We start from the raw sequence: 56,549 nt of genomic DNA on the forward strand, positions 1-56,549 counted from the left end.
TCGACGCGGTTGTTGAGATGGCGGGAATCCGCGACATCCTGGAAGCCGCGCCAGCGATCGGAGATCTCCTTGTCCTTGGCGAGCGTGTTGGTGACCAGTGCGAAGGTGCGCTCATTGTCCTTGAAGGTCTTCGCCAGCGCCTGCGCCGCCGCCTTGCGCTTGTCGCCCACCTTGTCCTGCAACAGGTTCAGCGTCGGCTCGATCGCCAGCTCCTTGCCCGCGACCTTGAAGCGGAGGATGGAGATGGTCTGGTCGAACAGCCGGTTCCAGGCCGCGTAGCCGCTCTGCGCCTTCTCGTGAAACAGCTGCTCGACGCGATCCTCGAGCTGATACGGCTTATCCTTGCGCAGATCCTCGATCCACGGCCGGTAATGGCCAAGCTCGGGTTCGGCCATCGCGCGCTCGATCACATCATCGTCAACGCGATTGAGCTCGAGCGAGAAGAACAGCAGATGCACCGACGCAGCGGTCAGCCGCTCGGACACGTCGCCATAGAACTTCGAGATCGCGGGATCGACGCTGTCGCCGGCATGAACGAGGCCGGCATAAGAGCCGAGCCGGCCGGCGAGATCGTCGATCGCCTCATAGCGCCTGATAGCCTCGGCGAGCCATTTGCCGCCGCCGTCGCGAGCGGTATGTTCGGCGAGCTTGCCTTTGTAGTCGGTCTCAAACGCGACGCAATCTGCATCCATCTTCGCCAGGTCGCGTGCGACTTCCGGCGCGTCGATACCGGAGTAGAGATCTGCCAGATTCCATTCGGGCAGCTTGCCGGTCTTGCTGGCCGCCCTTTTCGAAGCCGGTCTGGCGGTGGCCGATTTGCGTTGAGCGGTTTTCTTGCGGAGTGCGGCTTCTTTGCGGAGAGCGGACTTGTTGGGAGCAGATTTGGAGCGCGAGGTCATCTTGTTCGAAACCCTACATCAGTCGGAAAGACGGCGGCGGCAGCGGAATGAAAGCGGGATGGCAACGTTTAAGAGTGCGTTAATCGGCATCGGCGACAGTGCCCCGATTCGAGACAGATAACCGTAGCGTGCGGGGAAAACCATGGCTGCCACCATTTTGATCGCCGATGACGACGCAGTACAGCGTCGTTTGGTTGAAAACATGGTGCAGAAGTGCGGCTATGAGCCTCTCGTCGTGGACAGTGGCGACGCGGCGATAGCTGCACTCACCGCCCCCGACGCCCGCGCGATCGATGCCGTGGTGCTCGACCTCGTGATGCCCGGCCTCGACGGCCTCGGTGTCCTCGCAAAGATTCGTGAAGCTGGTTTGAACGTCCCCGTCATCGTGCAGACCGCGCATGGCGGTATCGACAATGTGGTGTCGGCTATGCGCGCCGGCGCCCAGGATTTCGTCGTCAAGCCGGCCGGCTTCGAACGGCTCCAGGTCTCCTTGCGCAATGCGCTCAACGCCTCCGCGCTCAAGGGCGAGCTGCAGCGCATCCGGCACAGCCGCGAGGGCCGGCTGACCTTTTCTGACATCATCACCCGCAGCGAGGCCATGACCGGAGTGCTGCGCACCGCGCAGAAGGCGGCGTCCTCGACCATTCCCGTCCTGATCGAGGGCGAATCCGGCGTCGGCAAGGAATTGTTCGCGCGTGCCATCCACGGCAGCAGCGAGCGCAAGTCGAAGCCGTTCGTCGCGGTGAACTGCGGCGCGATCCCGGACAACCTCGTCGAATCGATCCTGTTCGGCCACGAGAAGGGCGCCTTCACCGGCGCCACCGAGCGCCATCAGGGCAAGTTCGTCGAGGCCCATGGCGGCACGCTGTTTCTCGATGAGGTCGGCGAGTTGCCGCTGGCCACGCAGGTGAAGCTTTTGCGCGCGCTGCAGGAAGGCACCGTCGAGGCAGTCGGCGGACGCAAGCCGGTGAAGGTCGACGTCCGCATCATCTCGGCGACCAATCGCAAATTGCTCGATCTGGTGAAGGGCGGTCAGTTCCGCGAGGATCTGTTCTATCGCCTGCACGTCCTGCCGCTGACCATTCCGGCGCTGCGGCAGCGGCGCGAAGACATTCCACACTTGTTGCGGCATTTCCTGGCGCGCTTCTGTGCCGAGGAGAACCGCAGCATCAGTGGCATCAGCGGCGAGGCGATGGCGCATCTGTCGCAACTCGACTGGCCCGGCAATATCCGCCAGCTCGAGAACACGGTGTATCGCGCTGTGGTGATGAGCGATGGCGACCAGCTCGGGCTCGCCGATTTCCCGCAGGCGACGGCGCATGCCGCGCCTGAAGGCAAGTCGTTGCAGGGTGAACCGCTGGTCGTATCGCCCTCCACCGCGCCCGCGATGAATTCCGGTAACGAAATACCCATAGCACTGCCCGCCGCGGGCAATCTCTCGATGCTCAACAGCTCAGGCGATGTGCGTCCCCTGGAAGATCTCGAGAACGAGATCATCCGCTTCGCGATCTCGCACTACCGTGGGCAGATGTCGGAAGTTGCGCGCCGCCTCAAAATCGGCCGCTCGACACTTTATCGCAAGCTCGACGAGGCTGCGGCCGGGGCACGCGCCGCCGACGCCAATTAGGCTTGGCGGCCGCGCTGTGGCGCAGGCAAGAGGCTGCACCGCGGGAACCTTTTGAACCGTGGCCTCGCGGTGACAGACAAACATCGGGCTGCGTGGCAAAAACCGCTCAGCCCGAATGAAATCAGGTGGTTCGGGGTCAGTTTGTCGTGAGTTGCCCCGCATGGCGCTGGCTGCATGAGAGGGGCGTTTGTATCGTCTGCGTTGGTTGCGTGCAGGCGTTGCGAGTCGATCGAGAAGGCCGGCGCTTCCGCGCAAGCTGCGAGACCAAACACTGACTTGAACTGCTCCAGTGCACGGGCAGTTTCGCCCAGGGGGTGTGACGATGCGTGACTGTTCGAACGACCGTCGGGGATTTGACCGCGTATTGATGGCCGTCGCGGCAACCTTCCTCACGGTGTCCGCGACCGCAGCTTTCGCACAGGACACATCTCGCTCCAGCCCCGCGGAACTCGCCATCGACGCCGCGATCCCGCGTCCCGAACCGGCCAACGTGCCGCCGCCGACCGCCAGCGATTTCAAGATGGACACGACCGCCGCGCTGCCGGACGCCAAGAAGGCGACCGACACGAAGCCGGCCGATGCGCAGGCGACCGACGCCAAGTCCACGGATGCAAAGCCCACGGATGCAAAGTCCACCGACGCCAAACCCGGCGACGCAAAGGCGGTTGATGCAAAACCGGCCGATGTGAAGCCGGCCGAGTCGAGCGCGACGGCGACGACCACCGAGCCGAAGCCCGCGAACGTTGCCACCACGCCGGCAACCGACAGCAAGCCCGCCGACGCGCCGAAGACCGATACCGCGGTCGCCCCCGCAGCCGCGCCGGCCCCGGCAACCGCGGCATCGCCCGCGACAACTCCTGCAACGGCAGCGGCGCCCGCCGCTACTCCGGCTCCCGCCACTGCTGCTGCCCCGGCAACCGAACCTGCCAAGGCCGCGAGCAACGTTCCGGCCGAAGATCAGCCCGTCGCCGACAAGCTGCGCGAGCTGCTCGCCAGCAAGTCGCTGCGCCCCTTCGACCGCAAGAACGAACGCGCGGCAGCCGAGAAATTCTATTCGGCCCGCGACTACGCCCCGGTCTTCACGAAGGCCGGCAAGCTGACCGAGACCGGCAATGGCGTCATCGCGCGCCTGAAGGATGCCGCCTCCGACGGCCTCGATCCGGAAGACTATCCGGTGCCGGATTTCGCCGCCGCGACCTCGCCGGACGCGCTGGCCGAAGCCGAGCTGAAACTCGCCGGCAGCATGCTGGACTATGCGCGGCAGGCGCAGAGCGGCCGCATGCACTGGTCGCAGGTGTCGGCCGACATCCTCTATCCCGAGCACCCGATCGATCCGGCGGAAGTGTTTGCGAACGTGACCTCCGCCAAGGACGCATCCGCGACGCTGGACAGCTACAACCCGCCGCACAAGCTCTACAAGGAGCTGAAGAAGAAGCTCGCGGAGCTGCGCGGCCAGGGCGACGGGCCCGTCATCCGGATCGCCGAGGGACCGGTGCTGCGATATGTCGCCGCCCGCGGCAGGAAGCAGGCGGCGGTCGAGATGGACGATCCGCGCGTGCCCGACCTGCGCAACAAGCTCGGCATCACGGAGAATCCCGGCAGCACGACGTATGACGCGACGGTCGCCAGGGCGGTGCAGAAATTCCAGAGCAGCGTCGACCTCAAGCCATCAGGCGTTCTCGACGACCGCACCGTCAAGGCGCTGAACAGCCCGAAGCGCGACAGGCAGATCGACACCGTGATCGTCAATATGGAGCGATGGCGCTGGCTGCCGCGCCAGCTCGGCGCGGCCAATGTCGGCAATGCCTATGTGATCCTCAACATCCCCGACTACACGCTGAAGGTGATGCAGAACGGCGCGCAGGTCTGGTCCACGCGCGTCGTGACCGGCAAGCCCGGCCAGCATGCCACGCCACTCCTGACCGAGACGATGAAGTACATCACGGTCAACCCGACCTGGAATGTGCCGCCCTCGATCATCTACAACGAATATCTGCCGGCCCTGCAGCAGGATCCGACGGTGCTGCAACGCATGGGCCTCAAGCTCGAGCGAAACCGCGACGGCACGATCCACATCTCGCAGCCGCCGGGCGAGGCCAACGCGCTCGGCCGCATCCGCTTCAACTTCCCGAATAAGTTCCTGGTCTATCAGCACGACACGCCGGACAAGTACCTGTTCGCCAAGCAAGAGCGTGCCTACAGCCACGGCTGCATGCGGGTGCAGAACCCGGACCAGTACGCCTCCATCCTGCTCAACATCACTGAGCCGAATGCGCACTACACGCCGGAGCGGATCCGCAGCATGTACGGCTCGAGCGAAGTCGACCTGAAATTCCCGACGCCGATCCCGGTGAACATCACCTACCAGACCGCGTTCGTGGACGACGCCGGCAAGCTGGAGTTCCGCAAGGACATCTACGGCCGCGACGCCACCATGCTGTCGCTGCTCAAGAACAGCCGCGGCAAGGACCTCGAAACGGTGGTGGCACATGCGCAGCCGAGCTACTCGCGGCCGGCGAGCAGCAGCCTGCCCCCTGGCGTCAGCGTCGCCGGTGATAACGGCGGCTGGAATTCCTCCGGACCAAACTTCTTCGAGCGCCTGTTCGGGGGATTCGGACAGCCGGAGCCGCAACCGGTCCGCCGCGGTCAGGCTCAGCAGCAGCGTCGGGTGTACACCCGTTAATCTGTGGCCTGGGCCGGATTTTGGTAAATTTTGAAGTGAAATCAACGATCTCGTCCAAAAGACGAGATCGTTGATGTTAACCATTACCGGTCGCTGCCACGGTACCGGGCTATTTTTCGCCACACTCAATCAGTTAGTTAAGGCTAACTTGGGGGCGGGTCGGTAAACCTCGGTTAACCCTCCCGCTTTAAGAAAGCGTTCACCGTCATTCGCAGGGGGTCTGCGAAGATGCCGACCGAACGCTCGTCGACTGGGTGGGCTCATAGTGCTGGCTGTTTTCGCACGCCGCTTCATTCCGTTGTCGCTGCCTAAGGCCGGGTACCAAGTCGGCCTGACCTTGCTGCTGCTCCTTGCCGGGGCCGGATCGGTTCACGACGCGACCGCGCTGAACGAAACCCGCACCCTCTCCTTCCACCACACCCATTCCGGCGAAGACCTCACCGTCACCTTCAAGCGCGATGGCCGCTACGACGAAGCCGCGCTGAAGCAGCTCAATCATTATTTACGCGACTGGCGCAACCAGGATGAGACGGTGATGGACCGTCACCTGTTCGACATCCTGTGGGAAGTCTATCGCGACGTCGGCGGCAAGCAGCCGATCCAGATCATTTCCGCCTATCGCTCTCCCTCCACCAACGCCATGCTCCGCCGCCGCTCCTCGGGCGTTGCGCGCCACAGCCAGCACATGCTGGGGCATGCGATGGACTTCTACATTCCCGGCGTGCCGCTCGAGCAGATCCGCTACGCCGGCCTCCGCCTGCAGCGCGGCGGCGTCGGCTTCTATCCGACCTCGGGCTCGCCCTTCGTCCATCTCGACAGCGGCAATATCCGCCACTGGCCGCGCATGACGCGCGAGCAGCTGGTCAAGGTGTTCCCGGACGGCCGCACCGTTCATATCCCGACCGACGGCACGCCGCTGAAGGGATATGAGCTCGCCAAGGCCGACATCGAGCGGCGCGGCAATGGCGACGACGCAGCGACCCTCGCCAAGCCGAGCCTGTTCGCCAAGCTGTTCGGCGGCGGCAAGTCGAATGACGACGAAGACGAAGCCACGGCGCCCGTGAACGACAAGCCCGCGGCCAACACCGTGGTCGCGGCCGCGGCGCCCGCCAAATCCGCCGACCCCGTGCCGATGCCGCGCGCCAAGCCGCAGATCATGGCCGCGATCCAGCTCGCCGCGGCCGACGCGCAACTCGTTCCGGCAGCGAAGGACAAGCCGCAGGTCCAGGCCGCCGACAACAGCGGGTCGCAGCCGCAGTCGCCCGCTGACATCATCAACGCCCGCGGCTTCTGGGGCGATGCGACGGCCACGCCGAAGCAGGCCTCGCCGGAGCAGATCGCAGCGCTGAAAGCCCGCGAAGCCGTTGGCGCCACCGATCCGCAGACGACCGCCAGCGCAACGGAGAACTTCAACAAGGCGCTCGCCTACGCACCGGCTGCGTCCTCGCCGGTTGACCGCGCCCACATCGTCGCCGCGTCCGCGCCGGTGCCGCGCAGCGTGCGCCCGACCCGCAACGCCGCCGCGGCAGCGACCGAGATCAACACCGTTGTTGCCAAGGGTGCGCAGGGTCAGGACGTGATCATGACGTCGGCCCGCATTTCGGCCGCCAAGGGCAACGAAGTCTGGATGCGTGTCGTGATGCTGGCGCCAAGCGCCAGCAACGGCATGCTGACCACGGTGCTTGGTGATACCGACATGAGCCTGATGCGCGCTCACTTCGTCAAGCCGGAGACGTCAGTCGCGATGACCTTCTCGGATGATCCGATGATGGGGATGACCTGCGACCGCTTCTCGGGGACCGCCACGGCCGTCCTGGCGACCCAGTCGTTCGTGCGCACCGCCTCGCTGCGCTAGATTCCACCTCAAGTTCGTCCTCGCGCGCAGCCGGTTCAAGCCGGCAGCCCAGCCTTGAGCAAGCCGGCCTCGTAGCGGGCCCGGTCGAGTTCATGCTTGTAATGCTGGGTGGCCAGATGCGCGGCGACCGAGAACGTCGGTTCGCGCTTCAGCACCTCGGCGGCGTGCGCGCCGGCCGCCACTGCATTGCCCATCTGCGCCAGTGTCGCCGCAAGGAAGGCGTGATGGGTGTGATCGGGCCGCGTAATGCGCGAGAATGCATCGGCGGCATCGGCGTATTTTTCGGCGCAATAGCAGGCCCGGCCGAGATGGCTCCAGAAACGCTCGGGGTGATACGGATTGAGGCGCATCGCGCGCTTGATCCAGTCGGTGCCCTCCTCCGGCCGCCCGAGCCAGGTCAAAAGCTCGCCCTGCTGCACGACGACAAGGTCGTAATTCGGATTGAGCGCGAGCGCGCGTTCCTGATGGAAGGTTGCCTTGTCGTGGTCGTCGCGATTGAGGTTCAGCGCGGCGAGGATCCGGTGCACGTCGCTGTCGTTATCGTCGAGCTTGAGCGCGATCTCGAGCTCCGCGGCCACCTGCTCGAAGGTCGCGTCGCGATCGTCGCACCAATTATAGACCCAGGTCTGCCCAAGCACGCAGGCCCGCCAGGCGTGCGCATGAGCATAGTTGGGGTCGAGCGCAATCGCGCGCTCCAGCAGACGCTGCGCTTCCGCATTGTCCTCCCGCGCCGAGCGATGGTGCAGAATCTTGGCGGCCAGCACGCATTCATAGGCTGCCATGTTGTCGGTCGGCTTGCGCTTGACGCGGTCATGGGCGGCAGCCTCGACGCGGCCCGGCAACGTCGCCACGATTGCGCGTGTCATCTCGTCCTGGATGGCGAAGATATCGGCAAGCTCGCGGTCATAGCGCTCGGCCCAGACGTGCCGGTCGGCCTCGGCGTCGATCAGCTGCACCGTGACGCGGATGCGGCCGCCCGCCTTCCGCACGCTGCCCTCGAGCACATAGTCGACCGCAAATTCCTTCGCGACGTCCTGCACCTTCACGGCCTTGCCCTTGTACACGAAGGTCGAGTTGCGCGAGATCACGAGCAGATCGTGGAAGCGCGACAGCTCGGTGATGATGTCCTCGGTGAGGCCGTCGGCAAAGAACTCCTGCTCGGGATCGCCGCTCATGTTGACGAGCGGCAGCACTGCAATCGAGGGTTTCCTGGCGACCGAGGGCGCTGCCGTTCCTTGCGGATGCGCTGGGACGGATTTTGAATCCGACTCAAGACGGATGCGGAAGACGCGGATCGGGCGGACGATGTTCTTGACCGTTTGATCGCCGATATCCTCGAAGCTCAGATCTTCCAGACGATCCCCGACCTGGTCACGGACCGCGGCCGAAACACAGATGCCGCCTGGCTCGGCCAGCGTTTCCAGACGGGACGCGACGTTGACGCCGTCCCCGAAGATGTCGTTGCCGTCAACGATCACATCGCCAAGATTGATGCCGATGCGAAACTGCATCCATCGCGCCGGCGCGACGTCGGTATTGCGCTTCGCCATCCGGCGCTGCACTTCCGCGGCGCACAGCACCGCGTCGACGACGCTGTGGAATTCGACCAGCATGCCGTCGCCGGTGGTCTTGATGATGCGGCCGCGGTTCTTGGTGATGGCCGGATCGATCAGCTCGATCCGGTGGGTCTTGAGGCGCGCAAGCGTACCCGTCTCGTCGGCCTCCATGAGCCGACTATAGCCGACCATATCAGCCGCGAGGACCGCAGCGAGCCGGCGCTCTGGTCCTGGCACATCCATCTGCGATCTGCCCGGTTACCTCACCGGGCAGTGTAGCAAATCCCGGAAATGGACCCAAGGCTTAATGGCCCAGACCTTGAAGCGGCGTCCTGAACCAGACCCCGCCAGCCGGACAGGTCTGCCGGCTTACAGCATCCCGAGCGCCTGCATATAGGTCTCGAGAATGGTCTCCTGCTCCTGACGCTCGTTCGGATCCTGCTTGCGCAGACGGATGATGGCGCGTAGCGCCTTGACGTCGAAACCATTGCCCTTGCTCTCGGCATAGACGTCGCGGATGTCGTCGGAAATGGTCTTCTTCTCTTCTTCCAGCCGCTCGATGCGTTCGATGATCGACTTGAGCTGATCCTTGGCAAATCGCGTTGCGGGCTCTTCCTTGACGGCGGCAGACGTGGCCATCGCGCACTCCTGAACTGGCATTGAAATGTCACGCGAATACGCGTCCTGCGCACCGCTTGTTGCGAGCGACCCTCGATTTTGGGGCGCGTTCCGTCAAGGAAACATCGCACTCATCCACAGCGCGCCCACAGGAGATGCGGGTCGCCGATGGAACGATGTCACACGGGCTTAATGTCCGGGGTGGGATTTCTTCATTGCAGCAAGCTGCTCGGGCGTGGCGCTGTCCTGATATTTGGCCTTCCACTCCTCATAGGGCATGCCGTAGACCGCCTCGCGGCTCTCGTCCTTGCTGACCGCAATCCCCTTGGCGTCGGCCTCCTCCTTCATCCAGTTGGACAGGCAGTTGCGGCAGAAGCCGGCCAAGTTCATCAGATCGATGTTCTGGACATCGGTCCGGCTGCGCAGGTGGTCGACGAGGCGCCGGAAGACCGCGGCCTCGAGCTCTGTTCTGGTTTTGTCGTCAATGTTCATCGCCGTCATCCCGATGTTTCATCGGCACCATATTGATAACAAGTGGGAATTGTCACAGTTTTTGCCATATCGCCGCGCAAAACAGCACTGGATCGGCCCCCATGTACCGCGTGGTAACGCGGAAATGCGCGTCCCGACCGTTGACAGTTCCCGCCGGGGCACGCGAAATCGTCAATGATTTGATATAGCTTCGCCGCATGAGTCCAACAGCTTCCCCCGCTTCAACCACCCGCGGCACCCGCCTGATTCTGGCCGGCGTCCTGCCGATACTGGCACTCGTCGCGGCATGCCTGTGGACGAGTCCGGCGGCCGCCGATTTCCGGCTGTGCAACAACACCTCGAGCCGGGTCGGCATCGCGCTCGGCTACAAGGACGCCGAGGGCTGGACCACCGAAGGCTGGTGGAACGTGTCGTCGCGCGCCTGCGAGACGCTGCTGCGCGGCAATCTGGTCGCACGCTATTATTACATTTACGCGCTGGATTATGACCGCGGCGGCGAATGGTCCGGCCAGGCGTTCATGTGCTCGCGCGACAAGGAATTCACCATCAAGGGCACCGAGAATTGCCTTGCGCGCGGCTATGACCGCACCGGCTTCTTCGAGGTCGACACCGGCGAGCAGCGTGCATGGACCGTCCAGCTGACAGAGGCCAACGAACAACAGCCGCAGAAATTGCCGGGAATGCCGGGCGGAGTAGCTCCCGACAATCCCGGAGCGATGCCCGGCCTGCCAAATCCGCCGCCGGGCGCAACGCCTCCGGGCGCGTCTGGTCTGCCGCCAGCCGCAACGCCCGGACACAAGCAATGAGACGACTGCGCCGCATCAAGATCCTCGCAACCCTCGGGCCGGCCTCCTCAGACAGCGCGATGATCCGCAAGCTGTTCGAGGCCGGCGCCGACATGTTCCGTATCAACATGAGCCACACCCCGCACGACAAGATGCGGGAACTGGTCAAGACCATCCGCAATGTCGAATCGAGCTATGGCCGGCCGATCGGCATCCTGGTCGACCTGCAAGGACCGAAGCTGCGGCTCGGCGCCTTCGCGGAAGGGTCGACCCAGCTCAATAACGGCCAGACCTTCATTCTCGATTCCGACAAGACGCCCGGCGACAACAACCGCGTCCAGCTTCCGCATCCGGAGATCCTGGCCGCGCTTCGCCCGGGTCATGCGCTCTTGCTCGACGACGGCAAGGTGCGGCTGATCGCCGAGGAAACCTCCCCCGAGCGCGCCGTGACGCGCGTGGTGATCGGCGGCCGGATGTCGGATCGCAAGGGCGTCAGCCTGCCCGACACCGATCTGCCGGTCTCGGCGATGACGCCGAAGGACCGCGCCGACCTCGATGCCGCGCTGGCCACTGGGATCGACTGGGTCGCGCTTTCCTTCGTGCAGCGCGCCGAGGACGTGCACGAGGCCAAGAAGATGATCCGCGGCCGCGCCGCCGTGATGGCCAAGATCGAGAAGCCGCAGGCGATCGACCGTCTTGCCGACATCATCGACGCGTCGGATGCCCTGATGGTTGCGCGCGGCGATCTCGGCGTCGAGCTACCGCTGGAACGTGTGCCGAGCCTGCAGAAGCAGATGACACGCATGGCGCGCCGCGCCGGCAAGCCGGTCGTGATCGCCACCCAGATGCTGGAATCGATGATCCAGACGCCGGTGCCGACGCGCGCCGAGGTCTCCGACGTTGCCACCGCCGTCTACGAGGGCGCCGACGCCATCATGCTGTCGGCGGAATCGGCCGCCGGCAAGTTCCCGGTGGAAGCCGTCTCGACCATGAATCGCATCGGCGAGGAGGTGGAACGCGACCCGACCTATCGCGGCGTGCTCAACGCGCAGCGCGTCGATCCCGAGCCGACGGTGGGCGATGCCATTGCCGATGCCGCGCGGCAGATCGCCGAGACGCTCGACCTGTCGGCCATCATCTGCTGGACCTCCTCGGGCTCGACCGCAATCCGCGTCGCGCGCGAGCGGCCCAAGGTGCCGGTGGTCGCGATCACGCCGAACCTCGTCACCGGCCGCAAGCTTTCCGTCGTCTGGGGCGTGCATTGCGTGGTCGCGGAGGACGCGCACGACCTCGACGACATGGTCAACCGCGCCGGCTCGATTGCCTTCAGGGACGGTTTCGCCAAGGCCGGCCAGCGCGTCATCATCGTCGCCGGCGTGCCGCTGCGCGCGCCCGGCACCACCAACATGCTGCGCATCGCCTCGGTCGGGCCGAACGGCGACGCGGAAATCATCTGACCGCGCCGCAGCGTTCGGGCCAGGCCTGACCCCGGAACGGGGGTGGGCCGATCAGCCCTGCAACGTCGCGTCGAGCGCGATCTTGGTGTTGAGCAGTTTCGACACCGGACATCCGGCCTTTGCCTTGCCGGCAAGCTCCTGAAACTTCGCGTTGTCCGCACCCGGGATTTTCGCGGTCAGCGTCAGGTGCACCGAGGTGATGGCAAAGCCGTCGCCGACCTTTTCCAGCGCCACATCGGCCTTGGTCTCCATGTGCTCGGCCGTCAGCTTGGCTTCGCCCAGGATCAACGACAGGGCCATCGTGAAGCACGCGGCATGCGCCGCGCCGATCAGCTCTTCGGGGTTCGAGCCCGGCTTGCCCTCGAAGCGGCTGGCGAAGCCATAGGGATAATCCGTGAGCGCTCCGCTCTTGGTCGAGATCGCGCCCTTGCCGTCCTTGATGCCGCCCTGCCATTTGGCCGAGCCATGGGTCGTCGTCATGCGTTGCTCCTAGAGGTTGGCTTTACCCAGCGCCCCCGAAGCTACAACGCCGATGCGACAGAAAGTGTTCGCACCGCGACCCCGATCTCAGGCCCCGACCAGCGCCTTGGCCGGCGTGGTCGCCTGCACCACGAGGCCACGGGCGCGCGCATCCATGACGCCGACCGCGCGCAGCGCGAGCAGGGTCACGGTCTGCACCGCATCGCGCAGCTTCACGGGATCGTCGAGATTGACCGGCGCCAGCGGACCGACAAGCGCCTCGTGCAGCGCGCCGAGCAGGGCCGTGGCCGCCAGGGCGGTGTCCTGGGCCGGCAGATGGCCGGCGCGCACCGCGGCGTCGATGCGCGTCGCAAGCTCGCCGGAAATGTCACGCCGGCAGGCCAGACGCGAGGCGGTGACGTCGACATCGACCGGCTCGGCAAGGATGCCCCAGGCGAGCTTGCGCTGCGACAGCACGTGGACCGCGATGGTCGTCACCGCCGCCGCCAGCGCCGATGACGGCCCGGGCGCGGCATCCGCGGCGCGGCGGATTGCGGCGAGCTCGTCACGCGACACATCCGCGATCAGTTCCGAGATCAGATCGGCCTTCGAGGGGAAATAGCGATAGACGGTCCCGGCCGCGACATTGGCGCGGACCGCGACCGGCGCGATCTGGACAGCCGCCATACCGCCGTCGACCGCCGCGTCGCGCGCCGCGGACAGGATTGCGCTGCGCCGGGCAGCCAGCCGTTTCACGACTTGATGAGTGCGCCGATAGACCATGGCGTTGCCGTCCCCCCGGGCGTGCACCCGGCCGGCGCCCACCGGCAGAACGCACGCGTCTTCAAAGTCTTGAGCGATTGATCCCGCAATCGCCACAAGAAGTGAACAACTATTCAGACCGAAACACAAGGTGGAATTGTAAGGATTTTGCGACGGCCGGAATGCTCGTCAGGATTGCACAAGCGGCCGCTTCTGACGGCGGGCTGGCACCGATCGCCACACATTGTGGGCACGTGACCGAGTCATGAATCGAGATTGCGTACCGCCGTTATCCTCATTTTAAAGGAGGTCGGGGAATCTACCGCTCTCATCTTCGGGTGCGGTCATGACTGAATCGGACACCCGCCTTGCCTGGCGGCTCTTCAATCTCAACTGGATTCCGATTGCAGTGATGAGCAGCGTGCTGCTGCTCGCGGTGCTGTTTGCAGGCTTCTCGCTCGAGCCGGTCGCGTTCGGCGTGATGAGCGGCATGGCCGGCGAATTCGCGCTGATGGTCTATCTGTATTTCTGGGCGCGCGGATCGGCCGCCGATCCGAAACTGATTTTCGGCCTCGGCGCCATCGCCCAGTTGCTCTTGATCGTGACGATCATGGGACCGCTGACCTATGTGGCGCTCGCGCTCAACTGGCCGCTGCAGGATCACACCTTCCTCGCGATCGATCGCGCGATGGGTCTCGATCCCGAAGCGCTCCTCAGCTTCGTGAACGATCACGCATGGCTGATGAGCTCGCTCGTGACCGGATACGGATTCATCAAGTGGTTTCTGCTGGGCGTTCCCATCATCCTGGCCGCAACGCTGCGGCTGGTCAGGCTGCAGCAGTTCATTGCTGCGTTCAGCCTTGCATTGGCCGTCACGCTCGTGATTTCAGCGCTCGTGCCGGCCGTCGGCACCTTCTACGGCTTGAACATCTCGCCCGCCGATTTCCCTTCCGTCCACACCAAGGTCTACGAGGCCCAGCTGCGTGACATCCTGGCGGTGCGTTCCGGCGTGCTCCGTCATCTCAAATTATTCGAGCTCGCGGGCGTCGTGTCATTCCCGAGCTTCCACGCCGCGTCCGCTGTGCTCTATTTGTGGGCGCTGTGGCCGGTGCGCGTGATTGGCATCGTGGCGGCCGTGATGAACGTGCTGATGGTCGCATCGACGCCGGTGATCGGCGCGCATTACGTCATCGACGTGATCGCCGGGGTTCTGCTCGCGGTGATCTGCATCGCCGCGGCAAAGTACGCCACCGCCTTCCTCGACAGCCGCGCGCCTGTCGCCGAGCTCGGCTATGTCCCGACGAGGCCCCTCGAAGCAGACGCGCGCTGACTGCAGCTGCTTACGGGCGTGGGACTGATCGTCCGCCATAGTAAATCGCGATCTAAAATGATCGTTCGATTTCGAACTATCTGCGCCGGCACAGCCCGCGATTTCCCGCGGTTCGGCCGATCCTTCGGCCACTTGTGCCGCGCATCGCGTGGCGCGCAGCCGATGAGCGCCTTCCCGCCCCGATCAAAGCCGCACAGGTCGAGCGCGGAGTTTACCCGAATTTATCGGAAACCATGATCCTGTAGGCGTGCGTCGCACCCGACCTTGTCCCCGGTTAAGCCAAGAAAAGCCCATGTCGATTTCCATCACCAGCAGCGTGACGAACCGCAGCATGGCCCGAGGGCTGGTGCCGCTCTGCGCCGGTGCAGGCGTCTATCTGTTCTTCCTGTTCGCGGGCGAAATCCTGCTGCGGGATTCCGACTCGATGTGGCAGATCAAGGTCGGACAGTGGATTCTCGAACACGGTGCCGTGCCTCACACGGACGTGTTCTCGTTCACCAAGTATGGCGAAGCCTGGATCTCGAGCTCGTGGCTGTCGCAGGTCCTCCTTGCCATCACCTACGGGCCGGGAGACTGGGCCGGACCGGTGATCCTGTCCTCGATCGCGGTTGGCGCGACCATCACGATCTTCCTCTATCTGCTGAGCCCGTATTTCGATTCGGCGCGTTCGATCCTGATCGCGGCGCTGGCCCTGCTGCAATCGGCATCGCACTTCTTCGCGCGGCCGCACGTGCTGGCGCTGCCGTGCTTGCTGGCCTTTATCGGCGGGCTGATGTCGGCTGCCGACCGCCGCACGCATCCGTCATGGCTCCTGCTGCCGCTGATGACGCTGTGGGCCAACCTGCATGGCGGCTTCGTGCTCGGACTGGCGCTGATCGGACCGATCGGGCTCGAGGCGATCTGGAGCGCTGAGTCGAACCGCCGCATTCAGCTTGCCATGCGCTGGGCACTGTTCGGCATCGCCGCGCTCGTCGCAAGCTGCCTGACGCCCTATGGCTGGGATACGCTGCTGGGCGCGTTCAAGATCCTCAGCCTCGGCAAGCTGCTGTCGCTGATCTGGGAATGGATGCCGGTTGACTTCAGCAAGTTCACCTTCTTCGAAGCCACGCTTCTGGCGCTGATCGGCGTCGCCTTCTATCGCAAGCTGACGCTCTCGGTGCCGCGGATCCTGCTGCTGGTCGGCTTGATCTGGATGGCGCTGACGCATGTCCGGAACATCGAGGTGTTCGCGTTGCTGGCGCCGCTCGTGCTGGCCAAGCCGATCGCTGAACAATGGGGAACCGCCGGCGACCGCACATCCGCCTTTGAGGAAACTCGATCGGCACCCCTCATCACCATCCTTGTTGCGATCGCGATCCTGATCGGAGGAACGGTGTCGACGAAGACCTTCGCCGCGCATCATCCCTTCCTCTTCAACCCGAGCGCCACTCCCGTCGCCGCGGTTGACCTGCTGCAAAAGCGCGGTGCCCAGCGCATCTTCAGCACTGCGCCGTTCGGCGGCTATATGGTCACCCGCGACATGAAGGTGTTCATCGACGGCCGCGCCGAGCTGTATGGCGAGCAATACGTGCTCGATTATTTCGATGCGACCGAAGCCCGCGACGTCGGTCAGATGCTGGGCCTGCTCGACAAATATCGGATCGACGCCACGCTGCTGAATGCAACGTCTCCCATGGGACACGCACTGGATCACGTGCAGGGCTGGAAGCGGATCTACAAAGATGACGTCGCGGTGATCCATGTCCGGTCGGACGAGGCGGCGGAAGGCGCACCGCCCGCCGCGGAGAAATCCAACTAGACTGCGATTGCGCGCCATCCGAGGACGGTGTGCGCTCTACGGCGATCCGTTCTCCCGGTCTGGAGCTCGCCGAACAGGTCGCGGACGTTATTTTGGCGCCTTGCCCCGCTCCTTGAGGGGAATCACGAATTTCAGCCCCGACCAGACCTCGTCCACGGCACAGACCTTGATGTCGACGAGACCGGCCGCGAGCGCGGTCTCGCGCACCGCCGTCTCTGTAAGGTCGGTCGCGACACCCGAACTCTTCTTGGGCCAGGACACCCAGATCGTGCCATCTGGCGCGATCGCCTGCCGGTAGCGGCTGAGCTTGGCCGCAAGCCCCTTGGCCACGGCCGCAAACAGATGCACGACGTCCAGCGGCCCCTTCGCGGTCTTCGCGATCCGCACATCGAGAGGCAGTGCGCCGACGACGTCGGCATAGGCCACGGGCAATCCGTCCACGAAAATACAAAAGCCCGGCTTGAGGCCGAGCTTCTGTACAACTGACTTGCTGCCGGAGTAGCCGACCATGGCTGCAAGGCTTATGCCTGCGGCTGCGGTTCCATACCGGCGTCCGGATCGGGACGCGGGCGCGGCTTGCCGGCCGGCGGCACCGCCGACGCGCGCGGCGTTGAAGGCTCCAGCACCGACTCGCGATTGGGCTTCTTGCCCTTCAAGAGGTCGGTGATTTCTTCGCCGGTCAGCGTCTCGAACTCGAGCAGGCCCTTGGCCAGCGTCTCGAGATCGTCGTGCTTCTCGGTGAGGATGCGGGTCGCTTCCTTGTAGCCTTCCTCGACCAGACGCTTGATCTCGGAGTCGATCTTCTGGACGGTCGCCTCGGACGCGTTCTGCGTGCGCGAGACCGACATGCCCAAAAACACCTCGTCCTGGTTCTCGCCATAGGAGACGGTGCCGAGCTCTTCCGACAGACCCCAGCGCGTTACCATCATGCGGGCAAGGCGGGTCGCCTGCTCGATGTCGGAGGCCGCGCCCGAAGTCACCTTGTCGCGGCCGAAGATCAGCTCTTCCGCGACACGGCCGCCCATCATGATCGCGAGACGCGACGTCATCTGCTCCAGCGACATCGACAGCTTGTCGCGCTCCGGCAGCTGCATCACCATGCCCAGCGCACGGCCGCGCGGAATGATGGTCGCCTTGTGGATCGGGTCGGTCGCGACGACGTTGAGGCCGACGATGGCGTGGCCGCCCTCGTGATAGGCCGTCAGCAACTTCTCTTCCTCGGTCATGACGAGCGACTTGCGCTCGGCACCCATCATCACCTTGTCCTTGGCCTCTTCGAACTCGGCCTGCGTCACCATCCGCTTGTTGCGGCGGGCGGCGGTCAGCGCGGCCTCGTTGACAAGGTTCATCAGGTCGGCGCCCGAGAAGCCGGGCGTACCGCGCGCGATGGTCTTGAGGTTGATATCCGGGGCCAGCGGCACCTTGCGGACGTGAACCTTGAGGATCTGCTCGCGGCCAACGACGTCCGGGTTCGGCACCACGACCTGGCGGTCGAAGCGGCCGGGACGCAGCAGCGCGGGATCGAGCACATCGGGACGGTTGGTCGCCGCGATCAGGATCACGCCTTCATTGGCCTCGAAGCCGTCCATCTCGACCAGCAACTGGTTCAACGTCTGCTCGCGCTCGTCGTTGCCGCCGCCGAGACCGGCGCCGCGATGACGGCCGACCGCGTCGATTTCGTCGATGAAGATGATGCAGGGCGCGTTCTTCTTGGCCTGCTCGAACATGTCGCGGACACGGCTCGCGCCGACGCCGACGAACATCTCGACGAAGTCAGAACCGGAGATGGTGAAGAACGGCACATTGGCTTCGCCCGCGACCGCGCGCGCGATCAGCGTCTTGCCGGTGCCGGGAGGACCGACCAGCAGCACGCCGCGCGGAATGCGTCCGCCGAGGCGCTGGAACTTGCCGGGGTCGCGGAGGAATTCGACGATCTCCTGCAGATCCTGCTTGGCCTCGTCGACGCCGGCGACATCCTCAAAGGTCACACGGCCATGCGCCTCGGTCAGCATCTTGGCGCGCGACTTGCCAAAGCCCATCGCCTTGCCGGCGCCGCCCTGCATCTGCCGCGAAAGGAAGATCCAGACGCCGATCAGCGCGATGAACGGCAACCAGGAGACGAGCAGCGACACGAACCACGGCACGTTGTCGCCCGGCGGCTTCGCGGTGATCGAGACCTTGGCGTCATAGAGACGCTTCACCAGGCTCGGGTCGCTCGGCGCATAGGTCTGGAAGCTGGAACCGTTGGTGAACGTGCCGTGAATCTCCGGTCCCTGGATCACGACGTCGCGGACGTGGCCCTGATCGACTTCAGTCAAAAGCTGCGAAAACGAGATGTCCTGCGAGGACGTGCGCTGGCCCGGATTCTGGAAAAGCGTGAACAACGCCAGCAGCAGCAAAACGATGATGACCCAGAGGGCGAAATTCCGCAGATTGGCGTTCATTGTGTTCCTTCGTGGTCGCGCGGATCGCGGCCTCTCCTATCCTTGGGCCGGCTCTGTGGGAATCCCCAGGGAATCCATCCCGTCGATGCATACAATCTAGGTGCCGCTGGGGTCGATGCCAAGGGAACCACGCATGACTATTTACCGCATCCTAGCGCAATTCCCGGTCAAATAATGGCGTGGAATCCGGTGTTTTTCGGGGGTGGTTAAGCCTCCCTGCCGGATTGTGACGACGATTGAAGCAATCGCCCCCAGGGTCAGCGGGAGCGCGCGCCGCGCGGCGGCGCCGGCTCGACCCGGATTCGGCCGCTGGCCACGCTGATGACCGCCCCGGCGAGGGTCTGTTTCAGCCTGGCTCCGCGTTGCGCCACCGCATGATCCACGGCCGCAAGCAAGGTTTCGATCTTGCCGAGTTCGGCGGGCCCTTCATGTCCGGTCCGGTCGATGGCGCGCTTCAGGAGGCGCAGACGAATCTCCTCAGGCATCGCGGCAAACAGCGCGGCATCGAAGCCCGGGCGGGAAGTATCTTGCTCCTTCAACGCGAGATAGCGCTCGGCGCCGTCGACCAGCACCTCAACGGCGGCATTGGCGCGTGCAAGTCGGGCCGCGAGTCGCGCCAGGCTCCTCGCATCGCCACCCTCCTCCGCCAGCGCCGGCATCAGTGCGCGCAGCCGCGGGCGCGTGAATGCGGGATCGCGATTGGTCGGATCGTCGGCGAAACCAATGCGCGCCTTGTTCAGCGTTGCAATCAACCGCGCCTTGGAAATATCGAGCAAGGGCCGCGTCAACCGAACCCCTTCGCGCTCGGTCTCGCGGGCCATCGCCGACAGACCGGCGATGCCGCTACCACGCAACATCCGCATCAGGAGCGTCTCGGCCTGATCGTCGCGGGTATGCGCGGTCAGGACATGCGTGGCACCGTACTTGCGCGCAGCCTGCGCCAGCAGCCGATAGCGGGCCGCGCGGGCCGCCGCCGGCACGCCGGTTCTCGGTTTGGGTCCGGTCCAGCGCAACGTGCTGTGAGGCAGCTCGAGGCTTTGCGCCAGCCGTTTGACGTCGCGGGCCTCGCGGGCGGCTTCGGGGCGCAGGCCGTGATCGACGGTGACGGCAATCAGCCGCGGCCCGCGCGAGAGCCCGCGGCGCCAGCGTGCGGCGAGCCACATCAGCGCGACGGAATCAGGACCGCCGGACACCGCGAGCACGATCGCAGGCGCCGACGCCAGGCCCGCGAAGAGGCGTTTGGCGTCCCTTGCCGGAATGGCGGATTCGTCGTCGGGCATCGTAGGACCAGCATTTCGCAAGAAGGCCGGATGCGGCCTCCCCAAAGCTGGTTTAGCACTTCACCCGTTTTTGCTCACGATCGACAGCGGCCTTCACGCCGCCGGATGCCCGCGGATATTTGCGCGTCACTTCGCCGAACGCGGCGCAGGCGGCTTCCTTTTCCTTGAGCGCCGCGAGCGACTGGCCGAGCCTCAGCAGCGCGTCCGGCGCCTTGGCCGACTTGTCGTACTTGGTCGTGACGCCGAGGAAGGTCTCGGCGGCGTCCCGATATTGCTGGCGTTGGAAATAGCTTTCGCCGAGCCAATATTGCGAATCCGCGACCAGCGGGTCGCTCGGATATTTCCGGGCGAAATTCTTCATGGTCTCTTCGGCGAGCGCGTAGTCCTTGCGCTGCATGTAGCCGATGCCGAGGTCGAACTCGTCCTTCGGCGTGGCCGACGGCGGCAGCGTGGTCAGGCCTGCGCCGGCACCGGGGGGACGCTGCGGGCTCGTATTGCCGAGATCGAGCGGCTCGCCCGCACCGCGGCCGCCGGGAGCACCAATCCCGGCATCGCTGGACATCGGCAACTGACCGCCGCCCAGCGCGCGCGGCGCGCCCGGGGCGTTCGGGTTCTGGCTGGGATCGAAGGCATCGCCGCGGCCGCGACGGCCGGGAGCCGCAGCCGGCGTCGGCTCCTGCACGATCGGCGCTGGAGCGGCGATTTGCGGCTGCTGCTCATAACCGCCCTGCCGCCCGTATCCGGGCTGCGACTGGCCGTAACCCTGCTGCGGCTGCCCATAGCCGGGCTGAGCCTGCGGATAGGCCTGAGGCTGCTGTGCCGGCGGCACCGCAGCGACGCTCGGCTGCGCCGCAGGTTGTCCGGGCGCGCCCGGCGGCTGAGCGCCGAGTTGGCGCAGCCGCTCCTCGAGCTGGCGGTTGCGGTACTGCAACTCCTCGTTCTGCCCGGTCAGTTGCCGGAGCTGATTCTCGAGCCGCTCGATCCGCATCTCGGCGTCGGCATCGTCGGATTGTGCAAGAGCTGGAACGGAAACGGCGAGCAGCGCCGCGATCGCCGCGGCGGAAGGAAGAAAATGCAGTCTGGATGACATTTTGCCCTGACGACGATATCGACGTGAAAAGCGAGCCACATTGAGGGACGGAGTACGCCGGAATTGTGACTGGCCCTTCAAATCCCAGGCAACGTCGCAAGGCTATGGTTTAGTGCCGGCGCCGGAACAAGCAAGCGGGCAATTCGCCCAACGTCGTTCATCAAGCTGACAGCGCGCTGACAGGCTGTCGCGCGCCGCGAAAGAAAAACCGGCGCCCGAAGGCGCCGGTTGAAACATTGGCCGAGGCGTTTGCTCAGGAGCTTGCGTTGAGCACGGTGACGGCGCGGCGGTTCTGCGACCAGCAGGAGATGTCGTTGCAGACCGCGACCGGGCGCTCCTTGCCGTAGGAGATGGTGCGCATGCGGCTCGGGTCGATGCCGCGCGAGACCAGATAGGCACGGACCGATTGGGCCCGACGCGCACCGAGCGCGATGTTGTATTCGCGGGTGCCGCGCTCGTCCGCATGGCCTTCGATGGTGAAGGAATAGCGGTTGTAGGTCTGCAACCACTGCGCCTGCTTGTCGAGGGTGGCGATCGCCTGCGGGCTCAGATCGGTCTGGTCGCTATCGAAAAACACGCGGTCGCCGACATTGACCACGAAATCCTGCTGACTGCCCGGGGTCGCGGCGCTCGCCATCGCTCCATCGGCGCCCAGCCCGTTCTTGTTGGCGCAGGCACCCATCGACAGCGCCACCGCCAGAACCGCCGCCAGCTTCATACCCTGGAGGATACGCATCTGATGTTTCATTCCGGAGCCTCCACGCTCACGCTCTTCGTACTGTCATCCGATCTACAGGGCGATGGTTAAGCGAACGTTCCGTCAACCTTGACGAGACCTTGCCGGACCGCATCAAATGCCAGCTAATGGCGGAAAGCGCCCCCGATGGTTAATGGGTGGCAAATGTGGCGCGACGGTGAAGAGAAGGCAAGGTCGGCCGGAACCAGCCGTTTCTACAGGCAATTTCGTGCCCGCTAGTTGCCGAACGGCGACAGGTCGTGGCGATTCGCGCTGGCGAAGCAGCCCAAACGAGATCGACTTCTGCCGGCCGATTCCCGGTCAGGAATTCGGGACGATCGAGGGACGTTCGAACTTGGCAATGGTCGCCTGCCGAGGCACATGGTGTTCCCGCTCGAACAGCATGCGGCGCTCGAATGCCGACGAGCGCATCATCGGGTAACGGTCGAACACCTTGTCGCGCATGGTCTGGAAGTCCGACGCCATCAGGCCGACCGGCTTGAGCAGGCCCGGGAACAGGCGCGGCTCGGCGATGGTCTCATGGAAGAAGACGCGACGGTAGAACGCCTGGTGCTCGGGGCGAACGATCGCGAGCCCCAGATCGGCGTTGAAATATTCGCAGGCCATATAGGCCAGGCGCACCGTGACATAGGGCAGTTCCGGCGAACGCCGGGCCCGGTCGGGGTCCGCCACGAAACGCGCCGGATCAATAATGACCTCTCCGCGGTCGAGCTTCGGATGCAGGATCTCGCCGAAAGCCTCGGCCGAGCAGGACTCGCGCCATTCCGGCGTCAGCACGCTGATGCGGACCGAGCTGCACAGCTCGGCATCGAGATAGACGCCGAAGGTCCAGGAGTTCTCCAGGTCGTCATACTGATCGGTGACGCGCTGCTCCGCCGACTCCTTGACTGCGCCCTCCCGCAGATAGGCGCGGTAGCGGAGATTGTAGATCTCTTCTTTTTCCGCCCGCGTTTGGGCGAGACGATAATCGACGTGGTCGAGTAGTTCGGATCCCCTCACGAAAGCAACAGGAGACGCTGCGACGGGGGATCTCATGTATTACTCCGCACTTCCAACAACTTCTGCGAGCCGGTGGAAATCTTAACAGCCTCTTAACGAAATTGCAAAGCATTGACGGTGTTAGGGTTAATCCCGGTCAAGGAGTTTCGCACCCGCGTCCGGCAGCATTGCTGCCCGCCCGGAAAGCTTCAGGCGATCGATCGTGACGGCAGGGGAATCAGCTTCTCGTCGGGCGAGCGGGGGCCGTGCGAGGCGTTCAAGAGCTGCCTGATCCGCACGGCGGGAACCGGCCGGCTGAACAGATAGCCCTGCGCCTCGGTGACCGCGCCGTCGGCGCTGATCAATTCGAGCTGGTCGTTGGTCTCGATGCCCTCGACGACCACGGACATGCCGAGATCGGCGGAGAGTCGCGCCACGCCACGCAGCAGCGTCAGCGGTCGATCGCTGTCGATGCCTTCGAGGAAGGAACGGTCGATCTTGACCTTCTGCAACGGGAAGTTGTGCAGATAGCTCAGCGACGAGTAGCCGGTGCCGAAATCGTCGAGCGAGATCCGTACGCCGAGCGTTCGCAACTGCGACAGCAGGTCGTGGGTGAGCTGAGTGTTGTGCAGCAGTGAGGATTCGGTGATCTCGATCTCCAGCCGGTGCGCCGGCAGGCCCGAGACCTCGAGCGCATAACGCACCTCGCTCACCACGTCGCGCTGGTGGAACTGCTGCGGCGAGAAGTTGACGGCGACGCTGACCGCCTCCGGCCACTTCATGCATTCCATGCAGGCCTTGCGCAGGATCCAGCGGCCGAGGTCGACGATCAGGCCCATGTCCTCGGCAACCGGAATGATGTCGACGGGCGAGACCGCGCCGCGCACCGGATGGTTCCAGCGCAGCAGCGCTTCGCAGGTGCTCACCTTGCCGGTCCTCAGGTTGATCAGCGGCTGATAGAACAGCTCGAACTCCTCGTTGGCGAGCGCCTTGCGCAGGTCGAGCTCAAGGATGCGCCGCGCCTCGACGGTTTGCGCCATCTCGTCGCGGAAGAAGCAGAAGGTGCCGCGGCCGTCGGCCTTGGCGCGGTAGAGCGCCATATCGGCGTTCTTGAGCAGTGTGTCGGCGCCGACACCGGGCGCGGTCATCGCGATGCCGACGCTGGCGCCAATCTCGACCAGATGGTTGTCGATCTTGTAGCGCTCGCTGAGGCGGTCGACGATGCGACGCGCGAGTGCGGCGGCATCCTCGTGCGAATGGATGTTCTGCTGGAACACGACGAACTCGTCGCCGCCGAACCGCGCCACGAAGTCCTCCGGACGCAGCATCTCGCGCAGCCGGTCGGCAACCGCGCACAGCAGCTGGTCGCCGCAGGGATGGCCGAGCGTATCGTTGACCTGCTTGAACTGGTCGAGGTCCACGAACAGCAGCGCCGAGCGCTGCTCGCTGCCGTAGCGGGTCGAAAGCAGGCGGCCGATTTCGTCGCGGAAATTGACGCGGTTGGGCAGCTGGGTCAGCTCGTCATAGCGCGCGAGGTGGCTGATCCTGGCCTCGGCGTCCTTGCGCTCGGTGATGTCCTCGACCAGCACAACGGTGCCGCCGCGGCTCATCGGCTGGAAGGTCCACGACAGCGCGCGGCTCTTGCTCGCATCGGGATCGTTGGTGACGATCTCGCCGACCTGCGAGCTCTCGATCTCGGACAGAATCTGCTTCGCCGTCGCGGCGGAGATCGATCCGAACAGGACGCAGGCATTGCAGATGTCGGATGCGCTCGCGCTGCGCTGCACGAAATCATCGGACAGTTCCATCATCTCGATGAAGCGGTGGTTCATCACCGCCAGGCGTCCGTCGGACCGGAACATGCAAAGCCCATGCGGCATATTGTTCAACGCGGTGTCGAACTGGTGCGCCAGCGCCGCCTCGCGGAAGCTCGAGGTCAGCGCCTTGACGAAGATCGCGTGCAGGCTGAGATTGATGCCCTTCAGGCCGAGGAAGAACAGGCCCAGCAGGATCGCCAGGCCGATGTAGTAGACATCGCCGTGCATCGCCAAGGCGATCGACATCGGAGCGCAGGCGACCAGCACGTGGAGCTGGAGCAGCCGCGGTCGCCCGTAATTGCGCGCCGCCCCGCCCGCGGTATAGCCCACCGTCACCGCGACGCAGAGCATGTGGGCGATCGCATCGTCGCTGCCGAGGATGGTGATGAAGCACCAGGCGCCCAGCACCGCGGCATAGACGATCGCGCCGACCGAATAGCGCGGCGCCCAGACCTTGGCCTCCTCGTAGGTCAGCCCGCCGCCCTGCCCCTCGTCGTATTTGCGCATCTGGATCGCGCGCGCCGTGCCGATGGCGATGATCAGGAAGGCGAACGGCCACAGCAACATGTTGCCGGTCTTCAGCGCGGTCATCACGGCGGCGGTCGCCGTGCACACGCTGCCGAGGAACATCGCCCAGAAATTCTGGCGCATCGAGTCCACGAGCGCAGCGTAGAGCACCGGCTCCAGCTCGTCCTGGTTGCCTCGTCTTTTCTGATCCACCAACTGCATCGGCAGCGTACGCATCCTCTTCGGCTGCGTAGTTCTAACGGCCGCAGATGAAGTCTTTCTGAGCGAAGATCGTTAGTGAGTCGTTGTCGCGCTCAGCGCACGACGGAAATCTGCCTTAGATATCAGTACGCTAGACAACAGTTGCCGGGCGATGCCGGGGATCCCGGCAGCGCCCGCGCTGTCATGACAACAGCGGCGACCAGGCGGGGTCGGAGGCGAAGCCCGGCGTGGGCACCCGCAGCTCGTTGCGGCCGGACACGTCGACGGTGAACAGCGACGGTCCACTGTTACCGCCGGGGTCGCGGAAGAACATCACCACGCGCCCGTTCGGCGCAAAGGTCGGCCCCTCATTGTGGAAACCCGACGTCAGGATGCGCTCGCCCGAACCGTCGGTCTTCATGATGCCGATCGCGAACTGCCCGCCGCCCTGCTTGGTGAAGGCGATGTAGTCGCCGCGCGGCGACCAGACCGGCGTCGAGTAGGTGCCGTCGCCGAACGAGATGCGCTGCGCCTGGCCGCCGGTGGCCGGCATCACGTAGATCTGCGGCTTGCCGCCGCGATCGGATTCGAAGCAGAGCCGCGAGCCGTCGGGCGCGTAGGACGGCGAGGTGTCGATCGCCGGCGTATCGGTCAGCCGCGTCATCGCCTTCGAGCGCAAATCCATGACGAACAGGTTGGAGTTGCCGCCCTGCTGCAAGCTCATGATGATGCGCTGACCGTCCGGCGAGAAGCGCGGCGAGAACGACATGCCGGGGAAATTGCCGACGATCTCGCGCTGGCCGGTTTCGATGTTGAGCAGGTAGACGCGCGGTTCGCCCTGCCCGAACTCCATATAGGTGATCTCCTGGGTCGATGGCGAGAACCGCGGCGTGATCACCAGATCCGCACCCCGGGTCAGGTAGCGCACATTGGCGCCGTCCTGGTCCATCAGCGCCAGCCGCTTGACGCGGTGCTGCGCGGCGCCGCTTTCGTCGACGAACACGATGCGGGTGTCGAAATAGCCCTTTTCGCCGGTCATCCGCTCGTAGATCTGATCGGAGATGATGTGGGCGATGCGCCGCCAGTATTCGGCCGACGTGTCGTATTGCTGGCCGGCGAGCTGCTGGCCGGTGTTGACGTCCCAGAGACGGAATTCCGCCTTCACGCGCCCGTTGGCCTGGCGCGTCATGCGCCCGGTCACCAGCGCCTGCGCGTTGATGCTCTTCCAGTTGTTGAAGTTCGGTGCCGCGTCGATGTTGATCGACTTCTCGAGATAGGCGGCCTGGTCGATAGGCGCGAACAATCCGCTGCGCTTCAGATTGTTGGTGATGACCTGCGTCACCCCGACGCCGACCTCGGTGTCGCCGGGCGTGCCGGCTGCGAAATTCGGAATCGCGATCGGCACCGGCGCGAAGTCGCCCTCGGGGATCGTGATGCGCTTCTGTGCGAAGGCGGCGCCGCCGCTTCCAGCCAGCGCACCGAGCGCGGCCATTCCGGAAATCATCTGGCGGCGGTTCAGGCGAAACGTCATTGCACGCAAATCTTTTGTGTCGGTCATTGTGGGTAGGCTTTTGTTTGCTATCGGCCAAGCGCCGCGGTGGCCTCAGGTCTTTCGCTCTGTGAACACCGGCGCAAAATACTTCCATTCATCGAAATAGGCCGCCGGCAGATTGTACGGCTGGCATTCGATGATCGCCCGCAGCGCGCTCTCCTGGTAGACGCGCAGATAAGGCGTCGCCGGGTTGCCTTCCGGCACCGGCATTCCTTCGAGCGTGCCATCGCGCTTCAGCTTGATCGAGAACACGGCTTCGGTCTGCTGCGCCTCGAGGCCGCCATAGGGCTTCTTCCAGCAGCGCTCGACCTGCTGCTTGAACATCGCGCCCCAGGTCGCGGAATTGTCGGCGGCCTTGCCCTTCGACGTGCCGAGCGCGGCGTTGGAATTGAGCGTGTCGCCGGTGATCGAGGCGCGCGTCGGATCGCGCTTGTCGAGCAGCGCCGCGATCTTGCTCTGATCGAACACGCGCTCCTTCGGCTTCTGCTCCGGCGGCGGCTTGGCGGCATGCTGAACCGGCTTCGGCGGCGGCTTCTTCTCTTCCTTCTTGATCGCTTCCGCGATCGGGTCGGGCTTCACTGGATCGGGCTTCTTCTCGACCGGCTTCGGCTCTTCCTTCGGCTTGTTCTCGACCTTCTTCGGCGGATCCGGCTTCTTCTCTTCCGGCTTTTCCACCTTCGGCGTCGGCGCCGGCGCGGTGTCGGTCACGACCGGCGCCTTCTTGTCATCGATCTTGCCGACGGCGTCGTCGACCGGCTTGGCCTCGGCGACCTTCTCGACCAGCGGCTTGGGATTGTCCTTCTTGCCGTCCTTCTGGCCGGCCATGACGTGGGAGAGCTGGTCGGAGGAGATCACGTCGACGGCCACAGTGTCTTCTTCCGGCATCACGAACGCCTTGGTCGAAAACGACACCAGGCCCCACCCGATCACGAGGACGTGCAGGGCAATCGACGCCGCCAGTGTCTTGTCGACCTTGACCTTCAATTCAGGCTTCCCCGTGCCGCTTGCCGGACATGAAGTTTAAGTGCCCCCTTCCGGGATGATGACGATGTTCGCCTTGAACCCGGCGGTCCGGATCTCCCCGAGCAACTTCATCATATCAGTGTAACAAACGTCCTTGTCGCCGCGCAGATAGACCACGCTTTCGGCGTCCGATCGGGTTTCCCGGATCGCCTTGATCTTGGGCAGCAGGTCGGTCGCTGCGATCGGCGCATCGCCGAGATAGAGCTCGATGTTCGAGTTGCAACCGCCGCCGGTGCGCTTGACCGACAGCGTCAGCGGCGGCTGGTTCGACGAGATCGACTTGCCGCCGCTTGCGACCGGCAGGTCGATGTCGATGTTCGACGTCATCAGCGGCGCCGCCACCATGAAGATGATCAGGAGCACCAGCATCACGTCGACCATCGGCGTGACGTTGATCTCGGCCATCACCGGCTTGCGCCCGCCGCGGCGGCGTCCGCCGCCGCCGGACGACCCTGCCATGCTCATCGCCATGATCGTGCGCTCGCAAAAGTGATCATCGTCTGTCTCAGCCGCGCTCGTCGATCTGGCGCGACAGGATGGCGGAGAACTCGTCGGCGAACCCCTCCAGGCGCTGGGCCTGCCGGTTCACCTCGGAGGTGAACTTATTGTAGAAAATAGTCGCCGGAATTGCGGCGATTAGACCAATTGCTGTAGCAAACAGCGCTTCCGCGATGCCCGGCGCCACCACGGCCAAAGAGGTATTTTTCGACGCTGCGATCGACTGGAAGCTCGACATGATGCCCCAGACGGTGCCGAACAGGCCGACAAACGGGCCCGCCGAGCCGACGGTGGCCAGCACCAATAGCCGCCGCTCCAGCCGCTCCACTTCCCGGGCGATCGAGACGTTCATGACCTTGTCGATCCGCGCCTGGAGGCCGGCAAAGGAGCGCGACTGGCTCTCGAAGGAGCGCTTCCACTCCCGCATCGCGGCCACGAAACAGGCGGCCATCGACTGGGTCGGCTTGGCCGACAGCGCCCGGTAAAGCTCCTCGATCGACTGGCCGGACCAGAAAGCCTGCTCGAACCGGTCCATCGAGCGCTTGGTGCGGGCATAAAGCAGGACCTTGTCGATCGCGATGGCCCAGACCCAGACCGAACAGGACAGAAGTCCCAGCATCACGCATTTGACGACCCAATGGGCCTGCCAAAACAGCGCGATCAGCGACACATCGCTCGATGCCAGGGGCAGAGCTGATTGAGCCACGTCGGCGGGATTCATCGGCAATATCCTCTCAACGCAAGTGTCCCCAATAGGCGGTCCGCAAATCGGCACCGGTTTCACGGCCACGCGGCGGGCGCGGCAAAACTGCGCGAGAGCCTTTTACATCTGTCGCATGGGGGGGCCCGTCCAAAGCCGGGCCCTGCTTCCTCTGCCAACATGTCAAAACGAGGGCTTTTCGCACGGCATTCCGACCCTAACCAAACGCTAATCATGGTTAAGGCGAGGTTACCAAAGGGAGATTCGAAGGCGGGAAATGGCGCCGGATGAGCCGGTTGCCGGGTTCCCGGGGGTGGCCGGTGCGGGTCGCGCTGGATACAGCCCCCGCTGCCGCCGGTCCCCACAGGGTCGTCCCGGCGCACGCCGGAACCCACACTCCGCGGCGGGATTGCAGGCGGGCCTCTCCGTTCGTCGTCCTGAACCACCGCAGTTGCTGGTGAACACGATTCCGGCCCCAGGGTCGCGCAATAATCAATATTTGGGGTGATGGGTCCTGGCTTTCCAGGCCGTGCAAAAATGTCGGCGCGGTGCCTGGAGCTGAGAACGAGGAGGGCACCCTCAAGCTGGACAAGGCCGGAGCGCCTTGAGCAGAGCGGGTACGCTCTTGATGGCAATCAGTCTCTTGAGGTTGTAGGCGATGATGCTGAGCGCCAGTTCGGCTTTGGCTTTGCGCAATCCGCGGACGAGGAAGCGCGGGGTTCCCATCAACCATTTGATGGTCGCGAACGGATGCTCGGCGACTTCGCGGCGGAGCCTCATCCAGCTTGGATCGGCGATCGCCCGCTGATGCATGGCCTCGCGGTCATCGTCATGGAAGCCGCGCACGATGATCCGCTGCGCCGCCTCGGTGCATTGCGATTTCAGCGGACAGGCCGGGCAGGCTTGCGTCCGATATTCCTTCTTCTGTTTGGTGTGGGAGGTCTTGAAGAGTTGGAGGACCTCACCGGCAGGGCAACCCCAGCTGTCGCTCTCTCGGGCGTAGCTGAACTGATCGCGGCTGAAGTATTGCTTGCCCTTCGGATTGACCCGCTCGCCATGCGGTACGATCGCGGTGATCCCGTCCTGCTCACATTGCTTGCCGTGCGCGCCGTTGGCATAGCCGGTATCGGCAACGACGCTCACCTGATCGGCGCCGACGGCCGCCTTGCCCTGCCGGGCCATCGGGTGGAGTTGCTGCAGATCGTTGCCCTCGTTGGTCAGATCGAACGCAACGATCATGTCATGCTGGGCATCGACCGCGATCTGTGCATTGTAGGCAACCTGATGGCCGCGCGGCGTGCGCATGAGCTTGGCCTCAGGCTCACCCAGCACCTTCTGCTTGAGCCCTTCCTGAACCAGCTGTTCGGCCTGCTGCTGCAATTCAGCCCGCTGAGCCCTCAACGCGGCAAGGGCTGCAGCCACGTCGGTCTTGGTCGGCTCAAGCGGCGTCTCCTCGGCGTCGGCCTCATCCATCGCCGTCAGGTAGTCGGCGATCTTGCGCTCGATCGCCGCATCCCGCTCCGCAAGCTTCGCCTTGGTGATCACCTGCTTGCGGCTCGCCGCCGCAGCAATCTTGCTCCCGTCGATCGCCAGGACTTCGCCTCCAAACACCGATTGCTCGCGGCAGAACTTTATAAAGGCCCGGCAGACCCCGGCAATCGCCTCAGGATAGTCCTTGCGGAAGTCCGCAATGGTCTTGAACACCGGCCTCACCCGGTTGATCAGCCAGAACACTTCGACATTGCGCCGAGCCTCACGCTCAAGCCGCCGGCTCGAACGCATCTGGTTCAGATACCCGTAGACATAAAGCTTCAACAGATCGCGCGGATCGTAAGGCGGCCGCCCCGTCGCCTCCGCCTCAACGTTCGAGAAACCCAGCCCGGCAAGGTCCAGGCTGTCCACAAAACCGTCAATGACGCGCACCGCGCTGTCTGCCGCGATCACCTCGTCCAACGTCTCGGGATACAACGTCGCCTGATAGCGCGATTGGCCAACGATGTGTGCCATCCTGCCCCCGAATCCGTCTCTGCCTCCCAAATCCAACATCAGACCGTGGTTTTTGCACGGCCTGTTTCGCCAGGACGACGCCGAGTGTGTTGCGCGTTTTGTGGCTCACACATCCGCATTCTCGCGACGGGAATCGTCCGAGCTTTGCACTTCGATTCACCCTCTCTTGAACAGAGGGCGCAGGGAAAGCCGGGTGCCGATCGCACCCATGGGCCCGGTGCAACAAAAAAAGCACCGGGGTAGGACCACAGGTGTAACCGGAGCAATCCCGGCTTTCCCTGCGCGATGGGCTACGGCTTATACGCGCTCTCCCCGGCGAGACTGGGCTTTGTTGTCACCGTCATCAGCGAGAGACCTTGCCTCCTGCTGAGGAGACACCTGCCACTAGGGCGTCAGGCCTGCACGACTTCACCGTCCGCCTCATACGCACTCGTCAGTTGCGCAATCGGCGTCCACCGCATCTCACACCGCGTTCGTGACGATCGCGATCCGCCCCTCATCGGGTGAGACGGGTGGATCATAGACTGAGTTGCCCTTCCGAAAAACAGAAATATTTTTGCGTGAGGGTCTTGCGCCGTCGAGGCTGGGCAAGAACTCGGCATTTTTTGGAGTTGATGTACGATTCGGCGCATGGCGAATCGGACGTTCAAGGCCGGCGACAGCCGGGAGCAACCCAGTCTTCTTCCTCCCCGGATTGAGGACTATGTCGGACAGCAGAATCCGGTGCGGGCGATCGACAGTTTCGTTGGCGCGCTCGACCTTTCAAAGCTCGGCTTCCGCCATGCGGATCGTGCCGCGGACGAAGTGGGGCAGCCGCCCTACGATCCGGCCGATCTGCTGAAGCTCTACCTTTACGGCTACATCAACCAGATCAGGTCGTCGCGGCGGTTGGAGCGGGAGGCCTGCCGCAATCTGGAGCTGATCTGGCTGTTGAAGAACATGAAGCCGGGCTATCGGACGATCGCCAACTTCCGCAAGGAGAACTGGGCGGCGCTCAAGGCCGCGAACCGCAGTTTCGTGCTGCTCCTGCGCGACCTCGGCCTGATCGGTGGGACCTTCGTTGCGATCGACGGGGCGCTATTCCATGGTAACGCCAGCAAGGGCAGCATCTTCACGCAAGGGAAGCTGGCCAAACAGATCGCCGCGTTGGACAAGGAGATCGAGGCTTATGGCAAGGCCCTTGAAGCCAACGATGCCGAGGAAGCCAAGCGATGTGCCGGTCCGGGAGATGGCAGCAAGGGCAGCGGCGATGTCGGCGAGAAGGTGAAGGAGCTGATGGCCCGGCGCGAGCGCGCGCAAGCCGACCTCAAGAACCTGGAGACAAGCGACAAGGGGCAACTCTCGAAGACCGATCCCGACGCAAGGCTTCTGAGCAAGGGCGACCAGACCATTGCGGGTTACAACGTGCAGAGCGTCGTTGACGACAAGCACACGCTCATCGTTGCCAGCGAGGTCGTCAACCGCAACGACGCGGGCCATCTTCATGAGATGGCAAAGGCGGCAAAAGAGGCCCTCGACGTCGAGACTCTGCAGGTGGCGGCCGATGCCGGCTATTCCACCAGCGAGGACCTGAAGGCCTGCGAGGATGACGGCATTGTTGCCTATGTGCCGCTGCACGAGGGCAATGGCAAGCTCAAGGAAGGCCGCCTCAGCCGCAAGGACTTCAGTTACGATGCGAACGCCGATGCCTACCGTTGCCCGGCCGGCGAGCTGCTGCGCCCGACGGAAGGGCGCTGGACGAACACGAGCGGCCGCATCGAGATCCGCTACCTGGCGCGCAAGGCGGCCTGCGCAGCATGTCCCCTGAGCGCGCGGTGTCTTGCCCCGAAGGCGCCTTACCGGAGCATCGCGCGCTGGGAACACGAGGACGTTCTCGAACGTCACCGCATGAGGATGCAAAGCGCCGAGGCTGCCACATTGATGCGCCGCCGTTCCGCCATCGTCGAGCACCCTTTCGGAACACTCAAATGCCGCGCCGGCTATCAGCACTTTCTCGTGCGCGGCTTCGACAAGGTCCGCGGCGAATGGAGCCTGATGGCGCTTTGCTACAACTTCACCCGCGTGCTCAGCATTCTCGGCTTCGACCGCTTCGTCGCGTACCTTGCAGAAAAGACGCGCATTGCCGGCGCAAACCTCCTTGCGGCCACTCTGCGCGCCATTCGGCTTGCTTTGCGGCCCTTCCGCGCCAAAATCTCGCTGTCGCTCGTCGTCAGTGCTTTCCGAGCCGCCCCAGCCCCTTAGTTGCCATTCTTGCCCAGTCTCGTCGGGCAACTCAGTGATTGCGCCTTAGGGCGGCACCGTCAGGCGGGAGCGTCGGCGCGAATGAAATCAGCGGCAGGGCGGCCTCACAGGCTCTCCACTGAAAGACTGCTCGTGTTGAGAGATGACCCTTCCCCGGTTCGCACTCCGCTTCGCTGCATGCGAATCGACCCTCCCCTTTCGGGGGAGGGTCGAGAAAGCCGTAGAGGAATGACGACCAAGCGCGATCAGCCGGCCTTGCCGAACAGCTCGTCGACGTAATCCCAGTTGATGAGGTTGTCGACGAAGGCCTTCAGATAGTCCGGACGGCGGTTGCGGTAGTCGATGTAGTAGGAGTGCTCCCAGACGTCGACGCCCAGGATCGGGATCGCGCCGTGGACCAGCGGGTTTTCACCGTTCGGCGTCTTGGCAACTTCGAGCTTTCCGCCCTTGACCTGCAACCAGGCCCAGCCCGAGCCGAACTGGCCGGCGCCGGCGGCGGCGAAGTCGGCCTTGAACTTCTCGAAGCCGCCGAGGTCCTCGTTGATCTTCTTCTCCAGCCGGCCGGGCAGCTTGCTGCCACCGCCATTCGGCTTCATCCACTTCCAAAAGTGGATGTGGTTGTAGTGCTGACCGGCATTGTTGAAGACGGCGGCGTTCTTGCCGAACGAACTCTTCACGATCTCCTCGAGGGACTTGCCTTCAAATTCGGTCCCCTTGATCGCGTTGTTGCCGTTCGTGACGTAGGCCTGATGATGCTTGTCGTGGTGAAACTCCAACGTTTCCTTGGACATATAGGGCGCGAGGGCGTCGTGGGCGTAGGGCAGATCGGGTAGCGTGAAGGTCATGGGGTAATGTCCAACAGTGGTGGGAGACTACACTTAACGGGTCCCCCTTATAGAAGGTTCCAACGCGGAGAAACACCGCATTTTCGGATCGTGTATGACAGATCGGCAGAGCCGGGGACCGGAGATATGAGCATCGAGATCGACGTTCTCAACGGGGATGCGTCATGGCAGCGCGCCGAGCCGCTGCACCGGGCGGTGTGGGGCCGCCATGTCGTGGAAGCGCAACCATGGGCGCATATCGAATGGGCTCACGCGGATTTGCGCGTGCTGATCGACGCGCCCGATGACGGCGGGCTTGCCTGCCATGTCGGTATCTACTTCCGGACCATCACCTGGAATCGCCACAAGGTGCATGTCGGCGGCATCGGCGGGGTCGCGACCCGCCAGGACTGCCGGCGACGCGGCTATGCGAGCCTCGCCATCGACGCCGCCGTGCACACCATGCGCGCCAACGACGCGGTAAAATTCGCGATCCTGTTCTGCGAGCCGCATAACTTCGCCTTCTACGAGGCGCGCGGCTGGCACCCCTTCACCGGCGAAGTGTATTGCGAGCAGCCCTCCGGGCAAATCCGCTTCGAGGCGATGGCGCCGTTCGTCTACGACATCGTCCGCGCCCCGCGCGAAGGCAAGATCGACCTATGCGGTCTGCCCTGGTGATCCCTGCGTCGGCGGCGGTGGCGCGCATCGGGCTGCCTCCGGCGCGCCGGCGTGGACGCTGTTCGCGCTGGTCGGCGGTGCCGTGGTGGTGTTCGGCCTCGCCGCGATCGTAACGATCAAGCTAACCTGTTGGGGTGATTGATCGCGCGAATATGACATTGCAGAAATCTTTCGACTTGCTATGCAGGCCGGCCGCTTGGGGAATGAAAAATCATGGCCTGCAGACTTGGACTTGTGACCGCAATCCTTGCGGTGGGTATCGCCGTTCCTGCCGCGCACGCACAGAACGTCGCTGAGCCGACCGGCGTCTGGCAGACCCAGGCCGGCGATGCGCGAGTCAAGATCAGCAAGTGCGGCGGCGGAATCTGCGGCGTGGTGGTGAGCCTGCGCGAGCCGATCGATCCAATGACCGGCAAGCCGCAGGTCGACAACAAGAACCCGAACCCGTCGCTGGCCAGCCGGCCGATCATCGGGCTGCCGCTGTTCTCCGGCATGCACCCCGTCGCGTCAGGCAAATGGTCGGGGCAGATCTACAATGCCGACGACGGCGGCACCTACGCCAGCAGCATCACGGTGACCGGCGAGAACACGCTGCGCGTCGAAGGCTGCGTCGGCGCGCTCTGCGGCGGCGAGACCTGGACCAAGGTGGGACGGTAGGCCGCGCCACCGATCTCCAGAGCGAGATTGGATCGAACAGCAACCGCGGAGGGACTGCGCCCCCTCTCCCGCTTGCGGGGGAGGGCTGGGGTGGGCTCTCTCCACGAGTCATATTTTGGAGAGAACCCCCAGCCGTCGCGCTTCGCGCGCCGACCTAAGAGCGAGTTCCGCTCGTCTCGGCCCCGCAAGCGGGAGAGGTGTAGCGAGTTTGCGGCCCGATCAAATCCTACACCGCACGCGCCTTCAGCGCGGTCGCGGCGATGGCGTAGCCGCCGCGGGCGCCGTCGATGAAATGGACGTGATCGCTGCGCATCACCGACGGTGTGAAGCAGGTCATCATCGCGGCATCCTGGCGGTGCAGACCGTAGCGCACGACGCCTTGAGCGGCCGCGTCGGCAAGGCGCTGCTCGAGCTCGGTCGCAAGGTCCGGCGTGCAATCAAGAATCATGCGCAGACCATCGTCATATTTGCGGAAGTCTGAATTCTCGACCACCTGCTGCAGATAGAGCTTCGGCACGAACTTGCCGACCTTGATGCCGAGGCGGAACACGACATAGGCCCAGAACGCAAAACCCAGCACGAGGGCGCGCTTCATCGCGAGCGGGCCGCCGCGCCGCCTGGCGCGCGCTTCGTACTCCATCCCTTGCGGCGGGAAGCGCAGCGGCGGACCGCCTGCCGGCACCGGCCGTCCCGCCTCGGGGCTCTTCTCGACCCGCACGACGATGTCCTCGATCACCTTGCGGAAGGCGGCGGGATCGGCGCCCCTTGCGGGCACCACCAGCACCGACAGGATGACGCCGCGGGCCGAGGCCATTTCCTCGAAGCGGCAGGACAGGCCGGACAAATCGGGCTGGGTGCCCGGCGGCGCCGGGTCGACGGCGAACTCGCCGCGCTTCATCGCGGCGTCGGCGAAGGCCAGCCCGCCGCCGGAGAACATCGCATAGGACAGATTGGCCGACGGCCCGAAGCGCGCGACGCGGACATCGGCGGCCGCCGCGCGGATCGCCGCGACCGGCACCAACGCGACGCGCATCACGAGATCGAGGTCGTCGCGGACCCAGCGCGCGGTCGCCGCCAGCGCCTCGCGCGCCTTGTCGAGATCGGCCGGCGCGACCGCGAAGCTCGCGCCATCGCCGCCGAACACGAAGGGGAATTCACGGCCCTCCAGCGCATTGGTGACCGAGGCGATCACGGAGGCGCCGGCCATGTTGACCGCCTTGTAGCGCTGCGCCGCGATCGCCTTGGTGGATTCCACGATATCGGCGACCCCGACGGTCCAGTCGTCGGGCAAAGGCGCATACAGCGCGGGGTCCATCAGGCGCGTGAAGCCGCGAAACACCGGGATGCTGCCGTAGAAAATCTCGCTGCTGGTTTTCATCGCACAACCGCGCCGTTCCGCTTCAGGAATGATGTAGCAGATACGCAGCGGTTTGCGACCGGGTTTTGCAGCGGAGCCCGGATGGGGCGCCGCGAAATCCGGGTCATTTCGCTTGCCAACGGGGCTGTGCTCCTGATCCCGTCATGCTGAGGAGGCTGCGCAGCGGCCGTCTCGAAGCACGACGGCCACCAGCGGGGGGCCGTGCATCCTTCGAGACGCGCTACGCGCTCCTCCAGCGACAATGGCGAAGCCATTGCGCGGGGATGACGGGATAGAAGGCTTCGCTCTCCATGCGAGTTACGTAGTCGCCCTACCCCTTCGCCACGCCGCGCAGCACGAGCTGGTTCAGGCGGCTTGCGAAGGCGGCGGGATCATCGGGCATTTCGCCGTCGAGGATCTGCGCCTGTTCGAACAGCAACAGCGACAAATCCTTCGCCTGCGCCGTGTCGGCCGCGAGTGCGGCGACCAGCGGGTGACGCAGATTGACCTCGAGGATCGGCTTCGTCACCGCGCCGCGGTTCTGCTGGGCGAGCAGCCGCTCCAGCGCGCGATCGCGCCCATCACCGCCGGCGACGAGACACGACGCGCTCGAGGTCAGCCGCTGCGAGGCGCGGACGTCGGAGACGCGCTCGCCGAGCGCATCCTTGACGATGGCGATCGTCGTCGCGGCGTCGGCCGCAGCTTCGTCCTTCTTGTCCTCAGCCTTGTCGTCGAGCAGCGGGATCAGGCCGAAATCGACGTCGCCCTGGCTTAGCGACTTCAACGGCTTGCCGCCGAACTCGAGCGGCGCCGCGGTCCAGAACGCGTCGACGGGATCGGTCAGCAGCAGCACCTCGATGCCGCGGGCGCGCGCCGATTCCAGCTTTGGATTCGACTTCAGCCGATCGATGGTGTCGCCGACGAGATAGTAGATCTCGATCTGGTTCGGCTTGAGGTCGTCGACATATTGCTTCAGCGAGCGCTTCTCGCCCGCGGTGGTGGTGAAGCGCGACAGTGCCAGCAGCTTGTCGCGGCGCTCGAAATCCTCCCACAGGCCTTCCTTGATCACGGGACCGAACGCGTCCCAGATCTTGGCGAAGGTCTCCGGCTCCTTCTCGCCGAGCGTCTCGAGCTCGCCGATGACGCGGGTGGTGACGGCTTTGCGGATCTGCGCGAGCTGCGGATTGTTCTGCAGCATCTCGCGCGAGATGTTCAGCGGCAGGTCCTCGCTGTCGATCACGCCGCGGATGAAGCGCAGATAGGCCGGCAGCAACTCGGCGTCGTCGGCGATGAAGACGCGGCGGACGTAGAGCTTGACCTTGCCCTTGCGCTCGACCTGGAACAGGTCGAACGGCTTGGTCGAGGGCGCGAACAACAGCACGGCGTAGGATTGCCGGCCCTCGGCGCGGTAATGCAGCGTCATCGCCGGCTCGTCGAAGGCGCCCGCGATCTGCTGATAGGCCTGCTTGTAGTCCTCCGGCTTCAGCTCGGATTTCGATCGCTGCCACAGCGCGCTCGCCGAGTTGATCTGGCGCGGCTCGCCCTCCTCCGGCACCAGCAGGATCGGAAACTGGATATGATCGGAATATTCGTGGACGATGCGCTCGATCTCGTAGGTCTCGAGATATTTCGCCGCGTCCTTCTTCAGATGCAGCACGATCTCGGTGCCGCGCGCGACCCGCTTGGCGGCCTCCTCACTCGCCGGCGCGATCTCGAAGCCGCTGCCGCCCTCCGACGACCACACCCACACCTCGTCGGCCCCGGCGCGGCGGCTGGTGACGACGATCTTCTCGGCGACCATGAAGGCGGCGTAGAAGCCGACGCCGAACTGGCCGATCAAATTGGCGCCGTCCTTGGCCTCGGTCAGCTTCTGCAGGAACGACTTGGTGCCGGAGCGCGCGATGGTGCCGAGATTGTCGATCAGCTCCTGGCGGTCCATGCCGATGCCGCAATCGACCACCGCGAGCGTGTTGGCCTTCTTGTCCGGGACGATCCTGATCTCCGGCGGCGCGCCGTCGGCGATCAGGGCCGGATTGGCGATCGCCTCGTAGCGCAACTTGTCGCAGGCGTCGGATGCGTTCGAGATCAATTCGCGCAGGAAAATATCGGTCTCGGAATAGACCGAATGCACCATCAGGTGCAGCAATTCGGCGACCTCGGCCTGGAACGGCTGGGATTCGGCGGCGGCAGTGGTGGTCATGGGGAACTCAGGCAATTCCGGGTGGTGGGAAAGCCCTGATATAGCGCGACCGCACCGGCTGGCAAGATTTGCGGCCGCGCCCGGCACGCTGGATCCCGCCTGCAGGAACGCCGTCAGTCGGCAATGGCGGCGATATACCGCTGCACCGAGCGATGGAAGGCGGGCTTCGCGCCGGCGGCGATGTTCTTCCCCCACCAGGCGCCGTAGATGCGGTCGAAGGCGAGCGGCTCGACCGCGCGCGCGATCACGCGGACCGCGGCGGCATTGAGCGGGATGTAGTTCGGATAGGAATACATGAAGCTCACCGAGCGGCGGTCCATCGCAACCATCGCGATGTCGCCGGTGAGCAGCGCGCCGCGGCCTTCGGCGCCGGCGCGCCAATGCAGCACGGTGCCGCCGGCGAAATGGCCGCCGGTCCGCACCAGGAGCACGTCGTCGGAGAGGCGATAGCTGTCGCCCCGCCACGGCACGATCGACGGATACGGCCGCGTCACCCATTGCGCGTCATCGCCGTGCAGATAGACCGGCACGGCGCCGAACGCCGCACTCCAGTCGGCGACCGCGCCATAATAATGCGGGTGCGAGATCGCGATCGCCTTCAGGCCGCCGAGAGATTTGACATGCGCGATCGCCTCCGCCGTTGCCAGCGGCACGCAGTCCCACATCACGCAGCCGCCGCGATCGGGCACCAAGAGCGCGCGCTGCCCGATCGCGAACGTCGGCTCCAGGCCGATCCCGACCAGGCCCAGATCATCGCGCCAGACCAGCTGGTGCCGCTGCGCCAGCTCCTCGCGGGTCAGCCAGGCCTGCCCGTTCCAGTTCACATATTGCCGCTCGTCCTCGCAGATCGGGCAGGACGACGGCGGCACTGTGGTTTCAGGAAATTGCGCGCCGCATTGTTCACAGGTCCAGAGGGGCATCGACACTCACCATCGCTCGCGGGGATAAGAGCGCGATCATACGCTCAAGCGATGGGGCAACATACCAACAGCATCGTGAGCGAGGCCACGCTTGACGGCGATGGGTGCCTTGACGCATGAACCGCGTCCCGATCACTGCGTCGCGACGAAGGCCTGCTGGACCGCCTTCGGCTCGGTGATGCCGTTGGCGATCAGGAGCTCCAGCAGTACCCGTGCCTTCTGCGGGTTGAGGTCGAGCGAGACGGCGAAGCCGAGCTCATCGTCGTTGACCTCGACATTCCGGTTCACGAAGCCCGAGCCGACGCGGCTGGAACGGACCACCACGACGCCCTGCTTCACCGCGGCGGCGAGCGCATCGATCGCGGCCTTCGAGCTGTTGCCGTCACCGACGCCCGCCAGCACGATGCCCTTGGCGCCGCGCTTCACCGCATCCTCGACCGGCGCGGCGTCCATGTTGGCGTGCGAATAGACGATGTCGACCCTCGGCAGCGGCGCGGCCTCCGGCAGTTTCAGCTTCGGCCCCTTGGCTGTTACGGCCGGCTGCAGGAAGCGGAGCGCGCCGGCGTCGACATAGCCGACCGGGCCGCATCGGGCGAGCGGAAGGTCTCGACGCTGGTGGTGTTGGTCTTCTGCGCCCAGCGCGCGCCGTGGATGGTGTCGTTGAGCACCACGAGCACGCCGCGGCCCCGCGATTCGGGCGCGGCGGCGACCTTCACGGCGTCGTAGAGGTTGGCCGGCCCGTCGGCGCCGACCGCGGTCGAGGGGCGCATCGACCCGACCAGCACGATCGGCATGTCGGTTTCCAGCACGTTTTGCAGGAAGAACGCGGTCTCCTCCATCGTGTCGGTGCCGTGCGTGATCACGATGCCGTCGGCCTCCTTCTTGTCGATCGCGGCGCGGATGCGCTTGACGAGGTCGAGCCAGACCTTGTCGTTCATGTCCTGCGAGCCGATCGCGGAAATCTGCTCGGCGGAGATCTGCGCGAGCTTGTCCATGCCGGGAACGGCGGCGACGAGGTCCGCCGCGCTCACCTTGGCCGAGTCATAGGCGTTGCCGGCGCGCGCGCTGGCCTGGCCGGCAATGGTGCCGCCGGTGCCGAGCACGAGCACCCGCGACCGCGCGGCATCGGAGGCTTGCTGCGCGGCAGCGGGAGATGCAAGCAGCCCCGTCACGAGGACGAAGACGAGGCCGATCGCGGCGATTGCGGAACGGTTCGATCGAAGCGAATGCGGCATCTCTTTCCCCCAGCGATATGTCCACACCAATGCAACCCCTGGTTTTGTCCTCCAACAAATGGACAAAGTTACGGCAGGTATCATGCGACAGAACATTGACAGCGAGATCACACGCCCGCTCCAGGCGGCGCTCCTTCTGCCTCCCTGCAGTCGTCGCAGTTGCACGGACAGGGAGAGCCACCGCAATGCCGCTTCACTCCTTCGGCACGGCACGCGGGCGCGCGTCGAAACATGATGCGGTTGAGAGGAAGCTTGCTAGTATTGTGCCGGGTGCGCCACGCGAACCGGGCCGCGCAGGCCGGATCAGGGAAAACGAACCGATGGACATCAGGGCTGTCCTGCCGCCGCGCGGGCGCGACTATCGACTCGATCTGTTGCGCGGGTTCGCCAACTGGGCGATCTATCTCGATCACATCCCCAACAATGCCGTCAACTGGATCACGCAGAAGAACTTCGGCTTCAGCGACGCGGCCGACCTGTTCGTCTTCATCTCCGGCTACACGGCGTCGTTCGTCTATGCGCGGATGATCCTGGAGCGCGGCTTCGTGATCGGCGGCACCCGCCTGATCAAGCGGGCCTGGCAGATCTATGTCGCGCACGTTCTGTTGTTCGTCATCTATATCGCCGAGATCGGCTATCTCTCCCAGCGCTACCACGACCCGAACCTGCAGAACGAATTCAACGTCGCGGGCTTCATGCAGAATCCGGCCGAGACGCTCTATCAGGGCCTGATTCTGGCGTTCAAGCCCGTCAACATGGACGTGCTGCCGCTCTACATCGCGCTGATGCTGGTGTATCCGCTCGTGCTCTGGGCGATGTTGCGCCGGCCGAACCTAACGCTGGCGGCATCATTCCTGCTCTATCTGGCGGCGCGCCATTTCGGCTGGAACCTGCCGGCCTATCCGACCGGCTCGTGGTACTTCAATCCGTTCTGCTGGCAGTTCCTGTTCGTGTTCGGCGGATGGTTCGCACTTGGCGGTGCGGCCGAATCGATATCGTTCATCCGCTCGCGCACATTCCTGTGGCTGGGCGCAGCCTATCTGTCGTTCGCGCTGGTGATGACGCTGGCGGGCCGCTTCCCCGAGCTTGGCCAGGCGATGCCGGCATGGCTCTATGATGCGTTCAACCCGAACGACAAGACCAACCTCGCGCCCTATCGCGTGCTGCATTTCGTGGTGCTCGCCTTCTTCGTCACGCGCTTCCTGCCGCGCGACTGGGCCGGCCTGCACTGGGCGATCTTCCGCCCGATGATGAAGTGCGGCCAGCAGTCGCTCGAAGTGTTCTGCAGCGGCGTCTTCCTCGCTGCTATCGCGCACCTCGTCCTGGTCGAGGTCTCCGACAGCATCTGGATGCAGATCGTGGTCAGCGCGGCCGGCATCGCGCTGATGACAGCGCTCGCCTACTACCGCTCCTGGTCGAAGAAGGTCGACAAGGCGCCGGCGAATGCGCCGCCGAGCTCGGCGCCGGCGGAGTAGATCACCTGCGACTGGACATTGCGGGGCGGATTTCATCATGATCCCTGGACCGCCGGCGACAGTGTTCCCAGAACACTGACGATGCCGATGACGAGGGCGCCGAGAATCTGCTCTGCGACAATATTGCGACGAAGCCTCGCGAGCACGAGGTCCGGCCGGCTGCCGGCCGGCGCTTTCGCCAACGCCGGAACAAGCCAAAACCGGTTGGATGCCGCAAGACACAACATCAGGCCGAACACACCGAGTTTCATCAGCAGCAGCTCGCCATAGTTGGTGCCGATCAAGGCCGAGAAGGAGCCGATCAGGAACCACCCGTTGATCAGGCCGGAAGCCAGAAGAGCCGCGACTGCGCAATAGCCCATGCCGGAAAAGCGCGACAGGACGGCGATGGTGCTGTCGTTCGCCGATTGTCGCATCCGACACGATGCAACGACGACGCCCAGAGGCAGAAGGCCGCCGAGCCAAGCTCCGGTCGCAAGCAAATGCACAGCGTCGGCCGTGACATGGACAATGCCCAGTGCGCCCTCATGGATCTGGGTGTGACCGACCCCGGCCAACGACGACAAAAGGATGGCGGCAAGAGCCGCCAGGAGAATGAGCAGGCGGCGGCGCAATAGGAATGCGTCTGACCAAGCCATCGCAACGACGACCAGCATCAGCACGATGCGAGCAACCCATAGGCGTCCGAAGCCGGTTTCCCGCAGCACGGACCAGATCGCCTCAGCGTCAAGCGCACCGGCCAGCGTGCCGCTCATGTTTCCCACTGTAAAGAGAAACCATGCGAGCCCGCTCAAAAGTGCGCCGAGTGCCGCCGCGAGAAGAACACGGGACCGCATGCGCACCAGACGCTCTGATCCGGACCCGAAGACCGGCGAATACAGGACAAACAACGCACCGCCAAACAGGATGATGGCGCACGCAAAATGAACGAAGCGAGAGCAAGCGAGCCCCGCATCCACCATCATCTTGGAACCTTGAGCGAAACCCGATGCGTTCTGCGAGGCCCGCCGACCGCGGGACTCGCAGAAGCGCCGCAGTGCTTAGTCTTCGTCATCTCCGCCATACCAGTCATGGTGCCCGCCATAGTGCCAGTCGTAGTGGCGCCCCGAGTGCGGACCATAGTGCCGGCCGTAATGCCAGCCATAATACGGGTCCCAGTGCAACCCGCTGTGCCAGCCGACATGCGGGCCTTGGTGCCAATCGTCGTGCGACCCGTAATGCCAGTCGTGACGGCGGGGCTGGTCCCAATCGTCGTCGTCATCATGGGCTCTCGCGGCCTGTGTCAACGTCACAAGCATTACCGCTGCAACCAGAAGCCGCAGCCCGAGCGCGGTCCGGTCCTTCCCAGCTTTGGCTGGTGTACGCATGGAAGTCCTCCTGAACAACAGTGGGATCCCAAATCGTAACGGCTCGACTCTGAACGACAGCGAAACGACCAGTTTAGTTCGGATTTATCGCAGCGATGAAGAAGGAACACGGAACGACAAACCTGCGCTCCTGGAGGAGCGCAGGCAGCCGCCGGAAGCACCCTCGCTTCGGGCAATCAACGTCCCACGCTGAAAGTGTATTGTCCCTGCACGCGATGCGTATCTTCGGAAACCACGTGCCAATTGACCGTATAGCGTCCCTGTGCGAGCGGGGCAGGAACAGGGACAATGAGGCGCTTCTTGTCCTTGGGATCCGTGGTCGCAGCGCCGGTAGCGACCGTCTTCCCCTGCTCGTCCTTGAGTTCCAGGCCTGAGAACTTTGCGATCACGCCTTCGCTGAAGTTGAGCTCGATCTGGGTCGGAGAGCCGGCGCTCTGATCATTGGCAGCAGGGTTCGCGGACTTCAGCAACGGGTGTGCGCTGGCGGGCAGCGTCATCAGACCAATCATGACGAGCGCGAGTGCGCCAACGAAGAGTTTGGGTTGCGACATCTTGCATTCCTTCCGTGACCTGAAAGCACCGTCCAATATCGGGGGGCGCGACCTGGTCCACGTCCCCCGATTGATACGCCCGTTCGAATGAGCGGCCGGGATATTACCACCCCGAGATCAGGCCGAACCGCGGCCTGACCGCGTAGTAGCTGCGATACGGGGTGTAATAGGTGCGGTAGGAGCTGCGGTAGTCGTTGTCATGGTAGTCGTCGTGCAGATCCCGAAGTGCGCGGTGATAGGCGCGATGCTCGGCGCGGCTATAGAACCCCTCCTCGTGCGCGCGCTCATGCGCGGCGGACAACTCATCGTGGAATTCCTCGTGCTTGCCGTAGCCGTAGTCGTCATCGTCGTGCGCAAGCGCGGGCACAACGGGCGTGGCGAGCACCAGAACAGCGGCCGCCATCAGGATCTTCGTCGCGTTCATTACACGTCTCCATTAGCAGGAGCCCCGCCTTCAATTGTGGGACTTCTGTAATCTCTCTTTTAGGCGGTTCATGCTGAATGCATCCGGAAGCCACCTTTCATGCGCCGTTCATCGACCAGCAAGATGCCGACCAGCCCGGGCAGATGTGACATGCATCCGGCTCCGTGAATATCGGAGACGGAGTGGGTGGCCAGCGGTCTCCTTCATTTGCTAAAATTACGCGATGTCCCGCGCATTCCATCACAATCACCCTGACGTCTTGCAGCTCGAAGCCGACGTGCTCGATGCCCGCCCCGGTGCGGTTCTCGTCGAGCGATCGCCGTTCTTCCCGGGAGGCGGCGGACAGCTTCCCGACCGGGGCACCTTGAGGTGGTCCGGCGGCACGCTGCCCGTGACCGAGCTCGCGCGTGATGAACGCAGTCTCTGACATATGTTTCCCGGCGACGCCCTGCCCTCCGGCAAGGTCGTGCTCGAGGTCGAACCGGCGTTTCGCGCCCTGATGTGCGAGCTGCATACGCTCGCCCATGTCGTCAATGCGCTGGTCTATACCCGGTTTGGCGGCGCCCTTCTGACCGGAGCCCAGCTCAATGCCGACAGCACGTTCCGCGTCGATTTCGATCTGCCCGGGGCCGACAACGAGGCGCTGCGGGCGCTCGAGGCGCCGCTGAACGACGTCATTCGGCGGGACCTTCCGGTGAGCGCTGTCTTCATGCCGCACACTGAAGCACAAGCCATCCCCGGCCTGTTCCGCAGCAAGGCCGTCGCTCCGCCGGTCGGAGAGGATGGTCTCGTTCGCATCGTCGAGATTCTCGATCTCGATCGTCAAGCCTGCGGCGGGACGCATCTTGTCTCCACCGGGCGGGCCCGCCCAGCGCGGATCGTCAAGATCGACAACAAGGGTCGTCAGAACCGACGGATCAAGGTTGCGGTCTGATCGGCCGGTGCCCGCCCCCTAAGAATTGCCCCCTGTTCGGCGCCATCGATCTCAGTTGTTGACACTTTGCTAGAATGCTAGCATCGCGCTGCATGTCGCGATCGATTCCCCACCGCACGTGCTGAATGACGAAGTCGGCCTCAACCTGCTTGCGCCGGGTGAGGACTGGCGCCAGCCCGGCGACATGGATCCCGCATTCACCCGTCCGTTCCGCGCCTCGATCGTGGCGCGTGCGCGCTTCATCGAGGACTTGGTCGTCGAGCAGGCCGGTCGCGGCGTCGCTCAATATGTCATCCTCGGCGCCGGCCTCGACAGCTTTGCGCAGCGCAGGCCGGAGATCGCCTCGCGCCTGAAAATGTTCGAGATCGATCAGCCGGCTCCGCAGGCCTGGAAGCGAAAGCGCCTGATCGAGAGAGGCTTCGGTATTCCGGACTGGCTGCGCTTCGTGCCTGTCGATTTCGAGGCGAGCGGATCATGGCGGGAGGGACTTGAGGCCGCGGGCTTCGACGCCGCCAAGCCGGCCATCGTGGTCTCCACCGGAGTCAGCATGTATCTCAGCAAGGACGCCAATGCAGCGACGCTGCGCGAGGTCGCATCGCTGGCGCCTGGATCGACGTTCGCGATGACATTCCTGCTTCCGCTGGAGCTGGCAGATGCCGAGGCGCGGCCCGGGCTCGAGATGGCGGTGAAGGGCGCGCGCGCCAGCGGAACGCCCTTCAGCAGCTTCTTCACCCCGCCGGAGATCATCACGCTCGCCCGCGAGGCCGGCTTTGGCGAAGCGCATCATGTCTCGACCGACGATCTCGCCGCGCGCTATTTCGCCGGCCGCACGGACGGTCTGCGCCCACCGCGCAATGCCGAGGAGCTGCTTGTCGCGCGGACCTAGACCGGTCTGCACCGATCGACATCAAGGCAGGCGGCGGACGTCCTGATGGAGCAGGGGTGCGTCCTTCAACCAGACCTTCGCGCCTTCGGGACCGGAGACGGCACGCAGCGCTTGTCCCGCCGGCAAGCGGGCCCAGCTTTGCGCGGTCAACGTCTGATCGCCGATCGACACACTCCCCGCGAGGACGAGCGCTTCAAGCCCCCGTACGTTCTCGATCACGATCGGCTTGTCGGGCATCCAGCTCTCGAAACGTACGTTTTCGAAACCGTCGTCGAACAATTCGATCGCGCTCGCCGCGCCCGGTCTCGGCTCGAGCGGACGACCTTCCGCGGGCCGTCGCACGATCTGGTCGCGATCGCCGTCCCGAAACTGCCAAAGGCGGACGAAGATCGTGCAACCGTCGTTCGATGCGGGAACATGCGAGGTCCCGGGCGGGTTGCGGAAGTAACTGCCTGCCGAGTAATCGCCGTGTTCGTCCTGGAAGACGCCGTCGAGAACGACGATCTCCTCGCCGCCGCCATGCGTGTGGCGGGGGAACGCGCTGCGCGGCGCGTATCGCACGATCGAGGTGGCGTGCGCCACCTCGTCGCCAATGCGGAACAACATGCGCCGATCGACGCCGGCCGCCGGGCTTGGTGTCCATGGGAGCCGTGCGGCGTGAACGATCACAGGAACCGTCAGGTCGTCATTGATACGCATCGCGCTGCTCCGTCATGGTCTCGATGTGGCAACGTGCTCCCCGGCCGAAGATCCGTCTCGATCCTGCAAGCTACACTCAGGTGGCCTCCGGAAGAGATGCCGCGAATTGCGGGTACGTCCCGGCGAGTTCGGTCCTGATCTGCCCTCGCATGAGCTCCAGCATCGCGGCCCGGGGTTGGGATCTCGCAACGATCGTTGTCGCAGGGAAATCCGGTCATCTCCCGAATGTCGCGCGCGCTGCGCCCCGGATGCACACTGTGCAGTCTAAACCTGCCGACGTTACGCTGGAAGGAGAATAGCGCAGCGTTGGTCAGCAGCGCAGGAGCCCCCCTGTGAACTCCTTTCTCGCTGACGCCCGGCGCCGAGATGAAGTCGACCTGATCGATGCGATTGGATTGAAGTTTTGACCTGCCAGACTACGTGCAGGTCCGCCATGTCGCTGGCTGCGCGACTAGTTGCGTCCCGCAAATAACGTCTCAATCAGCGGGCATTCCCGCAGCGTGCCATCGGCACATTGTGCGACCACGTCCCTAAGCACCCGCTCCATGCGCTTGAGATCGGCGATCTTCGCTCGGACGTCATCGAGATGCGCGGCGGCGACAGCACGCGCCTCGGCGCAGGGCTTTTCGCGCTCGTCAACGAGGCGCAGCAGTTCGCGAACTTCATCCAGCGAGAAGCCGAGCTCGCGCGCCCGCAGCACGAAGCGAAGACGGCGCTCGTGCGTCGAGTCGTAATTGCGGTAGCCCGTTGCTGTGCGCGGCGGTTCCGGCAGAAGACCGACTTTCTCGTAATAGCGCACGGTCTCCAGATTGCAGCCCGTCCGTTCAGCGAGCTCGGCCCGCTGCAGGCCCTTCACCACGGCGTGATCAGGCATCAGCCAAACCCTTCTTGACCCTGTAGTTGCTACAGAGCCCATGTATGGGGCGCAAAGAATTTCGGCAAGTAACGAGGCTTGGAGATGGTTGCATCACGATCCGAAATGGCGGACGTCGCAACGGTTCCAGAGAACTCGCAGGCGTCCGCGCGGAGCGAGGCGAGACGGCAGCGCTTGATCGCGGCTGGCGGCATTCTCGGCGCGCTCGCCGCCTCATCCTGCTGCATCGTGCCCCTGATCTTGTTCAGTCTCGGCATTGGCGGCGCCTGGATCGGCAATCTGACGGCGCTTGCGCCGTACAAGCCGCTGTTCGTCGCTGCGACGGCAGGCTTTCTTGGATACGGCTTTTATCTCGTCTACTGGAAGCCGCGGCAACCTTGCTCCGAAGGCGCAGTTTGCGCGCGTCCTATTCCCAACCGCCTTGTGCGGTTTGCGCTGTGGATCGCAACCGTGCTCGTGGCGGCCGCCTTCTCCTTCGACTATGTCGCACCACTGCTGCTACGCGCCTGACACCAAGGGAGACCCACCCATGAAAAAGTATTTGAGCACGGTCGTCCTGATCAACTTGCTCATGGCCGCGCCCGCCGCCCTCGCCGGTGAGCGGACAGTCACCTTCGCTGTCGACAACATGACCTGCGCCTCGTGTCCCTACATCGTGAAGAACTCGATGGCGGCGGTTCCCGGCGTTGCGAAGGTTGCCGTCTCCTTCAAAGCCAAGACCGCGACCGTGACCTTCGACGACGCCAAGACGAACCCGGACGCCATTTCCACCGCCAGCATGAACGCGGGCTATCCGGCTCATAGCGTGCGGCAGGGCAGTTGAGCGAGCGTAGCGCATGACAGTCCAAGCGACGGATCTGGCGCAAACCATCCGAGCGGTGCGGCCGATGGTGCTGCGAGGGATTTTGTAGTCAGCAAGCGCCATAGCGCCGAGCGGCGCATAACATTGATGGCGTGGGTCTGGTCGACCGCGGGAAGCGACTTTCGGGCGAGGCCAAAAATATGAACGATTGCTGCACATCCTCCGCATCCCCGTTTCCGGCACGGCCGAGCTTTGCCGTGCGGCCTGGCGTCACGTTTCCGGACTGGTCGGTGGTCACATCGCCGGCCGTCCAAAATGCACTCGTGGCAATGACCGGCTCCGACCATGTGTTCGATCGCTGGAGCGGCTATGATCCTGTCGCGGACCGCGTACGCGTCGCGCTGCTCCAGCTTTACGCCGAGGACGGACGCGCTCCGACCATCGCCGCGCTTGCTGAACGTGCCGGTTCGAGCGAGCGGGCCATCCTTCCTGTGCTCGAAGAGCTCCGTCGCCGCGACCTGCTTGTCCTCGATGGCGAGCGGATCATGGGGGCCTATCCATTCACCGAGCACGACACGGGCCATCGGGTCATGCTCGGTCGAACCGCTGTTAACGCAATGTGCGCGGTGGACGCGCTCGGCATCGGCGCCATGACCCGCCGCGACGTCGCGATAACATCGCGCTGCCGCCATTGCGGCGCGCCCATCCGTATCGTCACACGGGATCGAGGGACCGCGCTGGCCAATGTGGAGCCCATGACCGCCGTCATGTGGCAAAGCATCCGCTACGAGGGCGCATGCGCTGCGAACTCACTGTGCGCAACGACCGTCTTCTTCTGCTCGGACGAGCATCTTTCCGCTTGGCGCCATCAGCGCTCCTCGGACGAGCCGGGCTTTCGATTGTCGATCCAGGAAGGCCTTGAGGCCGGTCGGGCGCTGTTCGGACCAAGTCTTGCCGGCCTGATTGCGGCGGAACGTTCGGGCGATGGCAGAGCACACGGCAGCGGGCTAATGCCACTGGACGCGGCATCCGGTCCATCGGTGGATCGTCATGCCCGTGCGAACGGCCGCAATGGTAACGCTTACGATCTCGTCGTGATCGGCGCCGGCTCCGCGGGCTTTTCGGCCGCGATCACGGCCGCCGATCAAGGCGCCCAGGTCGCGCTGATCGGCAGCGGAACCATCGGCGGCACTTGCGTCAATATCGGGTGCTTACCGTCGAAGACCCTGATCCGTGCGGCGGAGACGCTCCACAATGCGCGCGTGGCTGCACGTTTCGCCGGCATCTCAGCCGAGGCTGAATTGACTGACTGGCGCGCGACCGTTCGTCAGAAGGACGACCTCGTTTCCCAAATGCGCCAGCGCAAGTACATCAACATTCTCCCGGCCCATAATGGCATCGTCTATCGTGAAGGGGCGGCTCGCCTCACGGAGGTTGGCGTCGAGGTGGACGGCACGGCCATTCGCGCCGACAAGATCATCATCGCAACCGGCGCACGGCCGGCGGTGCCTGCCATCCCCGGTATCGAGACCATTCCGTACCTGACCAGCACCACCGCGCTTGACCTTGCAGAGCTGCCGCTATCACTGCTAGTGATCGGCGGCGGTTATGTCGGAGCGGAGCTCGCGCAAATCTTCGCCCGCGCCGGCGTCAAGGTGACGCTCGTGTGCCGGTCTCGTCTGCTCCCCGAGGCCGAGCCCGAGATCGGTGCGGCGCTGACGGAGTATTTTGGAGACGAAGGAATCGCCGTCGTTTCGGGCGTATCCTACCGCGCGATCCAAAGGACCGGGACTGGTGTCGCGCTAACGATTGTTCGCGACGGCGAGGCCACGAGAATCGACGCCGATCAGGTACTGGCCGCCACCGGGCGTACACCTAACGTCGAAGGCCTTGGGCTCATCGAACAGGGCATCGCCCTTTCGCAGAAGGGCGGCATTGCGGTCGATGATCGAATGCGGACCACCAAGGCCGGCATCTATGCCGCCGGCGACGTCACCGGCCGCGACCAGTTTGTCTATATGGCCGCCTATGGCGCCAAGCTCGCGGCCAGGAATGCGCTCAATGGCGACAGCTTGCGCTATGACAACAGTGCCATGCCCGCCATCGTGTTTTGCGATCCGCAGGTGGCGAGCGTCGGGCTGACCGAGGTCGCGGCGCGCACAGCCGGACATGCGGTTCGTGTCTCGACGATCAGCCTCGACCAGGTGCCGCGCGCAATCGCTGCGCGCAACACCCGCGGCCTCATCAAGCTCGTCGCTGATGCCGGCAGCGGCCGACTGCTCGGCGCGCATATCCTTGCGCCGGAAGGCGCCGACAGCATTCAGACCGCGGCGCTCGCGATCTGGCAAGGCCTCACGGTTGATGATCTCGCGGAAACGATTTTTCCGTATCTCACCACCGTCGAGGGCCTGAAGCTTGCGGCGCTCTCGTTCGGCAAGGACGTCGCCAAGTTGTCCTGCTGCGCCGGTTAGTCTGGCGAGGCATGACCGCCCCGGTTTGGATAGCGTTGAGATGGCAGAAGTCGGAAAGGCAACTGCCAAGACAGTTCGTCTTTTGCTCGAGCGACCCCAAGATCCAACAACTCCTATTTCTTCCGAACCCGACTCACGCGCGATCACGCTGGTCCGGAAAGCCGCACGGGAGTTCGTTCAGGCGGCGATTGGACATCCAGAAACGTGATGATCGTTCTGCTGTTGGTTGCGGGTGATTTGAACCTACGAAACCAAGCCATTGACTTTGTTCAGATGACGTTTCGAGGTCAAAAATGAAAACCCAGCAATCGACTGAGATTGCTGGGTTTTTCTGATCGATCTTGGTTGCGGGGATAGGATTTGAACCTATGACCTTCAGGTTATGAGCCTGACGAGCTACCGGGCTGCTCCACCCCGCGTTAAACCGTTGCATGCCTTGCAGAAGGGGAGCCCGAGGCGGCCGGCCAACGCTTGATACGGCGCCGATCGATCCGTCCGGAGGGCTTCCTGAGAAGGCGCCCCGGGCCGAAGCCGGCGGGTGCGGGGCGTATGTATCAACGTCGCCCCGGTTTGGAAAGCCCCGCGAGAGGGTTTTTGAGGATTTTGTGACGTCGAAATCACCGGTTTTCCTGGCAAAATTGCCGCGGGGAACCGGCCCTTGCCAGAAACCGCGCAAAAGCGGAGCTTGGCGCCAAACAAAGCCGTCATGGAAACGTCATCTGAGGGGAAACGCCATGGAGCGGTCATTGAAGAGCCCCGGGCTTCACGCGCTCGAAGAGACCTTCCACCGCCAGGTCGAGATGTCGCGGAACGAGCCAGCACCGAGCGTGCAGGCGCGGCTCGACCGGCTCCGCCGCCTGCGGGCCGCGGTCACCGAGAACGAGGCGCGATTCGAGGCGGCGATCTCGGCCGATTTCGGCCACCGCTCCACCGTCGAGACCGTGATCGCCGAGACCATGCTGGTGCTTGGCGAGATCAAGCACGCGGCCACGCACTTGAAGCGCTGGATGGCGCCGCGAAAGATCCCGACCACGCTGCAATTTGCTCCCGCGAAGAACCGATTGATCCCGCAGCCGCTCGGCGTGGTCGGTATCATCGCGCCCTGGAATTATCCGCTGCAGCTGACGCTGGCGCCCGCGGTCGCCGCGATCTCCGCTGGCAACCGCGCGATCATCAAGCCGAGCGAGCTGGTGCCGCGCTTCGCCGAGCTACTGATGGAGGCGATCGAGAAGAAATTCGACACCACCGAACTCGCGGTGACCGATATCGATGACGACATCGCCAGAGCCTTTGCCGCGCTGCCGTTCGATCATCTGATCTTCACCGGCTCGACCCGCGTCGGCCGGCTGATCGCCGAAGCCGCCGGCCGTAATCTAACGCCGGTGACGCTCGAGCTCGGCGGCAAGTCGCCCGCGATCATCGACGGCTCCGCTGATATCGATGAGGCCGCCCGGCGCATCGCCTATGGCAAGCTGCTCAACGCCGGCCAGACCTGCATCGCGCCCGACTATGCGCTAGTGCCGGAAGGCGCCGTGCAGCCCTTCGCAATGCGGCTGCAGGGCCACATGCAGCACATGTACGGCACCAACCCCGCCAATCCGGACTACACATCGATCATCTCGGACCGGCATTACGCAAGGCTTGAGCACCTCTTGGCCGACGCCGCGGCGAAGGGCGCCAACATCATGCAGCCGGCCGCGCCCAACGATCCCGAATGGAAGCGCAAGCGCAAATTCCCGCCGACGGTCATCGTCGATGCGACGCCCGAGATGGCCGTGATGCAGGAGGAAATCTTCGGACCGCTGCTGCCCGTGATGGGGTATCGCGACGCCGCTGAACCTATCGCCTACATTAACAAGCACGACCGCCCACTCGCGCTGTACTGGTTCGGCACCGACAATGCCGCCCGCGACGAGGTGCTGGCGCGCACGGTGTCGGGCGGGGTGACCATCAACGACTGCCTGTTCCACTTCGCGCAGGCCTATCAGCCGATGGGCGGCGTCGGCGCATCCGGCAGCGGCGCCTATCACGGCGAATGGGGATTCGAGACGCTGACCAAGCTGAAGCCGGTATTCTACCGCTCGCGGCTGAACCGGCTGGCGGACCTCTATCCGCCCTATGGGGCCAAGATCGCGCGGCTGGAGAAATTGATGCGGCTGTTGTCGTAGTGCTGTCGCTCCGGGGCGATGCGTTAGCGCCTGGAGGGCTTGCGCGTGGTCGACGCGTCGATCATGCCACCCCTGATCGGCGGCAACACCAACGCACCGACCATCATGATCGGCGAGAAGGCCGCCGACATGATCAGAGTTGAGATGCGGGCGGGGTAGCGATCGCAAGCGGCACGAAGAAATCGTAGCCCGGATGGAGCGAAGCGTAATCCGGGACCTTCGCGCCTACACTCCCCGGATTTCGCTTCGCTCCATCCGGGCTACGAACTGATGCGAAGCATGAGGATTGCAATGACGCGCGGGTCAATTCAGCAGGAACCCGCCATCGACCGTCACCACGGTGCCGGTCATGTAGCGCGAGGCATTCGATGCGAGCAGCATGATCGCGCCGTCGAGATCGGATTCGGCGCCGACCCGGCGCTGCGGGATCCGCTTGGTCAGTCGCTCGCCCGATGGCGTCGACCAGAAATCGTGGTTCATCTCGGTGTCGATATAGCCCGGCGCCAGCGCGTTGACGCGGATGTTGTTGCCGGCGAGCTCCAGCGCCATCGCCTTGGTGCCCTGGATCATGCCGGCCTTGGAGATCGCATAGGGCGAAACGGCCTTCAACACGCCCTGGCCGAGCACTGAAGCGATGTTGACGATGTTGCCCGGCTGCTTGCGTGCCATCATGCGGCGCGCCAATTCGGTGGCGAGGAAGAAGGCGCCCTTCAGATTGGAATTGATCACCGCGTCCCAGTCCGCCTCGGTCTGCTCGGTCGACAGCTTCTCGATCGCGATGCCGGCATTGTTGATCAGGACCGTGATCGGACCGAGCGCCGCTTCCGCGGCATCGAGCGCTTTCGCGATGCCGGAAATGGCCGTGACGTCCATCTGCACGGCGGCCGCACGACCGCCCTTTGCCTTGATCTCGTCCTCGAGGCTTTTCAGCTTCGCGGTCTGGCGCGCCGCGAGCACGACCGCGGCACCATGCGCCGCCAGCACGCGGGCGAACTGCCGCCCCAGCCCCTGCGAGGCGCCGGTGATGAGGATGATTTCTTTACTGACATCGAATAGGTCGGACATCGACTGGTTCCTGGATCAAAGCGGCCGATTGATAGCTACAATTGTGCCGATTGTAATCCTGATTCATTGACCAAGGGACCGCGGTACAAATGGGGTGGGGGAAATCCCGTCCATGAACAGTTTCGATGCTGTCGTCACCCTCGGGTTGCTGTTCGCGATCGTGACCGGCTTCAGCACCGGCCTGTTGCGCAGTGCGATCACGATCCTCGCCTATCTGGTCGCAATGCCGATCGCGGTGGCCATGCTGTCGATCGTCGGACCTGGCATCGCGAACCTGCCGGCGTCGCCCTTTCCTCCCAACGGGGTGTTGTTGTTCGCGCTCTTTCTCGTGACCGGCATCGTGCTCGGAAAGCTGGCGCGAACCATGCTCGACGACGCGGTCGGATCGGAGATCGGGATCGCTGATCGCCTCGGCGGCGCGCTGCTTGGCGCGGTCAGGGCCGGGCTCGTCGTGACCACCCTCGTCCTGGTCCTCGATCAACTGGTGCCTTTAGCCAAGCAGCCGCAATTCCTCAACGGATCGCGATTGCGGCCGCTGTTTTCGGCTGCCGGGCAAACCGGCTTCCGCTCGTTGCCACCGGAGGTCACCATCACCATCGAGCGGTTGCGGCGCGAGCGGCGCATCTAGCCTGTTCCTGTCCGGCATGCACTTATGCATTGCGCATACCTTATCGGCGGCGCCGAGCTTGGCTAGAATGCTGCCATCGAACCTTTTACAAACCGACCCGACATCACAGGGAGCGAAACCGTGGATCTTGGAATCAAAGGCCGCCGCGCCATCGTCTGCGCATCGAGCAAGGGACTGGGCCGCGCCTGCGCGATCGCGCTCGCCAATGAGGGCGTCCATGTCACCCTGACGGCACGCGGCGCCGAGGCGCTGAAGCAGACCGCCGACGAGATCCGCAAGGCGCACCCCGACGTCACCGTCACCGAGATCGTCGGCGACATCACGACGCCGGCGGGACGCGAGGCCGTGCTGAAGGCCTGCCCCGATCCCGACATCCTGATCAATAATGCCGGCGGCCCGCCGCCCGGCGATTTCCGCAATTGGACTCGCGACGACTGGATCAAGGCGATCGACGCCAACATGCTCACCCCGATCGAGCTGATCAAGGCGACCGTCGACGGCATGATGGCGCGCAAGTTCGGCCGCATCGTCAACATCACCTCCGCTGCGGTGAAGGCGCCGATCGAGATTCTCGGCCTCTCCAACGGAGCGCGCGCCGGCCTCACCGGCTTCGTCGCCGGCCTGTCGCGCAAGACCGTGATCAACAACGTCACCATCAACGGCCTGTTGCCGGGCCCGTTCGAGACCGACCGGCTGCGCGGCACCGCCAAGCCCGAGGCCGAGAAGCGCGGCATTCCGATCGAGCAGGTGCTGGCCGATCGCGCCAAGCTCAATCCAGCCGGCCGCTTCGGTCATCCCGACGAGTTCGGTTACGCCTGCGCCTTCCTGTGCGGCGCCAAGGCGGGCTTCATGACCGGGCAGAACATCCTGCTCGACGGCGGCGCCTTCCCGGGCACTCTCTAGTGTCGCCGATTTGAA

51 protein-coding genes, 1 tRNA gene and 1 pseudogene (1 of these 53 running past the window's edge) are annotated in these 56,549 nt (G+C 64.4%); 21 read left to right on the top strand and 32 right to left on the bottom strand.

The features are described from left to right. Positions 1 to 899: the 5' end (the start) of a M3 family oligoendopeptidase gene (locus tag MTX19_RS36720; RefSeq protein WP_280981545.1), read on the bottom strand. Its footprint begins 1,003 nt before the window's first position; only the first 899 of its 1,902 coding nucleotides appear in the window; it begins with the start codon at positions 897 to 899; the stop codon falls past the left edge of the window. A 142-nt stretch (positions 900 to 1,041) separates the two neighbouring features. On the opposite strand from MTX19_RS36720, the gene MTX19_RS36725 reads away from it, so the two are divergent. The 3 genes from MTX19_RS36725 (at position 1,042) to MTX19_RS36735 (ending at position 7,064) form a co-directional block, all read left to right on the top strand. Further along, on the top strand, positions 1,042 to 2,526 hold the full coding sequence (locus tag MTX19_RS36725; protein WP_280981546.1) for a sigma-54 dependent transcriptional regulator: 1,485 nt from the start codon (positions 1,042 to 1,044) through the stop codon (positions 2,524 to 2,526). Positions 2,527 to 2,848: 322 nt separating this feature from the next. After that, on the top strand, positions 2,849 to 5,209 hold the full coding sequence (locus MTX19_RS36730; protein ID WP_280981547.1) for a L,D-transpeptidase family protein: 2,361 nt from the start codon (positions 2,849 to 2,851) through the stop codon (positions 5,207 to 5,209). A gap of 265 nt (positions 5,210 to 5,474) precedes the next feature. Further along, complete coding sequence (locus MTX19_RS36735) at positions 5,475 to 7,064, top strand: DUF882 domain-containing protein (protein WP_280981548.1); 1,590 nt, start codon at positions 5,475 to 5,477, stop codon at positions 7,062 to 7,064. A gap of 35 nt (positions 7,065 to 7,099) precedes the next feature. On the opposite strand, the gene MTX19_RS36740 is transcribed toward MTX19_RS36735, so the two are convergent. From MTX19_RS36740 to MTX19_RS36750, 3 genes are all read right to left on the bottom strand, one after another. Then, on the bottom strand, positions 7,100 to 8,863 hold the full coding sequence (locus MTX19_RS36740) for an adenylate/guanylate cyclase domain-containing protein (protein WP_280981549.1): 1,764 nt from the start codon (positions 8,861 to 8,863) through the stop codon (positions 7,100 to 7,102). 126 nt (positions 8,864 to 8,989) lie between these two features. Next, on the bottom strand, positions 8,990 to 9,259 hold the full coding sequence (locus MTX19_RS36745) for a DUF2312 domain-containing protein (RefSeq protein ID WP_280975446.1): 270 nt from the start codon (positions 9,257 to 9,259) through the stop codon (positions 8,990 to 8,992). 168 nt (positions 9,260 to 9,427) lie between these two features. Then, the gene (locus MTX19_RS36750; RefSeq protein ID WP_280981550.1) at positions 9,428 to 9,730 is read right to left on the bottom strand and encodes a DUF1244 domain-containing protein; all 303 of its coding nucleotides are present in this window, start codon (positions 9,728 to 9,730) and stop codon (positions 9,428 to 9,430) included. Positions 9,731 to 9,927: 197 nt separating this feature from the next. Here MTX19_RS36750 and MTX19_RS36755 point away from each other — a divergent pair, with 197 nt between their 5' ends. Both MTX19_RS36755 and pyk read left to right on the top strand, forming a co-directional pair. Further along, positions 9,928 to 10,536, top strand: coding sequence for a DUF1036 domain-containing protein (locus tag MTX19_RS36755; RefSeq protein WP_280981551.1), 609 nt, complete (start codon positions 9,928 to 9,930; stop codon positions 10,534 to 10,536). After that, positions 10,533 to 11,972 (top strand): pyruvate kinase, encoded by a 1,440-nt coding sequence (gene pyk, locus MTX19_RS36760; protein WP_280981552.1) that lies wholly within the window; start codon positions 10,533 to 10,535, stop codon positions 11,970 to 11,972. The genes MTX19_RS36755 and pyk overlap by 4 nt, the downstream gene beginning before the upstream one ends. Before the next feature lie 51 nt (positions 11,973 to 12,023). Here pyk and MTX19_RS36765 read toward each other — a convergent pair whose 3' ends face one another. Together MTX19_RS36765 and MTX19_RS36770 are read right to left on the bottom strand one after the other, a co-directional pair. After that, entirely contained in the window at positions 12,024 to 12,452 is a 429-nt protein-coding gene (locus MTX19_RS36765) for an OsmC family protein (RefSeq protein ID WP_280975442.1), read from the bottom strand. A gap of 87 nt (positions 12,453 to 12,539) precedes the next feature. Further along, a complete protein-coding gene (locus tag MTX19_RS36770; RefSeq protein WP_280981554.1) occupies positions 12,540 to 13,214 on the bottom strand; it encodes a TetR/AcrR family transcriptional regulator in 675 nt (224 codons plus the stop codon). Between the two features lie 325 nt (positions 13,215 to 13,539). Here MTX19_RS36770 and MTX19_RS36775 point away from each other — a divergent pair, with 325 nt between their 5' ends. After that, positions 13,540 to 14,523, top strand: a complete 984-nt coding sequence (locus tag MTX19_RS36775) for a phosphatase PAP2 family protein (RefSeq protein ID WP_280981555.1) — start codon at positions 13,540 to 13,542, stop codon at positions 14,521 to 14,523. A 292-nt stretch (positions 14,524 to 14,815) separates the two neighbouring features. Then, the gene (locus MTX19_RS36780; RefSeq protein WP_280981556.1) at positions 14,816 to 16,321 is read left to right on the top strand and encodes a hypothetical protein; all 1,506 of its coding nucleotides are present in this window, start codon (positions 14,816 to 14,818) and stop codon (positions 16,319 to 16,321) included. An 87-nt stretch (positions 16,322 to 16,408) separates the two neighbouring features. On the opposite strand, the gene MTX19_RS36785 is transcribed toward MTX19_RS36780, so the two are convergent. The 12 genes from MTX19_RS36785 to MTX19_RS36840 form a co-directional block, all read right to left on the bottom strand. Then, the gene (locus tag MTX19_RS36785; protein ID WP_280981557.1) at positions 16,409 to 16,831 is read right to left on the bottom strand and encodes a DUF3052 family protein; all 423 of its coding nucleotides are present in this window, start codon (positions 16,829 to 16,831) and stop codon (positions 16,409 to 16,411) included. Positions 16,832 to 16,842: 11 nt separating this feature from the next. Beyond that, entirely contained in the window at positions 16,843 to 18,765 is a 1,923-nt protein-coding gene (gene ftsH, locus MTX19_RS36790; protein WP_280975437.1) for an ATP-dependent zinc metalloprotease FtsH, read from the bottom strand. Positions 18,766 to 19,022: 257 nt separating this feature from the next. Next, positions 19,023 to 20,045: a tRNA lysidine(34) synthetase TilS gene (gene tilS, locus MTX19_RS36795; protein ID WP_280985733.1), complete on the bottom strand. Its 1,023-nt coding sequence runs from the start codon at positions 20,043 to 20,045 to the stop codon at positions 19,023 to 19,025. A 52-nt stretch (positions 20,046 to 20,097) separates the two neighbouring features. Beyond that, positions 20,098 to 21,135, bottom strand: coding sequence for a tol-pal system protein YbgF (gene ybgF / locus MTX19_RS36800; RefSeq protein ID WP_280981558.1), 1,038 nt, complete (start codon positions 21,133 to 21,135; stop codon positions 20,098 to 20,100). A 253-nt stretch (positions 21,136 to 21,388) separates the two neighbouring features. Further along, entirely contained in the window at positions 21,389 to 21,883 is a 495-nt protein-coding gene (gene pal / locus MTX19_RS36805; RefSeq protein ID WP_280975434.1) for a peptidoglycan-associated lipoprotein Pal, read from the bottom strand. A gap of 309 nt (positions 21,884 to 22,192) precedes the next feature. After that, positions 22,193 to 22,927: a hypothetical protein gene (locus MTX19_RS36810; RefSeq protein ID WP_280975432.1), complete on the bottom strand. Its 735-nt coding sequence runs from the start codon at positions 22,925 to 22,927 to the stop codon at positions 22,193 to 22,195. A 152-nt stretch (positions 22,928 to 23,079) separates the two neighbouring features. Next, on the bottom strand, positions 23,080 to 25,416 hold the full coding sequence (locus tag MTX19_RS36815) for an EAL domain-containing protein (RefSeq protein ID WP_280981559.1): 2,337 nt from the start codon (positions 25,414 to 25,416) through the stop codon (positions 23,080 to 23,082). 181 nt (positions 25,417 to 25,597) lie between these two features. Continuing rightward, complete coding sequence (gene tolB, locus MTX19_RS36820) at positions 25,598 to 26,926, bottom strand: Tol-Pal system beta propeller repeat protein TolB (RefSeq protein ID WP_280981560.1); 1,329 nt, start codon at positions 26,924 to 26,926, stop codon at positions 25,598 to 25,600. A gap of 72 nt (positions 26,927 to 26,998) precedes the next feature. Continuing rightward, entirely contained in the window at positions 26,999 to 27,931 is a 933-nt protein-coding gene (locus MTX19_RS36825) for a cell envelope integrity protein TolA (protein ID WP_280981561.1), read from the bottom strand. Between the two features lie 36 nt (positions 27,932 to 27,967). Next, positions 27,968 to 28,441 carry a biopolymer transporter ExbD gene (locus MTX19_RS36830; protein ID WP_280975429.1) on the bottom strand — a complete coding sequence of 158 codons (474 nt, stop codon included), beginning with the start codon at positions 28,439 to 28,441 and terminating at the stop codon, positions 27,968 to 27,970. Between the two features lie 34 nt (positions 28,442 to 28,475). Then, on the bottom strand, positions 28,476 to 29,189 hold the full coding sequence (tolQ, locus tag MTX19_RS36835) for a protein TolQ (RefSeq protein WP_280975428.1): 714 nt from the start codon (positions 29,187 to 29,189) through the stop codon (positions 28,476 to 28,478). A gap of 558 nt (positions 29,190 to 29,747) precedes the next feature. Continuing rightward, entirely contained in the window at positions 29,748 to 31,175 is a 1,428-nt protein-coding gene (locus MTX19_RS36840; RefSeq protein ID WP_280983057.1) for an IS1182 family transposase, read from the bottom strand. Between the two features lie 630 nt (positions 31,176 to 31,805). On the opposite strand from MTX19_RS36840, the gene MTX19_RS36845 reads away from it, so the two are divergent. Then, positions 31,806 to 33,416 (top strand): IS1182 family transposase, encoded by a 1,611-nt coding sequence (locus MTX19_RS36845; RefSeq protein WP_280978673.1) that lies wholly within the window; start codon positions 31,806 to 31,808, stop codon positions 33,414 to 33,416. Positions 33,417 to 33,661: 245 nt separating this feature from the next. On the opposite strand, the gene MTX19_RS36850 is transcribed toward MTX19_RS36845, so the two are convergent. Then, positions 33,662 to 34,261, bottom strand: a complete 600-nt coding sequence (locus tag MTX19_RS36850; protein WP_280981563.1) for a superoxide dismutase — start codon at positions 34,259 to 34,261, stop codon at positions 33,662 to 33,664. A gap of 126 nt (positions 34,262 to 34,387) precedes the next feature. Here MTX19_RS36850 and MTX19_RS36855 point away from each other — a divergent pair, with 126 nt between their 5' ends. Then, positions 34,388 to 34,918, top strand: coding sequence for a GNAT family N-acetyltransferase (locus MTX19_RS36855; protein WP_280981564.1), 531 nt, complete (start codon positions 34,388 to 34,390; stop codon positions 34,916 to 34,918). Between the two features lie 213 nt (positions 34,919 to 35,131). Continuing rightward, positions 35,132 to 35,575: a DUF2147 domain-containing protein gene (locus MTX19_RS36860; RefSeq protein ID WP_280981565.1), complete on the top strand. Its 444-nt coding sequence runs from the start codon at positions 35,132 to 35,134 to the stop codon at positions 35,573 to 35,575. 226 nt (positions 35,576 to 35,801) lie between these two features. Here the strand turns inward: MTX19_RS36860 and MTX19_RS36865 are convergent, their stop codons facing one another. From MTX19_RS36865 to MTX19_RS36885, 5 genes are all read right to left on the bottom strand, one after another. Next, positions 35,802 to 36,953 carry a DUF3095 domain-containing protein gene (locus tag MTX19_RS36865; RefSeq protein WP_280981566.1) on the bottom strand — a complete coding sequence of 384 codons (1,152 nt, stop codon included), beginning with the start codon at positions 36,951 to 36,953 and terminating at the stop codon, positions 35,802 to 35,804. Positions 36,954 to 37,263: 310 nt separating this feature from the next. After that, positions 37,264 to 39,132, bottom strand: coding sequence for a molecular chaperone HtpG (gene htpG / locus MTX19_RS36870; RefSeq protein ID WP_280985734.1), 1,869 nt, complete (start codon positions 39,130 to 39,132; stop codon positions 37,264 to 37,266). 113 nt (positions 39,133 to 39,245) lie between these two features. After that, complete coding sequence (locus MTX19_RS36875) at positions 39,246 to 40,052, bottom strand: MBL fold metallo-hydrolase (RefSeq protein ID WP_280984997.1); 807 nt, start codon at positions 40,050 to 40,052, stop codon at positions 39,246 to 39,248. A gap of 132 nt (positions 40,053 to 40,184) precedes the next feature. Then, positions 40,185 to 40,505, bottom strand: coding sequence for a hypothetical protein (locus MTX19_RS36880; RefSeq protein WP_280985735.1), 321 nt, complete (start codon positions 40,503 to 40,505; stop codon positions 40,185 to 40,187). 77 nt (positions 40,506 to 40,582) lie between these two features. Further along, positions 40,583 to 41,287, bottom strand: a complete 705-nt coding sequence (locus MTX19_RS36885; RefSeq protein WP_280981567.1) for an asparaginase — start codon at positions 41,285 to 41,287, stop codon at positions 40,583 to 40,585. A 320-nt stretch (positions 41,288 to 41,607) separates the two neighbouring features. On the opposite strand from MTX19_RS36885, the gene MTX19_RS36890 reads away from it, so the two are divergent. After that, positions 41,608 to 42,762, top strand: coding sequence for an OpgC domain-containing protein (locus tag MTX19_RS36890; RefSeq protein WP_280981568.1), 1,155 nt, complete (start codon positions 41,608 to 41,610; stop codon positions 42,760 to 42,762). A 35-nt stretch (positions 42,763 to 42,797) separates the two neighbouring features. On the opposite strand, the gene copD is transcribed toward MTX19_RS36890, so the two are convergent. The 4 genes from copD to MTX19_RS36910 all read right to left on the bottom strand — a co-directional run bounded on the left by copD (position 42,798) and on the right by MTX19_RS36910 (position 45,104). Continuing rightward, positions 42,798 to 43,727, bottom strand: a complete 930-nt coding sequence (gene copD / locus MTX19_RS36895; RefSeq protein ID WP_348638376.1) for a copper homeostasis membrane protein CopD — start codon at positions 43,725 to 43,727, stop codon at positions 42,798 to 42,800. A gap of 75 nt (positions 43,728 to 43,802) precedes the next feature. Next, positions 43,803 to 44,129 carry a hypothetical protein gene (locus MTX19_RS36900; protein ID WP_280981570.1) on the bottom strand — a complete coding sequence of 109 codons (327 nt, stop codon included), beginning with the start codon at positions 44,127 to 44,129 and terminating at the stop codon, positions 43,803 to 43,805. Between the two features lie 176 nt (positions 44,130 to 44,305). Continuing rightward, positions 44,306 to 44,680 (bottom strand): copper homeostasis periplasmic binding protein CopC, encoded by a 375-nt coding sequence (gene copC, locus MTX19_RS36905; RefSeq protein ID WP_280985736.1) that lies wholly within the window; start codon positions 44,678 to 44,680, stop codon positions 44,306 to 44,308. 103 nt (positions 44,681 to 44,783) lie between these two features. After that, on the bottom strand, positions 44,784 to 45,104 hold the full coding sequence (locus MTX19_RS36910) for a hypothetical protein (RefSeq protein ID WP_280981572.1): 321 nt from the start codon (positions 45,102 to 45,104) through the stop codon (positions 44,784 to 44,786). Between the two features lie 223 nt (positions 45,105 to 45,327). Between MTX19_RS36910 and MTX19_RS39400 the strand changes: the two genes are divergently transcribed. The 3 genes from MTX19_RS39400 to MTX19_RS36920 all read left to right on the top strand — a co-directional run bounded on the left by MTX19_RS39400 (position 45,328) and on the right by MTX19_RS36920 (position 46,924). Then, positions 45,328 to 45,531: a hypothetical protein gene (locus MTX19_RS39400; protein ID WP_348638249.1), complete on the top strand. Its 204-nt coding sequence runs from the start codon at positions 45,328 to 45,330 to the stop codon at positions 45,529 to 45,531. A gap of 3 nt (positions 45,532 to 45,534) precedes the next feature. Beyond that, positions 45,535 to 46,038: an alanyl-tRNA editing protein gene (locus MTX19_RS36915; protein ID WP_348638250.1), complete on the top strand. Its 504-nt coding sequence runs from the start codon at positions 45,535 to 45,537 to the stop codon at positions 46,036 to 46,038. 88 nt (positions 46,039 to 46,126) lie between these two features. Continuing rightward, complete coding sequence (locus tag MTX19_RS36920; RefSeq protein WP_348638333.1) at positions 46,127 to 46,924, top strand: class I SAM-dependent methyltransferase; 798 nt, start codon at positions 46,127 to 46,129, stop codon at positions 46,922 to 46,924. A 21-nt stretch (positions 46,925 to 46,945) separates the two neighbouring features. On the opposite strand, the gene MTX19_RS36925 is transcribed toward MTX19_RS36920, so the two are convergent. Then, positions 46,946 to 47,623, bottom strand: coding sequence for a cupin domain-containing protein (locus tag MTX19_RS36925; protein ID WP_280985737.1), 678 nt, complete (start codon positions 47,621 to 47,623; stop codon positions 46,946 to 46,948). A 451-nt stretch (positions 47,624 to 48,074) separates the two neighbouring features. Continuing rightward, entirely contained in the window at positions 48,075 to 48,497 is a 423-nt protein-coding gene (locus MTX19_RS36930; protein WP_280981573.1) for a helix-turn-helix domain-containing protein, read from the bottom strand. A gap of 84 nt (positions 48,498 to 48,581) precedes the next feature. Between MTX19_RS36930 and MTX19_RS36935 the strand changes: the two genes are divergently transcribed. The 3 genes from MTX19_RS36935 (at position 48,582) to merBA (ending at position 51,770) form a co-directional block, all read left to right on the top strand. Continuing rightward, entirely contained in the window at positions 48,582 to 49,007 is a 426-nt protein-coding gene (locus tag MTX19_RS36935; protein ID WP_280981574.1) for a mercuric transporter MerT family protein, read from the top strand. 19 nt (positions 49,008 to 49,026) lie between these two features. After that, positions 49,027 to 49,320, top strand: a complete 294-nt coding sequence (locus MTX19_RS36940) for a cation transporter (protein WP_280981575.1) — start codon at positions 49,027 to 49,029, stop codon at positions 49,318 to 49,320. Positions 49,321 to 49,499: 179 nt separating this feature from the next. Continuing rightward, on the top strand, positions 49,500 to 51,770 hold the full coding sequence (merBA, locus tag MTX19_RS36945) for a bifunctional organomercurial lyase/mercury(II) reductase MerBA (protein ID WP_280981576.1): 2,271 nt from the start codon (positions 49,500 to 49,502) through the stop codon (positions 51,768 to 51,770). 342 nt (positions 51,771 to 52,112) lie between these two features. On the opposite strand, the gene MTX19_RS36950 is transcribed toward merBA, so the two are convergent. Further along, positions 52,113 to 52,189, bottom strand: a tRNA-Met gene (locus MTX19_RS36950). A 315-nt stretch (positions 52,190 to 52,504) separates the two neighbouring features. Between MTX19_RS36950 and MTX19_RS36955 the strand changes: the two genes are divergently transcribed. Both MTX19_RS36955 and MTX19_RS36960 read left to right on the top strand, forming a co-directional pair. Then, positions 52,505 to 53,938, top strand: a complete 1,434-nt coding sequence (locus MTX19_RS36955) for a coniferyl aldehyde dehydrogenase (protein ID WP_280981577.1) — start codon at positions 52,505 to 52,507, stop codon at positions 53,936 to 53,938. Positions 53,939 to 53,968: 30 nt separating this feature from the next. After that, positions 53,969 to 54,097, top strand: a pseudogene (locus tag MTX19_RS36960) (GMC oxidoreductase); the annotation flags it as partial. Between the two features lie 144 nt (positions 54,098 to 54,241). Here MTX19_RS36960 and MTX19_RS36965 read toward each other — a convergent pair. Beyond that, the gene (locus MTX19_RS36965) at positions 54,242 to 55,003 is read right to left on the bottom strand and encodes an SDR family NAD(P)-dependent oxidoreductase (RefSeq protein ID WP_280981578.1); all 762 of its coding nucleotides are present in this window, start codon (positions 55,001 to 55,003) and stop codon (positions 54,242 to 54,244) included. 112 nt (positions 55,004 to 55,115) lie between these two features. On the opposite strand from MTX19_RS36965, the gene MTX19_RS36970 reads away from it, so the two are divergent. Beyond that, positions 55,116 to 55,631, top strand: a complete 516-nt coding sequence (locus MTX19_RS36970; protein ID WP_280981579.1) for a CvpA family protein — start codon at positions 55,116 to 55,118, stop codon at positions 55,629 to 55,631. A gap of 120 nt (positions 55,632 to 55,751) precedes the next feature. Beyond that, positions 55,752 to 56,534 (top strand): SDR family oxidoreductase, encoded by a 783-nt coding sequence (locus MTX19_RS36975; protein ID WP_280981580.1) that lies wholly within the window; start codon positions 55,752 to 55,754, stop codon positions 56,532 to 56,534. The last annotated feature ends 15 nt before the right edge of the window (positions 56,535 to 56,549 follow it).

Origin of the sequence: Bradyrhizobium sp. ISRA464 (assembly GCF_029910095.1) — a bacterium.
In the GTDB taxonomy this organism is placed as follows: domain Bacteria; phylum Pseudomonadota; class Alphaproteobacteria; order Rhizobiales; family Xanthobacteraceae; genus Bradyrhizobium.

Excerpts from the sequence above, each read along its gene's own strand:
- MTX19_RS36725 (WP_280981546.1), top strand. The coding sequence starts at position 1,042 with ATGGCTGCCACCATTTTGATCGCCGATGACGACGCAGTACAGCGTCGT.
- MTX19_RS36730 (WP_280981547.1), top strand. The coding sequence starts at position 2,849 with ATGCGTGACTGTTCGAACGACCGTCGGGGATTTGACCGCGTATTGATG.
- MTX19_RS36740 (WP_280981549.1), bottom strand. The coding sequence starts at position 8,863 with ATGGATGTGCCAGGACCAGAGCGCCGGCTCGCTGCGGTCCTCGCGGCT.
- MTX19_RS36745 (WP_280975446.1), bottom strand. The coding sequence starts at position 9,259 with ATGGCCACGTCTGCCGCCGTCAAGGAAGAGCCCGCAACGCGATTTGCC.
- MTX19_RS36750 (WP_280981550.1), bottom strand. The coding sequence starts at position 9,730 with ATGAACATTGACGACAAAACCAGAACAGAGCTCGAGGCCGCGGTCTTC.
- MTX19_RS36755 (WP_280981551.1), top strand. The coding sequence starts at position 9,928 with ATGAGTCCAACAGCTTCCCCCGCTTCAACCACCCGCGGCACCCGCCTG.
- pyk (WP_280981552.1), top strand. The coding sequence starts at position 10,533 with ATGAGACGACTGCGCCGCATCAAGATCCTCGCAACCCTCGGGCCGGCC.
- MTX19_RS36765 (WP_280975442.1), bottom strand. The coding sequence starts at position 12,452 with ATGACGACGACCCATGGCTCGGCCAAATGGCAGGGCGGCATCAAGGAC.
- MTX19_RS36770 (WP_280981554.1), bottom strand. The coding sequence starts at position 13,214 with ATGGTCTATCGGCGCACTCATCAAGTCGTGAAACGGCTGGCTGCCCGG.
- MTX19_RS36775 (WP_280981555.1), top strand. The coding sequence starts at position 13,540 with ATGACTGAATCGGACACCCGCCTTGCCTGGCGGCTCTTCAATCTCAAC.
- MTX19_RS36780 (WP_280981556.1), top strand. The coding sequence starts at position 14,816 with ATGTCGATTTCCATCACCAGCAGCGTGACGAACCGCAGCATGGCCCGA.
- MTX19_RS36785 (WP_280981557.1), bottom strand. The coding sequence starts at position 16,831 with ATGGTCGGCTACTCCGGCAGCAAGTCAGTTGTACAGAAGCTCGGCCTC.
- ftsH (WP_280975437.1), bottom strand. The coding sequence starts at position 18,765 with ATGAACGCCAATCTGCGGAATTTCGCCCTCTGGGTCATCATCGTTTTG.
- tilS (WP_280985733.1), bottom strand. The coding sequence starts at position 20,045 with ATGCCCGACGACGAATCCGCCATTCCGGCAAGGGACGCCAAACGCCTC.
- ybgF (WP_280981558.1), bottom strand. The coding sequence starts at position 21,135 with ATGTCATCCAGACTGCATTTTCTTCCTTCCGCCGCGGCGATCGCGGCG.
- pal (WP_280975434.1), bottom strand. The coding sequence starts at position 21,883 with ATGAAACATCAGATGCGTATCCTCCAGGGTATGAAGCTGGCGGCGGTT.
- MTX19_RS36810 (WP_280975432.1), bottom strand. The coding sequence starts at position 22,927 with ATGAGATCCCCCGTCGCAGCGTCTCCTGTTGCTTTCGTGAGGGGATCC.
- MTX19_RS36815 (WP_280981559.1), bottom strand. The coding sequence starts at position 25,416 with ATGCAGTTGGTGGATCAGAAAAGACGAGGCAACCAGGACGAGCTGGAG.
- tolB (WP_280981560.1), bottom strand. The coding sequence starts at position 26,926 with ATGACGTTTCGCCTGAACCGCCGCCAGATGATTTCCGGAATGGCCGCG.
- MTX19_RS36830 (WP_280975429.1), bottom strand. The coding sequence starts at position 28,441 with ATGGCGATGAGCATGGCAGGGTCGTCCGGCGGCGGCGGACGCCGCCGC.
- tolQ (WP_280975428.1), bottom strand. The coding sequence starts at position 29,189 with ATGAATCCCGCCGACGTGGCTCAATCAGCTCTGCCCCTGGCATCGAGC.
- MTX19_RS36840 (WP_280983057.1), bottom strand. The coding sequence starts at position 31,175 with ATGGCACACATCGTTGGCCAATCGCGCTATCAGGCGACGTTGTATCCC.
- MTX19_RS36845 (WP_280978673.1), top strand. The coding sequence starts at position 31,806 with ATGGCGAATCGGACGTTCAAGGCCGGCGACAGCCGGGAGCAACCCAGT.
- MTX19_RS36850 (WP_280981563.1), bottom strand. The coding sequence starts at position 34,261 with ATGACCTTCACGCTACCCGATCTGCCCTACGCCCACGACGCCCTCGCG.
- MTX19_RS36855 (WP_280981564.1), top strand. The coding sequence starts at position 34,388 with ATGAGCATCGAGATCGACGTTCTCAACGGGGATGCGTCATGGCAGCGC.
- MTX19_RS36860 (WP_280981565.1), top strand. The coding sequence starts at position 35,132 with ATGGCCTGCAGACTTGGACTTGTGACCGCAATCCTTGCGGTGGGTATC.
- MTX19_RS36865 (WP_280981566.1), bottom strand. The coding sequence starts at position 36,953 with ATGAAAACCAGCAGCGAGATTTTCTACGGCAGCATCCCGGTGTTTCGC.
- htpG (WP_280985734.1), bottom strand. The coding sequence starts at position 39,132 with ATGACCACCACTGCCGCCGCCGAATCCCAGCCGTTCCAGGCCGAGGTC.
- MTX19_RS36875 (WP_280984997.1), bottom strand. The coding sequence starts at position 40,052 with ATGCCCCTCTGGACCTGTGAACAATGCGGCGCGCAATTTCCTGAAACC.
- MTX19_RS36880 (WP_280985735.1), bottom strand. The coding sequence starts at position 40,505 with ATGGACGCCGCGCCGGTCGAGGATGCGGTGAAGCGCGGCGCCAAGGGC.
- MTX19_RS36885 (WP_280981567.1), bottom strand. The coding sequence starts at position 41,287 with ATGCCGCATTCGCTTCGATCGAACCGTTCCGCAATCGCCGCGATCGGC.
- MTX19_RS36890 (WP_280981568.1), top strand. The coding sequence starts at position 41,608 with ATGGACATCAGGGCTGTCCTGCCGCCGCGCGGGCGCGACTATCGACTC.
- copD (WP_348638376.1), bottom strand. The coding sequence starts at position 43,727 with ATGATGGTGGATGCGGGGCTCGCTTGCTCTCGCTTCGTTCATTTTGCG.
- MTX19_RS36900 (WP_280981570.1), bottom strand. The coding sequence starts at position 44,129 with ATGCGTACACCAGCCAAAGCTGGGAAGGACCGGACCGCGCTCGGGCTG.
- copC (WP_280985736.1), bottom strand. The coding sequence starts at position 44,680 with ATGTCGCAACCCAAACTCTTCGTTGGCGCACTCGCGCTCGTCATGATT.
- MTX19_RS36910 (WP_280981572.1), bottom strand. The coding sequence starts at position 45,104 with ATGAACGCGACGAAGATCCTGATGGCGGCCGCTGTTCTGGTGCTCGCC.
- MTX19_RS39400 (WP_348638249.1), top strand. The coding sequence starts at position 45,328 with ATGTCCCGCGCATTCCATCACAATCACCCTGACGTCTTGCAGCTCGAA.
- MTX19_RS36915 (WP_348638250.1), top strand. The coding sequence starts at position 45,535 with ATGTTTCCCGGCGACGCCCTGCCCTCCGGCAAGGTCGTGCTCGAGGTC.
- MTX19_RS36925 (WP_280985737.1), bottom strand. The coding sequence starts at position 47,623 with ATGCGTATCAATGACGACCTGACGGTTCCTGTGATCGTTCACGCCGCA.
- MTX19_RS36930 (WP_280981573.1), bottom strand. The coding sequence starts at position 48,497 with ATGCCTGATCACGCCGTGGTGAAGGGCCTGCAGCGGGCCGAGCTCGCT.
- MTX19_RS36935 (WP_280981574.1), top strand. The coding sequence starts at position 48,582 with ATGGTTGCATCACGATCCGAAATGGCGGACGTCGCAACGGTTCCAGAG.
- MTX19_RS36940 (WP_280981575.1), top strand. The coding sequence starts at position 49,027 with ATGAAAAAGTATTTGAGCACGGTCGTCCTGATCAACTTGCTCATGGCC.
- merBA (WP_280981576.1), top strand. The coding sequence starts at position 49,500 with ATGAACGATTGCTGCACATCCTCCGCATCCCCGTTTCCGGCACGGCCG.
- MTX19_RS36955 (WP_280981577.1), top strand. The coding sequence starts at position 52,505 with ATGGAGCGGTCATTGAAGAGCCCCGGGCTTCACGCGCTCGAAGAGACC.
- MTX19_RS36965 (WP_280981578.1), bottom strand. The coding sequence starts at position 55,003 with ATGTCCGACCTATTCGATGTCAGTAAAGAAATCATCCTCATCACCGGC.
- MTX19_RS36970 (WP_280981579.1), top strand. The coding sequence starts at position 55,116 with ATGAACAGTTTCGATGCTGTCGTCACCCTCGGGTTGCTGTTCGCGATC.